Origin of the sequence: Streptomyces sp. NPDC007264 (assembly GCF_042869095.1) — a bacterium.
Taxonomy (GTDB): Bacteria; Actinomycetota; Actinomycetes; order Streptomycetales; family Streptomycetaceae; genus Streptomyces.
The window spans coordinates 1-57,671 of the sequence record NZ_JBIAFD010000023.1; the positions used below are offsets into that span (position 1 = coordinate 1).

The 57,671-nt window shown below is 71.6% G+C and carries 43 protein-coding genes, 1 tRNA gene and 1 pseudogene (1 of these 45 running past the window's edge); 23 read left to right on the top strand and 22 right to left on the bottom strand.

What is annotated here, in order from left to right; translation table 11 throughout:
• From ACFYMU_RS29620 to ACFYMU_RS29630, 3 genes and pseudogenes are all read left to right on the top strand, one after another.
• Nucleotides 1–1,599, top strand: a pseudogene (locus ACFYMU_RS29620) (hypothetical protein); the annotation flags it as partial.
• A gap of 9 nt (nucleotides 1,600–1,608) precedes the next feature.
• A complete protein-coding gene (locus ACFYMU_RS29625; RefSeq protein ID WP_388379611.1) occupies nucleotides 1,609–2,250 on the top strand; it encodes a hypothetical protein in 642 nt (213 codons plus the stop codon).
• A gap of 105 nt (nucleotides 2,251–2,355) precedes the next feature.
• Nucleotides 2,356–3,168 (top strand): hypothetical protein, encoded by an 813-nt coding sequence (locus ACFYMU_RS29630; RefSeq protein WP_388379614.1) that lies wholly within the window; start codon nucleotides 2,356–2,358, stop codon nucleotides 3,166–3,168.
• 381 nt (nucleotides 3,169–3,549) lie between these two features.
• On the opposite strand, the gene ACFYMU_RS29635 is transcribed toward ACFYMU_RS29630, so the two are convergent.
• A complete protein-coding gene (locus ACFYMU_RS29635) occupies nucleotides 3,550–7,158 on the bottom strand; it encodes an NACHT domain-containing protein (RefSeq protein WP_388379617.1) in 3,609 nt (1,202 codons plus the stop codon).
• Between the two features lie 124 nt (nucleotides 7,159–7,282).
• Between ACFYMU_RS29635 and ACFYMU_RS29640 the strand changes: the two genes are divergently transcribed.
• The 3 genes from ACFYMU_RS29640 to ACFYMU_RS29650 all read left to right on the top strand — a co-directional run bounded on the left by ACFYMU_RS29640 (nucleotide 7,283) and on the right by ACFYMU_RS29650 (nucleotide 11,565).
• Nucleotides 7,283–7,555 carry a hypothetical protein gene (locus ACFYMU_RS29640; RefSeq protein WP_388379619.1) on the top strand — a complete coding sequence of 91 codons (273 nt, stop codon included), beginning with the start codon at nucleotides 7,283–7,285 and terminating at the stop codon, nucleotides 7,553–7,555.
• A 198-nt stretch (nucleotides 7,556–7,753) separates the two neighbouring features.
• On the top strand, nucleotides 7,754–10,030 hold the full coding sequence (locus ACFYMU_RS29645) for an ATP-dependent RecD-like DNA helicase (RefSeq protein ID WP_388379621.1): 2,277 nt from the start codon (nucleotides 7,754–7,756) through the stop codon (nucleotides 10,028–10,030).
• A 245-nt stretch (nucleotides 10,031–10,275) separates the two neighbouring features.
• The gene (locus ACFYMU_RS29650) at nucleotides 10,276–11,565 is read left to right on the top strand and encodes a citrate synthase (protein WP_388379623.1); all 1,290 of its coding nucleotides are present in this window, start codon (nucleotides 10,276–10,278) and stop codon (nucleotides 11,563–11,565) included.
• 510 nt (nucleotides 11,566–12,075) lie between these two features.
• On the opposite strand, the gene ACFYMU_RS29655 is transcribed toward ACFYMU_RS29650, so the two are convergent.
• From ACFYMU_RS29655 to ACFYMU_RS29665, 3 genes are all read right to left on the bottom strand, one after another.
• The gene (locus tag ACFYMU_RS29655) at nucleotides 12,076–14,355 is read right to left on the bottom strand and encodes a heavy metal translocating P-type ATPase (protein ID WP_388379626.1); all 2,280 of its coding nucleotides are present in this window, start codon (nucleotides 14,353–14,355) and stop codon (nucleotides 12,076–12,078) included.
• Nucleotides 14,356–14,443: 88 nt separating this feature from the next.
• A complete protein-coding gene (locus ACFYMU_RS29660; RefSeq protein ID WP_388379628.1) occupies nucleotides 14,444–14,683 on the bottom strand; it encodes a heavy-metal-associated domain-containing protein in 240 nt (79 codons plus the stop codon).
• A 469-nt stretch (nucleotides 14,684–15,152) separates the two neighbouring features.
• Nucleotides 15,153–15,836, bottom strand: coding sequence for a TetR family transcriptional regulator (locus ACFYMU_RS29665; RefSeq protein WP_388379631.1), 684 nt, complete (start codon nucleotides 15,834–15,836; stop codon nucleotides 15,153–15,155).
• 237 nt (nucleotides 15,837–16,073) lie between these two features.
• Between ACFYMU_RS29665 and ACFYMU_RS29670 the strand changes: the two genes are divergently transcribed.
• A complete protein-coding gene (locus tag ACFYMU_RS29670; RefSeq protein WP_388379634.1) occupies nucleotides 16,074–18,317 on the top strand; it encodes an MMPL family transporter in 2,244 nt (747 codons plus the stop codon).
• A gap of 68 nt (nucleotides 18,318–18,385) precedes the next feature.
• The gene (locus tag ACFYMU_RS29675; protein WP_388379637.1) at nucleotides 18,386–19,429 is read left to right on the top strand and encodes a zinc-dependent alcohol dehydrogenase family protein; all 1,044 of its coding nucleotides are present in this window, start codon (nucleotides 18,386–18,388) and stop codon (nucleotides 19,427–19,429) included.
• A gap of 111 nt (nucleotides 19,430–19,540) precedes the next feature.
• On the opposite strand, the gene ACFYMU_RS29680 is transcribed toward ACFYMU_RS29675, so the two are convergent.
• The 4 genes from ACFYMU_RS29680 to ACFYMU_RS29695 form a co-directional block, all read right to left on the bottom strand.
• On the bottom strand, nucleotides 19,541–19,747 hold the full coding sequence (locus tag ACFYMU_RS29680) for a helix-turn-helix transcriptional regulator (RefSeq protein ID WP_388379640.1): 207 nt from the start codon (nucleotides 19,745–19,747) through the stop codon (nucleotides 19,541–19,543).
• A 356-nt stretch (nucleotides 19,748–20,103) separates the two neighbouring features.
• Nucleotides 20,104–20,721, bottom strand: coding sequence for a chaplin family protein (locus ACFYMU_RS29685; RefSeq protein WP_388379643.1), 618 nt, complete (start codon nucleotides 20,719–20,721; stop codon nucleotides 20,104–20,106).
• 129 nt (nucleotides 20,722–20,850) lie between these two features.
• Nucleotides 20,851–21,042, bottom strand: a complete 192-nt coding sequence (locus ACFYMU_RS29690; RefSeq protein ID WP_388379844.1) for a chaplin — start codon at nucleotides 21,040–21,042, stop codon at nucleotides 20,851–20,853.
• Nucleotides 21,043–21,402: 360 nt separating this feature from the next.
• Nucleotides 21,403–21,813 (bottom strand): rodlin, encoded by a 411-nt coding sequence (locus tag ACFYMU_RS29695; RefSeq protein ID WP_388379646.1) that lies wholly within the window; start codon nucleotides 21,811–21,813, stop codon nucleotides 21,403–21,405.
• A gap of 257 nt (nucleotides 21,814–22,070) precedes the next feature.
• Between ACFYMU_RS29695 and ACFYMU_RS29700 the strand changes: the two genes are divergently transcribed.
• A complete protein-coding gene (locus ACFYMU_RS29700) occupies nucleotides 22,071–22,478 on the top strand; it encodes a rodlin (RefSeq protein ID WP_388379846.1) in 408 nt (135 codons plus the stop codon).
• Between the two features lie 57 nt (nucleotides 22,479–22,535).
• Here the strand turns inward: ACFYMU_RS29700 and ACFYMU_RS29705 are convergent, their stop codons facing one another.
• The 7 genes from ACFYMU_RS29705 to iolB form a co-directional block, all read right to left on the bottom strand.
• Nucleotides 22,536–24,455, bottom strand: coding sequence for an AMP-dependent synthetase/ligase (locus ACFYMU_RS29705; RefSeq protein WP_388379649.1), 1,920 nt, complete (start codon nucleotides 24,453–24,455; stop codon nucleotides 22,536–22,538).
• Nucleotides 24,456–24,594: 139 nt separating this feature from the next.
• Complete coding sequence (locus tag ACFYMU_RS29710; RefSeq protein ID WP_388379652.1) at nucleotides 24,595–25,458, bottom strand: ABC transporter permease; 864 nt, start codon at nucleotides 25,456–25,458, stop codon at nucleotides 24,595–24,597.
• Nucleotides 25,455–28,304, bottom strand: coding sequence for an alpha/beta fold hydrolase (locus ACFYMU_RS29715; RefSeq protein WP_388379655.1), 2,850 nt, complete (start codon nucleotides 28,302–28,304; stop codon nucleotides 25,455–25,457). The genes ACFYMU_RS29710 and ACFYMU_RS29715 overlap by 4 nt, the downstream gene beginning before the upstream one ends.
• A 151-nt stretch (nucleotides 28,305–28,455) precedes the next feature.
• Nucleotides 28,456–29,853, bottom strand: a complete 1,398-nt coding sequence (locus tag ACFYMU_RS29720) for an APC family permease (protein WP_388379657.1) — start codon at nucleotides 29,851–29,853, stop codon at nucleotides 28,456–28,458.
• Between the two features lie 451 nt (nucleotides 29,854–30,304).
• A complete protein-coding gene (gene mmsA, locus ACFYMU_RS29725) occupies nucleotides 30,305–31,807 on the bottom strand; it encodes a CoA-acylating methylmalonate-semialdehyde dehydrogenase (protein WP_388379660.1) in 1,503 nt (500 codons plus the stop codon).
• 14 nt (nucleotides 31,808–31,821) lie between these two features.
• Nucleotides 31,822–33,705 carry a 3D-(3,5/4)-trihydroxycyclohexane-1,2-dione acylhydrolase (decyclizing) gene (gene iolD, locus ACFYMU_RS29730; protein ID WP_388379663.1) on the bottom strand — a complete coding sequence of 628 codons (1,884 nt, stop codon included), beginning with the start codon at nucleotides 33,703–33,705 and terminating at the stop codon, nucleotides 31,822–31,824.
• Nucleotides 33,702–34,514: a 5-deoxy-glucuronate isomerase gene (gene iolB / locus ACFYMU_RS29735; protein WP_388379666.1), complete on the bottom strand. Its 813-nt coding sequence runs from the start codon at nucleotides 34,512–34,514 to the stop codon at nucleotides 33,702–33,704. The genes iolD and iolB overlap by 4 nt, the downstream gene beginning before the upstream one ends.
• Nucleotides 34,515–34,821: 307 nt before the next feature.
• On the opposite strand from iolB, the gene ACFYMU_RS29740 reads away from it, so the two are divergent.
• The 4 genes from ACFYMU_RS29740 to ACFYMU_RS29755 all read left to right on the top strand — a co-directional run bounded on the left by ACFYMU_RS29740 (nucleotide 34,822) and on the right by ACFYMU_RS29755 (nucleotide 38,135).
• Complete coding sequence (locus tag ACFYMU_RS29740) at nucleotides 34,822–35,061, top strand: chaplin (RefSeq protein WP_388379669.1); 240 nt, start codon at nucleotides 34,822–34,824, stop codon at nucleotides 35,059–35,061.
• A 170-nt stretch (nucleotides 35,062–35,231) separates the two neighbouring features.
• Nucleotides 35,232–35,528 (top strand): hypothetical protein, encoded by a 297-nt coding sequence (locus ACFYMU_RS29745; protein WP_388379672.1) that lies wholly within the window; start codon nucleotides 35,232–35,234, stop codon nucleotides 35,526–35,528.
• A 115-nt stretch (nucleotides 35,529–35,643) separates the two neighbouring features.
• The gene (locus ACFYMU_RS29750) at nucleotides 35,644–36,141 is read left to right on the top strand and encodes a DUF5949 family protein (RefSeq protein ID WP_388379675.1); all 498 of its coding nucleotides are present in this window, start codon (nucleotides 35,644–35,646) and stop codon (nucleotides 36,139–36,141) included.
• Nucleotides 36,142–36,227: 86 nt separating this feature from the next.
• Entirely contained in the window at nucleotides 36,228–38,135 is a 1,908-nt protein-coding gene (locus ACFYMU_RS29755) for an ABC transporter ATP-binding protein (RefSeq protein WP_388379849.1), read from the top strand.
• Between the two features lie 162 nt (nucleotides 38,136–38,297).
• Here the strand turns inward: ACFYMU_RS29755 and ACFYMU_RS29760 are convergent, their stop codons facing one another.
• A complete protein-coding gene (locus tag ACFYMU_RS29760) occupies nucleotides 38,298–39,518 on the bottom strand; it encodes an LUD domain-containing protein (RefSeq protein WP_388379678.1) in 1,221 nt (406 codons plus the stop codon).
• A gap of 156 nt (nucleotides 39,519–39,674) precedes the next feature.
• Between ACFYMU_RS29760 and sigJ the strand changes: the two genes are divergently transcribed.
• Nucleotides 39,675–40,625: an RNA polymerase sigma factor SigJ gene (gene sigJ / locus ACFYMU_RS29765; protein ID WP_388379681.1), complete on the top strand. Its 951-nt coding sequence runs from the start codon at nucleotides 39,675–39,677 to the stop codon at nucleotides 40,623–40,625.
• Between the two features lie 148 nt (nucleotides 40,626–40,773).
• On the opposite strand, the gene ACFYMU_RS29770 is transcribed toward sigJ, so the two are convergent.
• From ACFYMU_RS29770 to ACFYMU_RS29785, 4 genes are all read right to left on the bottom strand, one after another.
• Entirely contained in the window at nucleotides 40,774–41,202 is a 429-nt protein-coding gene (locus ACFYMU_RS29770; protein WP_388379684.1) for a VOC family protein, read from the bottom strand.
• 451 nt (nucleotides 41,203–41,653) lie between these two features.
• On the bottom strand, nucleotides 41,654–42,487 hold the full coding sequence (locus ACFYMU_RS29775) for a PIG-L family deacetylase (RefSeq protein ID WP_388379686.1): 834 nt from the start codon (nucleotides 42,485–42,487) through the stop codon (nucleotides 41,654–41,656).
• Nucleotides 42,488–43,143: 656 nt separating this feature from the next.
• Nucleotides 43,144–45,054 carry a TerD family protein gene (locus ACFYMU_RS29780; protein WP_388379689.1) on the bottom strand — a complete coding sequence of 637 codons (1,911 nt, stop codon included), beginning with the start codon at nucleotides 45,052–45,054 and terminating at the stop codon, nucleotides 43,144–43,146.
• A gap of 303 nt (nucleotides 45,055–45,357) precedes the next feature.
• Nucleotides 45,358–45,430 (bottom strand) — tRNA-Arg (locus ACFYMU_RS29785).
• Between the two features lie 306 nt (nucleotides 45,431–45,736).
• Between ACFYMU_RS29785 and ACFYMU_RS29790 the strand changes: the two genes are divergently transcribed.
• From ACFYMU_RS29790 to ACFYMU_RS29815, 6 genes are all read left to right on the top strand, one after another.
• Nucleotides 45,737–47,344, top strand: a complete 1,608-nt coding sequence (locus ACFYMU_RS29790) for a dynamin family protein (protein WP_388379692.1) — start codon at nucleotides 45,737–45,739, stop codon at nucleotides 47,342–47,344.
• Between the two features lie 104 nt (nucleotides 47,345–47,448).
• Nucleotides 47,449–49,677: a GTPase gene (locus ACFYMU_RS29795; RefSeq protein ID WP_388379695.1), complete on the top strand. Its 2,229-nt coding sequence runs from the start codon at nucleotides 47,449–47,451 to the stop codon at nucleotides 49,675–49,677.
• A 237-nt stretch (nucleotides 49,678–49,914) separates the two neighbouring features.
• Entirely contained in the window at nucleotides 49,915–50,511 is a 597-nt protein-coding gene (locus tag ACFYMU_RS29800) for a single-stranded DNA-binding protein (RefSeq protein ID WP_388379698.1), read from the top strand.
• A gap of 285 nt (nucleotides 50,512–50,796) precedes the next feature.
• On the top strand, nucleotides 50,797–52,206 hold the full coding sequence (locus ACFYMU_RS29805; RefSeq protein ID WP_388379701.1) for a Cys-Gln thioester bond-forming surface protein: 1,410 nt from the start codon (nucleotides 50,797–50,799) through the stop codon (nucleotides 52,204–52,206).
• A 97-nt stretch (nucleotides 52,207–52,303) separates the two neighbouring features.
• Complete coding sequence (locus tag ACFYMU_RS29810; RefSeq protein ID WP_388379703.1) at nucleotides 52,304–53,047, top strand: aminoglycoside 3'-phosphotransferase; 744 nt, start codon at nucleotides 52,304–52,306, stop codon at nucleotides 53,045–53,047.
• Between the two features lie 223 nt (nucleotides 53,048–53,270).
• Complete coding sequence (locus ACFYMU_RS29815; RefSeq protein ID WP_388379705.1) at nucleotides 53,271–53,798, top strand: DUF1062 domain-containing protein; 528 nt, start codon at nucleotides 53,271–53,273, stop codon at nucleotides 53,796–53,798.
• A 92-nt stretch (nucleotides 53,799–53,890) separates the two neighbouring features.
• Here the strand turns inward: ACFYMU_RS29815 and ACFYMU_RS29820 are convergent, their stop codons facing one another.
• Nucleotides 53,891–54,325, bottom strand: coding sequence for a VOC family protein (locus tag ACFYMU_RS29820; protein WP_388379707.1), 435 nt, complete (start codon nucleotides 54,323–54,325; stop codon nucleotides 53,891–53,893).
• Nucleotides 54,326–54,520: 195 nt separating this feature from the next.
• Between ACFYMU_RS29820 and ettA the strand changes: the two genes are divergently transcribed.
• The 3 genes from ettA to ACFYMU_RS29835 are packed head-to-tail and all read left to right on the top strand — an operon-like array spanning nucleotide 54,521 to nucleotide 57,290.
• Nucleotides 54,521–56,185: an energy-dependent translational throttle protein EttA gene (gene ettA / locus ACFYMU_RS29825; RefSeq protein WP_388379710.1), complete on the top strand. Its 1,665-nt coding sequence runs from the start codon at nucleotides 54,521–54,523 to the stop codon at nucleotides 56,183–56,185.
• A gap of 2 nt (nucleotides 56,186–56,187) precedes the next feature.
• The gene (locus tag ACFYMU_RS29830; protein ID WP_388379713.1) at nucleotides 56,188–56,604 is read left to right on the top strand and encodes an acyl-CoA thioesterase; all 417 of its coding nucleotides are present in this window, start codon (nucleotides 56,188–56,190) and stop codon (nucleotides 56,602–56,604) included.
• Complete coding sequence (locus ACFYMU_RS29835) at nucleotides 56,601–57,290, top strand: hypothetical protein (protein WP_388379716.1); 690 nt, start codon at nucleotides 56,601–56,603, stop codon at nucleotides 57,288–57,290. The genes ACFYMU_RS29830 and ACFYMU_RS29835 overlap by 4 nt, the downstream gene beginning before the upstream one ends.
• Nucleotides 57,291–57,355: 65 nt before the next feature.
• Here the strand turns inward: ACFYMU_RS29835 and ACFYMU_RS29840 are convergent, their stop codons facing one another.
• Nucleotides 57,356–57,671, bottom strand: partial view of a globin gene (locus tag ACFYMU_RS29840; protein WP_388379719.1) — the 3' portion only. The gene runs 98 nt beyond the window's last position; the window shows 316 of its 414 coding nt (coding positions 99–414); its start codon lies beyond the right edge, outside the window; it ends in the stop codon at nucleotides 57,356–57,358.

The following is a 57,671-nucleotide window of genomic DNA, read 5'->3' on the forward strand; positions in this document are numbered from 1 at the left end:
GGTCGGGTCATCGACCCGATGACGTATGTCGGCAAGGCCGCCGGCGCGGGCCTGTCCAAGATCGGCGATGTCACCAAGGCCCTCAAGGGCATCGGCAACGTCGAGATCCCCAAGCTGCCGGAGAACGCCATCACCCTGCCCGAGGGCGCGCTGAAGCTGCCGGACGGCACCGTGCACCTGCCCGAAGGCTCCGTCATCCCCGACGGCGCGGTCAAACTGCCCGACGGCAACTTCCAGCTGCCGCACGACGCGACGGTGCTGCCGCAGGGCACGACCAAGCTCCCGACAGCCGAGGGTGCCCCGGCGCAGTACCTGGACCCGCACGGCAACATCCTCGACGACAAGGGCAACGTCGTGCAGCACGCCGGCGACGCCCCGAAGGAACCGGGCGGTACCGACCTCGCCCCGCCCTCGGGCTCGGACGTGCCGCACACACCCTCCCCGGTCAGGGAACCGGCCCTGGTGGGCGCGGGCGCCCACACCGCCGAACAGGCGGGTCAGCACATCCGCCTCGGCGACAGCCTGGGCAACGACCTCGGCGACGTGGGCCGCACCGGCGACGACGCGGCGGTGCACGCGGGCGGCGAGAACGTCCCGACGGTCCACGCGGGCGGGGACGCCCCCACCGTGCACGCCGGGGGCGACGGCCTGCCGGGCGGCCACACGGGCGACGACCTCCCCGGCGGCCACGCGGGCGACGACCTGCCGGGCGGAAGTGCGGACCACCTCCCCGGCGGCGGCGCCCACGAGCACGGGGCGGGCCCGTCGGCGAGCCATGAACCGCCGAACGGCCACACGGGCGGCCATACGGACGGTCCTGGTGGGACTGGCCACCACGACGCTGGAAGTACTGGCGGCCACGACGGCCCGGCCGACGGCGACCATGGTGACACCGGTAACGCGGGCGGCTCGGGAGACGGCCCGGGCGGGGGAGGAGAGCAGCCCTTCAACGACCCGGACCGGTTCAGTGAGGGCGAGCACGTGTCGAGCCCTCCCACCGGCCCCATGACCCATGAGCAAGAAGCCGGGGTGCAGGCCGCGCTCGACCGGGTCAAGATGTCGGCGCAGGATCAGCAGCGCCTGCTCACCCAGCTACGCAAGGGTGACTACGGCGCCGGAGTGGCCGAGCACGTCGCTCGCGGAGACTTCGAGGGAATGCCCGGCTACCGGGACCTTCTCTTCCAGACGAAGCAGAAGGGCATGCTCCCCGCGGTTCACCAAGCGATGGAGTACGCCGCCGAGCTCAAGTCGCGCGGAGTGGAGGACCTGGCCTTCGAGTACAAGAACCCGCAGCGCGGCCTGGACCTCGACGTCCTTGTCAAGTCCGGTGACGAGATCAAATACGGGTGCCAGCTCAAGGACGTGCAGCACGAGGGCGGCGTCGCATCCGCCGCTCGTAAGATCGCGGAGAAGCAGTTGGTCGGCGAGATCGACGGCCCCAAGGTGGCCCTGTTGGACGTACACGACACACGGGCCGCCCTCACCGAGCGAACCGTCAAGGACCTGGAGTACTACGCCAGGAGGACGGGCGCCACCTACCAGCTTCGCTTCCGGGACGGCTCGGTCACCATCCCGGCCAACGGCCAGATCTATCCGTAAGGAACCTGCATGTCCGTGTTGATGCGCGCACCTCAGGAGTGTGCTTCGTGGGAATGGGACTTGGACGGCCTCGCGCCGCCCGGCCTCGATGCGGCGTTGATGGCCGCTGCACGCATGTCGGCCGTACTGCGGGAACACGGGCTGCTGGAGCCGGCCAGACTGGAATGGAAATGGCTTGTCATCGGGCGTGGCAGCATCGGCGTGACGACGAGTCTCACCCTGCGCGGCACGCTTGATGAGGCCGTCCTGTCCCAGCGGGTCCGGGAATGCCGTCCTGCGGCATACCCGGAGGCCGAGGTGGGCGCGCTCACGGTCTCCGGACCCGGAACGTGGCTCGACGCCGAGGGCAAGGAGCACCAGGAGCCGGATCTCGTGGCGCTGACCGTCTACCCGGACGAGCGTCACCTCGGTGCGGAGGTCGCCCTGTTCCACGACATCTGGGGCTATTGTGACTTCAGAGGAATTCCTCACCCGGACGTCCAGCGGCGTAACGCCCCTCGCCTGGCCGCGGCCCTGCGGGAACTCGAATCGCTGCTGGGCAGGAGCGCCCAGCCCGGCGATCCGACGTACTTCGGGCACGCCGAAGATCACGGCCTTGAGATGCCGGACCTGATCGACGGCCGGGGACCCGATCTCACCGACATGTTGTGAGGTGACCTGTGTCCGCGCAGCGGCTGCAGATGATGCCGGGCGACGAGACGGTGGGTCCGTGCGGGCGGGGCGCGGACGCGTGACGGAACCGCGCGAGGCGCTGTGGTGAAGGCTGCTGCGTGTGCCTTCCCTGCCGGTGCCGAACCGCCCCGCGCGGTCCTGGAGCGCCTGCGTGCTGTCGACTGGTACGGCGACTGGGACGTGGCCACCGCCCACACCCGTTCGCGCGCGCTGCTCATGAGGGAGTACCTGCGGCGCGCCGCCGTCTGGGCGCAGGCGTACGGCGCGGAGGAGGAATGGCCCTTCTTCGACGTCACGGAGTTCGTCGGCTCCGGCTTCCGGCTGGACCCGGAGCTGGAAACCGAGCTGGAGGAGTTCCTGGCACACAAGGTCCCGACGCCCTCCACGGCGAGGACGTGCCGGGGTGCCGTGCGCTGGGCGGCGCTCAAGGCCGAGAGCAAGGACGTGCTCCCGGACCTCCCCGACCCGTACGATCCTTTGCTGCGCATGTACGAGCGGGGTGGGGGCTACTCGATCGAGGAGTTCATCGACCTGTACGGCGTGACGATCCCGCACGGAAGTTTCCAGTCCAACCTCGATGCCGAGCCGTTCCTGTGGCTGGCGCCGGGCACGCTCGACGCGCTCGACGAGGCGGCTGAGGGCCGGATCACGTACTACGCGAAGATCAGCGAGGGGTGTCCCCGCAGCAACCCACGCGGGATCGTGCGGCGGCGTCTTGTCGGCAGGGAGGGGGAGACGCACGACGAGGCGTTCACCAGGAACCTGCACCGGGAGCCGACCGAGTACCTGCGTCTTTACGAACTGGGCCACAACGACGTCGATCATGTGGAGATCTCCGAACGGGAGGCGGCCGCGTTCATCGAGTCGGCGACGAAGAGGCTCGCGGGCGCACACTGAGCCGCGCGGGCGCACACTGAGCCGCGCGGTGCCGTCGCGGTCCGCCGGTCGGCCACCGCGTCCATGACGGTCCGGCCCCCGCCGGTCCTCCACCCCCGAGGGAGGCCCGAGCCCGGCTCGGGAGAACAGCGCTTGCCGGTACTGAGAGGTGCAGGACGCGGCGAATCGGCACCGCCGGCCCCGACGTGGGCATGGACCTCGGCCGACGACTGCTCCACCGCGGCGAGTCGTTCGCCGGTGAGGTGGAGGAGCGGCTCGCGTCCGGAGCCGCTGCCCGGGCCGGACGCGCGGCGGCACGCATGCAGGCGCCCGGAACCGGTGGAGGAGCTGACCGGGGCGAGCCGGGCGGGGCAGGCGGGTGCCACGGACCTTGACGTGCTGTCAGGGACTTGTGGCCGAGGCTGCGTCGGCGACGGATTCGGCCGGGTCCCGCGTGGATCGGGGCTCCGCCGCGGTCAGCCAGGCGAGTATCTGGCGGAGCCTGAGGCGGCGCGGGGGGTAAGTGCCCGGGTCGGCGATCAGCTCGCGGATCCAGCCCGTGGCCTCTTCGGTGGCCTCGGCCGCCTCGATGTCCATCAGCAGCCGGAGTTCCACGTGCTGGGGTGGGTAGGGACGGCTCACCATGTGCCGCCACACCTCCAGGGCCGCGGCACGTTCCCCGAGCGCGGCCAGCCCTTTGGCGATGTCGCATCTGTGCGCCCAGCTGAGCCGGGGGTGCGTCGTCGCGGTCTCGACGATGTACGGGACCGCATCCCGGCTCTCGACCTCACTGAGGTTGTCCAGGGCAAGGATCACGTCCGCGCTGTTCGCGGTGCCGAGCCCGATGAGTTCGCGGGCGAAGCGGCCGACCGCGACGCTCATCAGCGGCGCCTCGACCTCTTGCTCGGAGTAGGCGTCGAGGACGCCGTGCAACCAGGCGCCGCTGATGTCCAGGCCGGAGCCTTCCGCCCAGATGCCCTGCAGCCGGTCGGCCGCGTCGTCGCTGTGGACCTTGAACAGCACGTCGGCCGACTGCTTGTAGCGGCCTCGGGAGAGGTTGGGAGTGCGCAGCGCGCACTCGGCGAGTTCTCCGGCCTCCGGCCGTGCCCCCGCCTCGAGCATGGCCTCCGCGCTCTCGGCCCTCGCGTACCCCTCAAGCAGGTGGCCCCGACCGATCCTCTCCATGACGGCCTCGGCCGCGGCCGCGCCCTCGGCCGCCAGCCAGGCGGACACCACCTTGCCGCCGAAGAGCGCGCCCCAACGGTGTTCGCCGAGCACGTCCTGGGCCCAGTCGGCGATCTCCGTTCCCTCCGAGAAGACGGCCACGGACGACAGGAGAGCTGCCGGAGTGTCCACGTCATGGCCCAGGTCGGCGCTGCTGCCGGCAAACGCCGCCATGACCTCGGCGCGGCCCTCGGCGCCCCGCACCTTGGCCCAGGTGCGGGCCGCCGATGTCAGTGCCGTGGCGTCGGACGTGCCCGAGCCGAGTACCTCGCCCGCGATGCGGGCCGCCGCCTCCGGCTCCCCGAGTTCTTCCAGCACCTTGGCGACGGCTGCCCTGCCCCGTTGATCCGCCGCCGGACGTTCGAGGGCCAGGTGCGCGACGGCTGCCGCGTCGGAGGGAAGCGCCTTGAGCCATGCCTCCGCGGCCCGCTCCAGGTCGGCCGTCTGGGCCTGCGGATCCTCCAGCACCTTGCGAGCCGTCTCCGCCGCTTCCTGCGGTGGCCCAAGACGCTCGAGAGCCGTGGCGACAAAGGCCAGCAGGAAGACGTTCGCCTCCGGCCCCTCCACGAGGGCCCAGGCCCGCCGGCGCACCGCGTCGCGCGCGCCCTCGCCGATGGAGCAGGCCACCTGGGCGGCCCGGGGGATCCCGCCGTAGATCCAGCCGAGCACCGGGCCGAGCAGGCGCTCGGCCACGTCCGCGTCACCGGCCTGGCTGTACGCCTCGACGGCGTACAGCCGCAGCATGGGGTCCAGCATCTGAGACCTGGCTATGCGTTCCAGCCGCTGGAGAACGCCCGACTGCCCGCCGAGGGCCCCGAGCACCTCGAACGCCTTTTCGAGGTCCTCGTCCTCGGCGTTGCGCGCTATGGCCTCGAGGCGGTCGAGGATCAGCGCCCGGTTCGCCTCTCCTATCGGCACTCCCTCGGCCAGCAGCAGTCCCGCCAGCAGAGACCGCTCGTGGCCTCCCCGTGTGCCGAGCATCAGCTGGTCCGCGATGCGGTCCGCTCCGCACCCCGCGCGCTCGGACCACATGCAGAAGACGAACATCGCGAGGGTGCGCTCGTCGCCCTTGAAGGCCCGTCGAATCCAGTCCTCCGCCTCCGGAAAGTCCGGCGGGATCTCCAGCGCGTACGCCTGGGCGGCCATGAACTCCGCGAAGGAGTGGTGGAGAAACCTGTAGTCCTTCTCTTCGGGCACCAGCAGTCCCGTGCCCTGGAGGAACTCTCGGACCTCCGCGTGCCAGCCGGCCGGCAGCCGCCGTTCCTCGGCGGTGTGCTCCCGTACCCATGTCAGGGCGGCTTCCGACAGGGACCCCTCACCCTCGATGCGGCACCTGCCCAGCGCGCCCAGCACCTCGCGCTTGTGCTGGTCCAGCCACAGGTGGAACGCGCGCCGCTCCGGATCGTCGCGGTAGCGGCGATTCAGCTCCGTGCGGACCGTCGAGGCGCTCGCCCCGCGCGTGAACAAGTGCTCGCAGAAACGCTGGTAAAGGCTCAGACGGCTGGTGGGCAGGGGACGGGACCGGTCGACGGTGGCGCTCACGGCGGCGATCGTCGCGAGCAGGGGATTGCGGACGAGATCGTGCAGGCGGCCGTCCTCGGTCTCGTTCAGGAACCGGTCGGCGGCGGCACGGGCCCGTTCCTTGTCGTCCTCGTACTGCGCCGCGAACCACTTGCCCGCGAAGTCCCGCAACTCGGACGCGCCGAAGGGCTCCATGCCGTACGCGCCGATGAGGGAGCCGCGCAGCGGAGCGAGTTCGGACTCGGGCAGCGGTCGGCTCGTCACCAGGAACCGGTAGTCGCTGCCGGCGCGGGCGTGTTGTGCGATCGTGCGGATGACGCCCGTGCGCGCGTCGCGGTCGGCGATCTCGTCCAGCCCGTCCACCATGACCAGCCATCTCGCTCCTTGGACCCGCCCCGCGAACAGGGCCGGGTCGGGGTCCGCGACGAGGCTGCGGCCGAGGCTGCGCCGCGCTGCCTGGCACAGCACTGCGCTCCATGAACCGCTCTGGTCGACGAGGGTGCGTGCCGCGACCCGGATCGGGATGACGGGCTCGGAGACCGGCGCGTCGAGGCTGCTGTCCTGGCGCAGCCAGATCCTGGAGAGGGTCCACGCCACGTGGCTGGAGAGCGTCGACTTCCCCGCGCCCGGCTCTGCGGTGATCAGCAGGTGTTCGTGCCGGGCCAGCGCGTCCGGCACCGGCAGCAGGGACTCGAGGACCTGTGCGTTGTCGCCGCGGCCGGGTTCGGCCATCCGCTGCGCGCCCTCCCCGTTCGACCCGGTGTCGCCTCGCACGGCGCCGTCCCCGTTGCGCGCCGAGGCGCGGATCCGCTGCCGTATGTACACCGCGGACAGCGGCGGCTCCTCCACGCCGAGTTTGTCGTAGGGCAGCCGTTCCACGGCCCTGCTCTGCGCCTCCATCAGGTTGCGCAGGGCAAGTTCCGGCAGTGGCGTCTGGGCCCAGGAGGTGAGATGGGGCATCTCGGCGGCATGTCGGGCGGCGGCGGCGCGGTCCACGGCTTCCTTGGCCTTGATCCACAGCGGTTCGACCTCGGCAGGGTCGCGCCGCAGCCCGACGGCCAGTGCCCGGACGACGTCCAGTTTGAGGAACCGGGACGCTCCGTGGATGCCGTACACGACGTTCTTGTGGGCGATCTCGGCGCGGACGACCGCGTTCGGGTTCTCGTACCCCGCGTCGGCCATCGCCTGCCGGAACCAGGCGGCCAGCTCCTCCAGTTCCGGGTAGCGCTTGGGTCCGCCGTCCTTCGGCGGACGTCCTCCGGCCATGGATCCCCCCACTGCCTCAGCCATCCGGTTTCCCGGAGTTTCCCCAGCCTAGAGGGAAAACCACGCCTGCTTTGAGAGTTGGGGCAACGCCAACCGGCCACCGCCTTGCACTCGGGAGATCGTCATGGGACCGCTGGAAGCGCCGCACCCCGCTCTGTACGCCGCGCTCGCCGCGCTGACCGCCATCGCCTCACTGGCACGGGCCTGGATCCGTCACCGCACCACCGTACGGGTGGAGGAGGAGCACACCCGGCGCGTGCGGATCGCCGTGGAGGGCTCGGCGGGGGGACAGCGCCCGGACGTGGTGTCTGCGTGCGCGGAGCTGGAGGCCGCTTCGCGGACCGGGCGGTCGGTGCCCCGGAGGCGGTCGCGGGCACGTACGGTCCGAAGTCCCTGATCCACCGCCGACGGCGACGGCATCCCGGCCCCGGCCCCGGCCCCGGGGCCGGGGTCAGGGCCTGGGCCCTGACCCGGGAACGAGGCGAGACCGACCGGCCTTCCGGGGCTCCGGCGGGGTCGGCCGGGCAAGGCCGGGAGCGAGCCGTACCACCCCCTGCGCTCCCGCGCTGTCACACCCCGGCGGTAGCGTCGGGTCATGAACAAGGAGGCGAGCGGGGCGGGGCAGACCGGTGCCGGGGAGCGGCGCACGGCCGTGCTGGAGGGTGTGCTCGAGCGGATCACCTACGCCAACGAGGAGAACGGATACACGGTCGCCCGGGTCGACACCGGCCGCGGCGCCGGTGACCTGCTCACCGTCGTGGGCGCGCTTCTCGGCGCGCAGGTGGGGGAGTCGCTCAGGATGGAGGGCCGCTGGGGCTCCCATCCCCAGTACGGCAAGCAGTTCACCGTGGAGAACTACACCACCGTCCTGCCGGCCACCGTCCAGGGCATCCGCCGCTATCTCGGCTCCGGTCTCGTCAAGGGCATCGGCCCCGTCTTCGCCGACCGCATCACCCGGCACTTCGGCCTCGACACGCTGAAGATCATCGAGGAGGAGCCCGAGCGGCTCGTCGAGGTCCCCGGGCTCGGGCCCAAGCGCACCAGGAGGATCGCCGACGCCTGGGAGGAGCAGAAGGCGATCAAGGAGGTCATGCTCTTCCTGCAGACCGTCCAGGTGTCCACCTCCATCGCCGTGCGCATCTACAAGAAGTACGGCGACGCCTCCATCTCCGTCGTCAAGAACCAGCCCTACCGCCTCGCGGCCGACGTCTGGGGCATCGGCTTCCTCACCGCCGACAAGATCGCCCAGTCCGTCGGCATCCCCCACGACAGCCCGGAACGGGTGAAGGCAGGGCTCCAGTACGCGCTGTCCCAGTCCGCCGACCAGGGCCACTGCTACCTCCCCCAGGAGCGGCTCATCGCAGACGCGGTCAAGCTCCTGCAGGTCGACACCGGCCTGGTCATCGAGTGCCTGGCCGAGCTGGCGGCGCCGCCGGAGGACGACTCGGACCCCGGGGTGGTACGGGAGACGGTGCCCGGACCCGACGGCGGAGAGCCGGTCGCCGCCGTCTACCTCGTGCCCTTCCACCGCGCCGAACTCTCCCTGTCCGCCCAGTTGTTGCGTCTCCTGCGCACCGAGGAGGACCGGATGCCAGGCTTCCGGGACGTGGCCTGGGACAAGGCGCTGGCCTGGCTCGGGGACCGCACGGGGGCCGAGCTGGCGCCCGAGCAGGAGGAGGCGGTCCGGCTGGCACTGACCCGCAAGGTCGCCGTGCTCACCGGAGGACCCGGCTGCGGCAAGTCCTTCACCGTGCGGTCCATCGTGGAACTCGCCCGCGCCAAGGGGGCCAAGGTGGTGCTCGCCGCGCCCACCGGGCGGGCCGCCAAGCGCCTGTCCGAACTGACCGGTGCCGAGGCGTCCACCGTCCACCGGCTGCTGGAGCTGAAGCCGGGCGGCGACGCGGCCTACGACAAGGACCGCCCGCTCGATGCCGACCTGGTCGTCGTCGACGAGGCGTCCATGCTGGACCTGCTGCTCGCCAACAAGCTGGTGAAGGCCGTGCCGGCGGGCGCCCACCTCCTCCTCGTCGGCGACGTCGACCAGCTGCCCAGCGTCGGCGCGGGGGAGGTGCTCAGGGACCTGCTCGCCGACGGGAGCCCCGTGCCCGCCGTGCGCCTCACCCGTGTCTTCCGTCAGGCCCAGCAGTCCGGCGTCGTCACGAACGCGCACCGCATCAACTCCGGGCAGCATCCGCTCACCGACGGCATGAAGGACTTCTTCCTCTTCGTCGAGGACGACACGGAGGCGGCCGGCCGACTGACGGTGGACGTGGCGGCACGGAGGATCCCGGCCCGCTTCGGCCTCGACCCGCGCCGGGACGTGCAGGTGCTCGCGCCCATGCACCGCGGCCCGGCCGGAGCGGGCACCCTCAACGGCCTGCTCCAGCAGGCGATCACCCCCGCCCGCCCCGACGTGCCGGAGAAGCGGTTCGGCGGCCGCGTCTTCCGTGTCGGCGACAAAGTGACGCAGATCAGGAACAATTACGAGAAGGGGAACAACGGTGTCTTCAACGGCACCGTGGGCGTGGTCACCTCGCTCGACCCGGTCGACCAGCGCCTCACGGTGCTGACGGACGAGGACGAGGAGGTTCCGTACGAATTCGACGAGCTGGACGAGCTGGCGCACGCGTACGCGGTGACCATCCACCGCTCGCAGGGCAGTGAGTATCCGGCGGTGGTCGTGCCGGTGACCACCGGGGCGTGGATGATGCTCCAGCGGAACCTGCTCTACACGGCGGTCACCCGCGCCAAGAAGCTGGTCGTCCTCGTCGGTTCACGCAAGGCGATCGGGCAGGCGGTGCGTACGGTGTCGGCGGGCCGGCGCTGCACCGCCCTGGACTTCAGGCTGTCCCCCCGACCCCTCCGGGGCTGAGCCGGCGCCCCCTTTGGGACGCTCTGGGCCGACCCCCGAAAAAAATGATCGATCAAACGAGTCGCAAAGGTCACACACCACTTCCGCATCCCGGGCGAGACGGGCAGGATGAGCCAGTTGACGGCACTCAGTGCCGCCGATGAGCCCAATGGTCGACCCCGAGTGCACTTTCATGCGCCAAATGGGGGATCGTAGAGACAGTCAGGGCACCTCGAAGATGAGGCACTACGTCGGTGAGGGAAGACGTGAGCGACAACTCTGTAGTACTGCGGTACGACGGCAACGAGTACACCTACCCGGTGGTCGACAGCACCGTCGGTGACAAGGGCTTCGACATCGGGAAGCTCCGTGCCCAGACCGGTCTGGTCACCCTGGACAGCGGCTACGGGAACACCGCGGCCTACAAATCCGCCATCACCTACCTCGACGGCGAGCAGGGCATCCTCCGGTACCGCGGCTACCCGATCGAGCAGCTGGCCGAGCGCTCCACCTTCCTGGAGGTCGCCTACCTGCTGATCAACGGCGAGCTGCCGACCGTCGACGAGCTCTCCACCTTCAAGAACGAGATCACCCAGCACACCCTGCTGCACGAGGACGTCAAGAACTTCTACCGGGGCTTCCCGCGCGACGCGCACCCGATGGCGATGCTGTCCTCGGTGGTCTCCGCGCTGTCCACCTTCTACCAGGACAGCCACAACCCCTTCGACGAGAAGCAGCGCGACCTTTCGACGATCCGCCTGCTCGCCAAGCTTCCGACGATCGCCGCGTACGCCTACAAGAAGTCGATCGGCCACCCCTTCGTGTACCCGAGCAACGAGCTGGGGTACGTGCAGAACTTCCTGCGCATGACCTTCTCGGTCCCCGCGCAGGAGTTCGACCTGGACCCGGTCGTCGTCTCCGCGCTCGACAAGCTGCTGATCCTGCACGCGGACCACGAGCAGAACTGTTCGACCTCCACGGTCCGCCTGGTGGGCTCGTCGCAGGCCAACATGTTCGCCTCGATCTCGGCCGGCATCAACGCGCTGTGGGGCCCGCTGCACGGCGGTGCCAACCAGTCCGTCCTGGAGATGCTCGAGGGCATCCGCGACGCCGGCGGCGACGTCGACTCCTTCATCCGCAAGGTGAAGAACAAGGAGGACGGCGTCCGTCTGATGGGCTTCGGCCACCGGGTCTACAAGAACTTCGACCCGCGCGCCAAGATCATCAAGGCTGCCGCGCACGATGTGCTCTCCGCCCTCGGCAAGAACGACGAGCTGCTCGACATCGCTCTCAAGCTGGAGGAGCACGCGCTGTCCGACAGCTACTTCGTCGAGCGCAGCCTCTACCCGAACGTGGACTTCTACACCGGCCTGATCTACCGCGCGATGGGCTTCCCGACCGAGATGTTCACGGTCCTGTTCGCGCTCGGCCGGCTGCCGGGCTGGATCGCCCAGTGGCACGAGATGATCAAGGAGCCGGGTTCCCGCATCGGCCGCCCGCGCCAGATCTACACGGGCGTGGTGGAGCGCGACTTCATCCCGGTCGAGGAGCGCTGAGCACCGTACGGAAGAAAAACGGAAGGCGCCCTGCTGTCGGTCCCCCCACGGGCCGACCTGCAGGGCGCCTTCCCATGTCCCGGTGCGGATTCCCCCCACGGGATCCGGCCGGGCGTCTGCGGGACAGCGCCTGAATCGCTGCGAGCAAAACGAGCAGAAATCGGCAGACCGCTGCGGTGCGGTCTGCCGGGACGCGTACCGACGGGAGGGCCGCTCAAAGCTCCCCGGTGTACGTGCCCCGGCAACGCCGTTTCCCGGGAACGTCCCCCAAGACATTCCCAGATGTCAGTCACGCCCCCCAAGACGCTTCTGACATCGCCAACTTAGACCCACGAACCCTTCCGTTGGTTACCTTCACGCCACTGTGATCTGCGTCTCCTGCGTATGTCCTGAACGTACGCAAGAGGCCCGATACGGCGATCGAGGATCCAGCGTAAGGATGATGCGCGAGCCTTGTGAAGAGCTTATGTGAGGCTCGCGTTGGACTCTAGAGGGACTCTCGCACCCGCGTCATGAGAATGCCCTCAACCGCAGGCTGTTCGTCACGACGAACACCGACGAGAAGGCCATCGCCGCGCCCGCGATCATCGGGTTGAGGAGTCCTGCGGCGGCCAGCGGCAGCGCGGCCACGTTGTAGCCGAAGGCCCACACCAGATTCCCCTTGATCGTGGCGAGGGTGCGCCGCGACAGCCGGATGGCGTCCGCCGCCACCCGCAGGTCCCCGCGCACCAGCGTCAGGTCGCTCGCCTCGATCGCCGCGTCCGTGCCGGTGCCCATGGCCAGGCCCAGATCGGCGGTGGCGAGCGCGGCCGCGTCGTTGACGCCGTCCCCGACCATGGCGACGGTCCGTCCCTCTGCCCGAAGCCGCCTGACGACGTCGACCTTCTGCTCGGGCAGCACCTCGGCGATCACCTCGCCGGCGCCGATGCCGACGGCCCGCGCCACCGCCTCGGCCACCGTCCGGTTGTCCCCCGTCAGCAGGAACGGCGTCAGCCCCAGCGCGCGCAGCTCCCGTACGGCCTCCGCGCTCGTCTCCTTGATCGCGTCGGCGACGGTCAGGACACCGAGTGCCACACCGTCCCGGGCGACCACGACGGCCGTCCGTCCTCCCGTCTCGGCATCGGCCTTCGCCCGGGCCAGTTCCTCCGGCAACGCGCCCGGGAACCGGCCCACCGTGACCTCGTGCCCCTCCACGCGCCCGCGCACGCCGAGCCCGGGTGCGTTCTCGAAGTGCTCCGGCACGGGAAGGTCACCGGCGCGCTCCTGCGCGCCTGCCGCGACGGCCTGGGCGATCGGGTGCTCGGAGGCGTGTTCCAGGGCGCCGGCGAGCCGCAGAACCTCCTTCTCGTCGGCGTCCTCGGCGACGTACACCTCCTGGAGGGTCATCCGGCCGGTGGTGACCGTCCCGGTCTTGTCCAGGACGACGGTGTCGACGCGCCGGGTGGACTCCAGGACCTCCGGTCCCTTGATGAGGATGCCGAGCTGGGCGCCGCGTCCCGTGCCGACCATCAGCGCGGTCGGAGTGGCCAGGCCCAGCGCGCACGGGCAGGCGATGATCAGCACCGCGACGGCCGCGGTGAAGGCGGCGACCGTGTCACCGGTGCCGTCCAGCCACACGCCGAACGTGCCGAGCGCGATCAGCAGCACCACGGGCACGAAGATCCCGGAGACGCGGTCGGCGAGGCGCTGCACCGCCGCCTTGCCGTTCTGCGCGTCCTCCACGAGCCGCGCCATGCGCGCGAGCTGGGTGTCCGCGCCGACCCGCGTCGCCTCCACCACCAGGCGGCCCCCGGCGTTCACGGTCGCGCCGGTCACGGTGTCGCCCACGCTCACATCGAGCGGCACCGATTCGCCGGTCAGCATGGAGGCGTCGACCGCCGAGGCACCCTCGACGACGGTGCCGTCGGTGGCGATCTTCTCGCCGGGCCGTACGACGAACCGGTCGCCCACGGCCAGCTGCGCCACCGGCACGCGCTCCTCCCGGCCCTGACGCAGGACCACGACGTCCTTGGCGCCCAGATGGAGCAGCGCCTTCAGGGCCGCGCCCGCGCGCCGCTTGGAGCGGGCCTCCAGATAGCGGCCGAGCAGGATGAACGCGACGACGCCTGCGGCCACCTCGAGATAGATCGCCGACGACCCGTCCGTGCGGGAGACGGTGATGTCGAAGCCGTGGCGCATGCCGGGCATCCCGGCCTGCCCGAAGAACAGCGCCCACAGGGACCAGCCGAAGGCGGCCAGCGTCCCGACCGAGACGAGCGTGTCCATGGTGGCCGCACCGTGCCGGGCGTTCGTGAGCGCGGCCTGGTGGAAGGGCAGCCCGCCCCAGACGGCCACGGGCGCCGCGAGCGTGAGCGACAGCCACTGCCAGTTGTCGAACTGCCAGGCCGGGATCATCGCGAGCAGGACGACGGGCAGGGCGAGCAGCGCGGAGACCGTCAGCCTGCGGCGGAGGGCGTCCGCCTCCGGGTCACGTCCGGACGCCGCCGCCGCCTCGTCGGCCGGTGCGGGTTCCGGTCGCGGCGGTGGGGGCTCCTCGGCCGTGTAGCCGGTCTTCTCCACCGTGGCGATCAGGTCGGTGACCGCGATCCCGTCGGCGTACGAGATCTTCGCCCGCTCCGTCGCGAAGTTCACCGTGGCGGTGACCCCGTCCATGCGGTTGAGCTTCTTCTCGACCCGGGCCGCACAGGAGGCGCAGGTCATGCCGCCGATGGTGAGTTCGACCTCGGAGTGCACGACCTCCTGTGCCGGTGGCGGCGCGGGGGCTGGTACTGGTGCTGCGGTGCTGGTCATGTCCGGACTCCAGACAGTGGACCGGACCGTACGGAGCCAGTATCAGCTGGTCGGCACGGCCCGGTGCGGAGAGCAGATGCTGGGCGGTTCAGGCGGTGCCGACGAGCTCGAAGCCCGCCTCGTCGACCGCGGCGCGCACGGCCTCCTCGGCGAGCGGCGCGGTGGAGACCACCGTCACCTCGCCGGTGGAGGCGACAGCCGTGACGGAGGTGACGCCGGCGATCGCGGAGATCTCGCCGGAGACCGAGCCTTCGCAGTGTCCGCAGCTCATCCCGCTCACCTTGTAGACGGTCGTCACGGAACCCGGGGTGTCGGTCTGCGCGGTCATGTTCTTACTCCTCAGGGAGGCGTGTGGGGCTTACGTGAACCACACTATACCCCTAGGGGGTATGAGTGGGGGTGTGGGTCGAGGGAATCGCGCCGGGGCGGGAGCCGCTTCGGGGTCGCCTCGGCCTGATTTGGGGTCGTTTCCGGGTGGTTCGGTCCGGTTTACTTCGATTCGGCCCGGAGTGGATCAGGGTGAGTCGGGTGGACCGGGTGGGCCGGGTAGGCCGGGCGGACCGGGTGGATCGGGTGGACCGGGGCGGATCGGGGTGAACCGCTCGATCCGGTTCGGTCCAGTCTGACCGATTCCGTCGGAAGCGGTGCGAGGCGGTCCGCTCCGGTCGACGCGACGGGGCCCGGACGGACCGTGGGCGGCCGGGTCGGTCCGGGGCGGTCCGGGGCGGTCCGGGGCGGTCCAGTGTGGTCAGGGCGGACCGGGGCGGACCGGGGCGGCGTGATCCGCGGGGCCGGGGTCAGTCGGCGGAGGTGTTCCCGTCCAGGAGCGGCTTGAGGTAGCGGAACATCGCCGTCTTCAGCTCGGCGATGTACGCCTGCCGCTCCGCGCCCTCGTGGGACATGATCAGGTCGAGACCGGCCTTGAAGAGGGCGAGCAGCATGTTCGCCGTGCGCGTCCGCTCGTCCGGCAGGCCGTCCGGCAGATAGCCGGCGATCATCTCCTCGATGCGGGTGAGGGATGCGTCGTGCACGGCGCTGCACTCCTGGGCGATCGGTCCGGGGGTGTCCGGGCCGTGCAGCAGGACGCCGAAGGCGGGGTTCTCCAGGTTGAACGCGATCAGCGGGTCGAGCGCCGCGTCCAGCATCTCCGCGAGCGGCAGGCCGATGTTCTCGCCCGCCAGCGCCCGGCCCTGCGACTCCTGCCACTGCCGCAGCAAATGGTCGCCGAGCCCGATCGCGATCGCTTCCTTGTTGGGAAAGAACTGGTAGAGCGTGCCGGGGGAGACGCCGGCCTCGCGGGCGATCGCGTTGGTGCTCGCGGCGGTGTAGCCGGTACGGCAGAAGACCGCGGCCGCGGCGTCCAGGAGTTGGGCGATGCGGCGCTCGCCGCGGGCCTGGCGGCGGCGCTGCCTGCCCTCCTGGTGCTGTCGGCCGGCCGCCTCCGTGACTGCCCCTGTGGCCGTCTCCGTGGCTGTCTCCATGGCCGTCTCCGTGGTCGCCCCCGCGGCCGGCCCGGTCGCCGGCTCCTCGGCTCGCTGACTCTTCGGCACGCGTTGTCCCCAGTTCCTCGGAACGCAATTGACAAACACGAGCGACCGCTCGCATTCTTGTGAAACGCGAGCAATGACTCGTGTTTGCCAGTCTATTGGCAACGGACGACCCATGCTGCCTGCACGGATGTACGGGATGCCGGGTCATCGTGAAGGGGACACCGCATCATGTCCGAAGTCAACAGCGGGGATGGCCGGGAAGGCGCCGACGGAGGCGGAGGACCGGCACCGGGCCGCTGGACCCGATGGGTGACCGCGCGGCCCCGGCTGTCGCTGTTCGTGGCACTGCTGCTCACCGCGCTCGCGGTGGTCGCCGGCAGCGGTGTCGCCGACCGACTGGGCAGCGGCGGCTGGCAGGACCCGGCCGCCCAGTCCACGTATGCGACCGAGGCGCTGGAGCGGGAGTTCCCCGCCTCCCAGCCGAACCTGCTGCTTCTCGTCGACTCGGGGCGCAGGGGAGTGGACGATCCGGCGGTCGCCGCGGAGGCGGAGCACCTGGCCGAGCGGCTCGCGTCCGAGCCGGGCGTCACGGGGGTCGGCTCCTACTGGCGGTCGGGCGCGCCCGCGCTGCGCGCCGAGGACGGCCACGAGGCGCTGATCGCGGCACGCATCACGGGCGAGGAGAAGACCGCGAGCGACACCCTGGACCGCATCGCGCCCCACTACCGGGGCGCGCACGGCCCGGTGCGGGTCGCGGTCGGCGGTCCCGTCGCCGTGCGCTCCGAGATGCAGCAGACCATCCGCGAGGACCTGACCCGGGCCGAACTGATCGCTCTGCCGGTCACCCTGGTGCTGCTGGTGATGGTCTTCGGCAGCGCGGTGGCGGCGCTGCTGCCGCTCGGCATCGGCATCGTCGCCATCCTGGGCACCAACGCCGTGCTGCGCGGTCTCACGGAGCTGACCGATGTCTCCGTCTTCGCACTGAACCTCACCACGGCCCTGGGCCTCGGCCTCGCCATCGACTACGCGCTGTTCATCGTGCGCAGGTTCCGCGAGGAGCTGGCCACGGCCGCCGACCCGCTGAGGGCGGTCGCGGTCACCCTGCGCACGGCGGGGCGCACGGTCCTCTTCTCCGCCCTGACGGTCGCCGTCTCCCTGGCCGCGATGCTGGTCTTCCCGCAGTACTTCCTGCGCTCGTTCGCCTATGCGGGCATCGCGGTGGTGCTGCTGGCCGCCGCAGCGGCGCTGGTCCTGCTCCCGGCGGCCCTGGTGCTGCTGGGCCACCGGGTGAACGCGCTCGACCTCCGGCGGCTGCTGCGGCGCGGGAGGAGCCGGGAGTCCGGCGGGGGAGCCGGCTGGGGACGGACGGCGGCCCTGGTCATGCGGCGGGCGCCGGTCTTCGCCGTCGCCACCACCGTCGGTCTGGTGCTTCTCGGACTGCCTTTCCTCGGCGTGAAGTTCGGCACGGCGGACGACCGTCAGCTGCCCTCGGGCGCCGAGTCGCACGTGGTGCAGCAGCACATAAGGGACGGGTTCCCGGGCAGCCCCGGTGGCGGCCTGGAGGTGCTCGCCGAGGGGCGCGCCACCCGGGAGCAGTACGCCGCCTACCGGGACCGGATCGCCGCGCTGCCGGAGGTGCGGCGGGTGGACGGGCCGCTGGTGGAGGGCACGAAGGCGTACTTCACGGTGCAGCCCGCGGGCGAGGCCGTGGACGCCGGCGCCCAGCGGCTGGTCGGTGAACTGCGCGCCGCGTCCGCCCCCTTCGACACCTCGGTGACGGGAACGGCGGCGGTGCTGGTCGACTCCAAGCACGCGATAGCCGTCCGGCTGCCCTGGGCGGCGCTCTTCATCGCCGTGGTCACCCTGCTCCTGGTCTTCCTGCTGACCGGCAGTGTGCTGATACCCGTCCAGGCGGTGCTGCTCAACGCGCTCAGCCTGACGGCCATGTTCGGCGCGGTGGTCTGGGTCTTCCAGGACGGTCACCTGTCGGGCCTGCTCGGCTTCACCAGCCCGGGCTCCATCGAGACGACCCTGCCGGTCCTGATGTTCTGCGTGGCCTTCGGCCTCTCCATGGACTACGGCGTGTTCCTGCTCTCCCGCATCAAGGAGGAGTACGACCGCACGGGGGACCATCGCGCGTCGGTGCGCTTCGGATTGCAGCGCACCGGAGGGCTGATCACCGCGGCGGCCGTCATCCTCGCGGTGGTGATGGTCGCGATCGGCACCTCCAGGGTCACCAACACCAAGATGCTCGGCCTGGGCATCGCGCTGGCGGTCCTGATGGACGCGATGGTCGTGCGCAGTCTGCTGGTCCCGGCGGTGATGCGGTTGACCGGCCGCGCCACCTGGTGGGCACCGGCGCCGCTGCGTGCCTTCCACCGGCGGTTCGGACTGCGGGAGGAGGAGCCGGTGGCCGCCGTCGAGGTGAGGGAGCCGGACCGGGACCGGGACAAGGCCGGGGCGCGCGGATAGCGTTCCGCCGGAGAGATGATCTCCGGCGGTGCCGGGGGTCGTGGGCCCGGGCGAAGGGTTGCGGTCGTATGCGTGCGGTGGTGTTCGAGCGGTTCGGCGAGTGGGCCGACGTCCGTGAGGTGGCGGACCCCCGGCCTGCGGAGCACGGGGTCGTGGTGCGCGTCGAGGCGACGGGGCTGTGCCGCAGCGACTGGCACGGCTGGATGGGGCACGACCCGGACGTCGCGCTCCCCCATGTGCCCGGGCACGAACTGGCCGGGGTCGTCGAGGAGGTGGGCGCCCTGGTGACCGGCTGGCGGCCCGGTGACCGGGTCACGGTTCCCTTCGTCTGCGCCTGCGGCACCTGCCCTTCGTGCGCGGCCGGGGACCAGCAGGTGTGCGAGCGGCAGACCCAGCCGGGGTTCACGCACTGGGGATCCTTCGCCCAGTACGTGGCGTTGGAGCGGGCGGACATCAATCTGGTGGCGGTGCCGCAGGAGATGTCGTTCCGGACGGCCGCGTCCCTGGGGTGCCGGTTCGCCACGGCGTTCCGCGCGGTCGTCCAGCAGGGTCGGGTGGCGGCGGGGGAGTGGGTCGCCGTGCACGGGTGCGGGGGCGTCGGTCTGTCGGCGGTGATGATCGCGGCGGCCTCCGGGGCGAGGGTCGTGGCCGTCGACGTCTCGCCCCGAGCCCTCGACATGGCACGGAAGTTCGGGGCGACGGAGTGCGTGGACGCCAGGCGCACCGAGGACACGGCGGCCGCGGTCCGCGCCCTGACGAACGGTGGCGCCCATGTCTCCCTCGACGCGCTCGGTTCCCCCGAGACCTGCGCGGCCTCGGTCGACGGCCTGCGCCGCCGCGGCCGCCACATCCAGGTCGGCCTGCTGCCGTCGCCGTCCGGCACGACCCCGGTCCCGATGGCCCGGGTGATCGCCCTGGAACTGGAGATCCTCGGCAGTCACGGCATGGCGGCCCACAGCTATCCACCCCTGCTGGACATGGTCCGCTCGGGCGCCCTGCGCCCCGAACTCCTGGTCACGTCGACGATCCCGCTGGCCGGGGCCCCGGAGGCACTCGCGGCGATGGGGAAGGCGCCGGGCGCGGGTGTGACGGTCGTCGAACCGTGGCGCTGATCCCGGCCACCGGGGGACGACCCGTTTGTCGGCCCCTGCGCTCCCGGGCAACGCGACAATGCCGAGCGGCCCGCCCGGCAGGGCGGGCCGCTCGGCGGTCAGGGGGCCCGGTCACGTCCCTTCACGGCCGCGGCCGCGGTTGCCCGGGCGGGAGGCGACCCAGCGGCGGACCGTGTCGGCGTACCAGTAGGGTCTGCCGCCCTCCACATGGTCCGGCGGAGGCAGGAGCCCGTGCTTGCGATACGACCTCACGGTGTCCGGCTGCACCCGGATGTGCGCGGCGATCTCCTTGTAGGACCAGAGACGACGGTCGGTCATCGGTAGCACCTCCCCGCGCGCGCCGCGGTGGCGGCCGGGGGAGGCCGTCGTGGGGACCGGGCGCTGCGCTGGCGATCACAAAGCCTGTGCTCGATCAACGACGGTGAGTGCGCGGCGGGCAGGGCCTGTGAACCGGGTGTGACAGAAGACCCGTGGCCGCGGGACATCTGTGACAGAGCCCGGTTCTTTGTGACACGGGTGTCGCATGTCCGGTGCGGCGGCGCACGCGGCCCGGTCACGGACAGGGACGGCCCAGGGGCGGCGCCCACGCCGTGGGCGCCGCCCCTGGGCCGTCGACCGGGGAGACGTGTGGGACGGTGCGGGTGCCGGACGCGGCGCGCCCGGCACCCGTCGCACTACCGGCGGGCCGTGGCCCGGCTCCGCCGGTACAGGATGAGCCCGCCGGCCAGCATCGCGACGCTGACCGCCGAGGCCGCGATCAGGCCCTCACTGCCGGTCTCGGCCAGTGTGGGTGCCATGCGCGAGGGAGTGGTGCCCACGGTGCGCGGAGGCGTGGCGGCCTGCGGTGCGTCCGGCCGACGGCCCGGCGCGGTGCGCGGCGGGGTGCTGCTGTTGCCCGAGGGACGGCTCTGCTGCCCGCCCTCGGGCCTGCCGGGCCGCGACACGCCGTTTCCGTGGTCGTTGCCGTTGCCGTTGCCGGGCCGGTCGTGGTCGTCACCGGGACCGGTGGCGCGGGGCGTCTGGGCCGGAACGGTCGAGGATCCCGCGCCGGAGCCGTTGGCACAGGCGTTGCCGAAGGCCGGGTTCAGCACGGCCACCACGTCGACGGTGTTGCCGCAGAGGTTGACCGGCGCGTCCACCGGCACCTGGACGGTGTTGCCGGACGCGACGCCGGGCGATCCGCTCGCGGCGCTGCCTGCGCCGGAGTCCGCGTACACCGGGTTGCCGCACAGGGACAGAATGCCTGTCGCGGCGGCAGCCGCGACCATTCCCCTGCTCAGGGTCTGTCGCAATCTCGTTGTCTTCCTAGAAGTGGGATGAGCCGGAAGAGCCGGCCCTGGAACCTGAAGAGAGCAGTCCAAGGCCGGCCGTGACACAGCCGGCGGCTGGTGCGACGGCATCAGCCTCTGACGGCTATGTCGTCAGTAGTTCGCGCACCCGTTGCCGTACGCCGGGTTCAGCAGCCCGACGAGGCTGGCGGTGTTGCCGCACGCGTTGACGGGGATGGCCAGGGGAACCTGGATGATGTTGCCGGAAAGGACGCCCGGCGAGCCGGTCGCGGCGGCGTCGGCACCGGCGTCGGCCATGGCCGGGGTGGCCATTCCGAGGGCCATGATGGCACCGGCGACGATGGCAGCGCTCTTCTTGTGCTTCACGTAGTTTCCCTTCGTTGCGGTCGTGCCCCTGTGACGGCCGAAACCGAGCGAGCACAGCTTGAACGCTCGCCGCACGACCTGCAGTCTGTGAAACGAGGAATAGACGGCCGAAGCAACTCCCGTGCGTGAGGCGCCGCGCAATTCACTCGAACGCCACGATTGAATTCAGGCGGATGCTGCACGGGTTCCGACGCCGGCCCGTATCCGCGTGCAGCGCGCGCCGGAGCACGGGACGGTGAATTCCCCGCCGGTACGGCCGTCGTTCCACCGCGCGTCGCACATCGTCGCCGGACGGTGCGCGGGGGCGGCGGAGGGGCCTCAGCCGTTGGCGGTGCCGTTGGCGGACAGCACCGGGATGTCGTTCGCGATGTTCGACAGCGGCTCGTCGCCCTTGGCCTGGGTGGAGTTCTCGGCGCACTGGGCGTTCTGCGCGGCCGACAAAACCGGGACGTCTTCGGCCGAGACCGGCACGACGCCGACGAGCGAACCCGCGTTGGCCTTCGCCGGGAGGCCGACACAGAGCTTGTTCAGGGAACCCTGGGCGAGGGACGCCTGCGGGCTCATGTCGCCGGAGGTGGCCGAGTTCCCGTAGGTCTGCGCGGCGTCGTTGGCGCTGGTCGACGTCGTCGTGTCGTCGTCTCCGAGGGCAAGCGCCTGGGGGGCGGCAGCCGCTGATACACCGACGAGGGACGTCGCGACCGCCGCCATGGCCATTGCCTTCTTGAACATTTCGGGTTCCTTTCCTCTGCAGAGGCACGTGTTCCTGCTCTGGCGCTCAACCCGTTCTTTTGGGATTGGTTTCGAGGATTCACTCGTCCGGGGCGTTCGGCGGAGCGTGATTGCGGATACCGCAGCGGGAGCAGAAGGGCAATCCCGCTCTTCCTCGGTGTGGGCCATCGGAGTGAATGAGAGCAACCAAGCCTGCGTGCGGCAGTTGTCCAGAGCGCTCCGGTGGACGGGGTTTCTCCAGAAGGGACTAGCAAGTGATGAAGAAGGTTATGGCTGCCGCGGTTGTCGCCGCTTCCGTTCTCGGCGCCTCCGCCGTCGCGGCAGCGCCGGCCCTGGCGCTCGGCGACGACGGTGACGCGACGTCCACCAGCGGCAACAGCGCGACGCAGCAGTACGGCAATTCCAGCACCTCCGGTGACATGAGCCCGCAGATGGCGCTCGTCCAGGGCTCGCTGAACAAGCCCTGTCTCGGTCTGCCCGCGAAGGTCAACGCCGGTTCGCTCGTCGGCGTCGTGCCGGTCGGTGTCCAGGACATCCCGGTCCTGTCGGCCCCGCAGAACCAGCAGTGCAGCGAGAACTCCACCCAGGCCAAGGGCGACGAGCCGCTCTCGCACCTCCTGGAGGACATCCCGGTGCTGTCGGCCAACGGCACCGGCAACGGCTGAGTCCGGCGCTCGCAAGCGGCCCGCCGACCTGCTCGGCGGGCCGCTCTGCGTGTGCGCTCAGTCCTCGTACAGCGCCTCGATCTCCCGCGCGTACGCCTCCGTCACCGCATGGCGCTTGATCTTCAGGGACGGGGTGAGCAGGCCGTTCTCCTCGGTGAACTCGCCCTCGACCAGCGCGAACCTCCGGATGGACTCGGCCCGGGAGACCGCCTGGTTCGCGTAGTCGACGGCCTTCTGCACGTCCGCGCGCATCCGCGGGTCGCGGACCAGGTCGGACATCGGGGTGTCCGGGGGCAGCCTGCGCACGGCGAGCCAGTGCGCGACCGCCTCGGGGTCGAGGGTGATCAGGGCGGCGACATAGGTGCGGTTGTCGCCGACGACGATGCACTGGCCGACGGGCGGGCGGCTGCGCAGCCGGTCCTCCAGAACGGCGGGTGAGACGTTCTTGCCGCCCTTGGTGATGAGGATGTCCTTCTTGCGGCCGGTGATGGTGAGGTAGCCGTCCTGGTCGAGGGAGCCGAGATCGCCCGTGGCGAACCAGTCGCCGCTGAGTACGGCGTCCGTGGCGGCGGGGTTGTTCCAGTAGGCGCCGAAGACCACACCTCCCTTGACGAGGACCTCGCCGTCGTCGGCGATGCGGACGGCCGTGCCCGGGACCGGGAGGCCGACCGTGCCGGGGCGGGGGCGCAGGGGCGGGACGATGGCGGCGGCGGCGGTCGTCTCGGTGAGGCCGTAGCCCTCGTAGACGACGATTCCGGCCGCGAAGAAGAACAGGTTGAGGTTGCGGTCGAGCGGGGAGCCGCCACTGATGGCGTAGCGCATGCGGCCGCCCAGTTCCTTGCGGAGGCGGCGGTAGACCAGCAGGTCGTACAGGGCCCACGCCGCGGTGAGGCCGGGCCCGGGGCCCTTGCCGCCGCCCAGGAAACCGTTCAGGGACGCCTCGCCGAAGCGGACCCCGACGCGGTCGGCGCGGTCGAAGGAGGCGCCGCGCCCGATCTTCTCGGCGGTGGCGCGCCCCGTGTCGTGGATCTTCTCGAAGAGGTAGGGCACGCCGACCAGGAAGGTGGGGCGGAACTGCCGCAGCGCGGGCCGGAGTTCGTCGGGCTTGATGCTCGGGAAGTGGCCCAGCTCGATGCGGGCCGTCAGGCAGGCGATCTGCAGGGTGCGGCCCAGGATATGGGCGAGCGGGAGGAACAGCAGGGTCGAGGCGACCTGGCCGGTGACCTCCTTGAAGACCGGGTGGAGCAGTTCGACGGTGTTGGCGGCCTCCGCGTGCAGGTTGGCGTGGGTGAGGACGCAGCCCTTGGGGCGCCCGGTGGTGCCGGAGGTGTAGCAGATCGTCGCGACCGTGTCGGGGGTGAGCGCCGTGCGGCGCTTGGTGACCTCCTCGTCGGGAAGGCCCCGGCCGAGGCCGGCGAGGAGGCCGAGGGCGTCCTGGTCCAGACGCCAGACCGTCGCGGGCTCGGGGTGGGCGGACGTCGCCGTCGCCACCGTGCGCGCGTTCTCGGCGGTCTCGACGACGACGAAGCGGGCGCCCGAGTCCCGGACGATCCACTCGACCTGCTGGGCGGAGGAGGTGGCGTAGACGGGGACCGTCTGGCCGCCGGCCGCCCAGATCGCGAAGTCCAGGACGGTCCACTCGTAGCGGGTGCGGGACATGACCGCGACCCGGCCGCCCGGTGCCAGGCCCGCCGCGATCAGCCCCTTGGCCGTGGCGGTGACGTCGGCGGCGAAGGCGGCCGCGGTCACCGGCCGCCAGCCGGTGCCCTCCTGACGGCGCAGCACCACGGCATCGGGTGCCTCGGCGGCGTTGGTGAAGGGCAGGTCGGCGGTGCTGCCCGTGGTGGGACGCGGCGCGATCGGGGCGGTGCGGACCTCGCGGACCGTGCCGTTCTCGTCCCTGATCAGCTCCACCTCGGTGCGGGCGGCCAGATCGCCGCGTCGTTGCGCCCGTTTCAGGTCCCTGCGTACGCCCATGACGGCTCCGGTCGCGGCTCGGGTGCGGACATGCGTACTTACTCGGAGGTCAACTTACTCGCGAGTTAATGAAATTCAATGGCGCGGACAGAGGTTTTGGGGAGCCGGGCGGCCTGCGGGACCGGTGGGTGTCCCCCGCCTAGGAGACCACGTCCTTGCGCGCGAAACCGCGGAAGGCCAGGGCGAAGAGCACGAGCGCGTAGGTGACGGAGACCACCGTGCCCTGGATCATGCCGGACCACTCGGGGCGGGGCTGGACCGCGTCGGCCCAGGCGAACTGCCAGTGCGCGGGCAGGACGTCGCGCCAGTGGCCGAGGGCGGTGACCGCGTCCAGCACGTTCCCCACGATCGTGAGGCCGACCGCACCGCCCACCGCGCCCAGGGGCGCGTCCGTCCGCGTGGACAGCCAGAACGCGAGGCCGGCGGTGACCAGCTGGGACACGAAGATGTACGCCACCACCACGACGAGCCGCTGGGCGGCCGTGCCCGGCGCGAGGGCGCCGCCGGTGGGGATCTCCAGCGGTCCCCAGCCGTAGGCCGCCGTGCCCACCGCGAGCGCGACGACGGGCAGCAGCACCATGGCCGCGAGACTGAGGCCGAGCCCGATCACGAGCTTCGACCACAGCAGGCGGGCGCGCGGGACGGGCGCCGCGAGCAGATACCGCAGCGAGGACCAGCTCGCCTCCGACGCGACGGTGTCCCCGCAGAACAGGGCGACCGGGATGACCAGCAGAAAGCCGGCGGAGACGAACAGGTTGACCGCGGCGAAGTTGGCGCCCGACGCGGTGGCCGTGTCCATCAGCGTGACCTGGCCGTTGCGGGCGCCGGGGTCGCCGCCGATCGCGAAGGCCACGGCCAGCACGAACGGCAGCGCCACCAGGACCGCGCCCATCACGAAGGTGCGGCGCCGCTTCAGCTGCCGGACGAGTTCGACGCGCAGCGGCAGTGTCCGCCGCGCCCGGTAGCCGTCGGCCGTCTCGGCCCGGGGGGCGAGGGTGCTCATGCGGAGCCTCCGATCAGGGTGAGGAAGGCGTCTTCGAGACGGCGGTGGGGGCCGAGAGAGGACACCGGGACGTCCAGCCGCACGAGTTCCGCCAGGAGCCGCGCGGCGGCGGCGGAGCCGGAACCGGTCGGCCCGGGCTCCGCCACCGCGGCGCGCCCGGCGTCCGTGCCCTCGCCGACGTCCCCGGCCCCGGCCGCCCCGCCGGTGTCCCCGGCCCTGGGCGCCCCGCCGGTGTCCCCGGCCCTGGCGGCTTCGCCGGTGTCCCCGGCCCCGGCCGCCCCGCCGGTTCCCCCGGTTCCGTCGGCCCCGGTCGTTCCGCCCGGCGCGAGGCGCACCAGCAGCCCGCCGTCCGTGCGTACCGCCGACGACACGCCGGGCAGCGCGGCCACCTTCTCCACCAGCGGATCGGCGATGCCGGCCGCCAGGCCGACGAGCAGTGTGTCGCCGGAGCCGACGATCTCGTGCACCGGACCCGCCTGGATCAGCCGGCCGCGGTCCATGACCACCAGATGGGTGCAGGACTGCTCCACCTCCGCCAGCAGATGGCTGGAGACGATGACCGTCCGTCCGGCCGCCGCGTACCGGATCATGACCTCGCGCATCTCGCGGATCTGCGGCGGGTCCAGGCCGTTGGTCGGTTCGTCGAGGATCAGCAGGTCCGGCAGGCCGAGCATCGCCTGGGCGATGGCCAGGCGCTGGCGCATCCCCTGGGAGTACGTGCGCACCGCGCGGGCCAGCGCGCCGCCCAGCCCCGCGATCTCCAGTGCCTCGTCCAGATGCGCGTCCCCGGGCGGGCGGCCCGTCGCCCGCCAGTACAGCTCCAGGTTCTCCCGGCCCGACAGGTGGGGCAGGAAGCCCGCACCCTCCACGAAGGCGCCGACCCGCGACAGCACCGGGGCGCCCGGCCGGATCGCGTGCCCGAAGACCCGGATCTCCCCGCCGTCCGGCCGGATGAGGCCCATCAGCATCCGCAGGGTGGTCGTCTTGCCCGCGCCGTTCGGCCCCAGCAGGCCGAGCACCTGGCCCTTCTCCACACGGAAGGACACGTCCCGCACCGCGTACCCGGCCGCCGACTTCGCGTACCGCTTGCTCAGCTCCGTGATCTGCAGCGGCACCTCGGCCAGCGCCGGGTCGGGGGCCGGTGCCACGGTGCGGCGGCGGCCGGTCAGCAGCAGCGCCAGCGCCACCACCGCTCCGGCCGCCGGCAGCCACCAGACCCAGGAGGGGAGCGGGGCCGCCGCGGTCGTCACGCCCGGTGCCGTGGGTACCGCCAGGCCGCCCTTCAGGGCGACCCGGTAGGTGGCCGGCGCCGCCGGGGACGCGTAGCCGAGGTCGGTCGAGGCGAGGACCAGCCGCAGCCGGTGGCCCTTCTGCACCTCGTGGTCCACCGCGGGCAGCGTGAGCGTGACGTCCCTGCCCTGCCGGGCTCCCGACACCCGCACGGGGGCGACCAGTTGGGCGGGCAGCACCTGCTGGGTGCCGCCGGGGCCGACGTCGTACACCTTGCCGAAGAGCACCGCGTCGTCACTCGTCGACGTCACACGGACGGTGACCGTCGGCGAGCCGGTGATCCGCAGGTTGTCGCGCACGGGACGGGAGTCGAAGTGCGCGTACTGTCCGGGGAAGTCGAGGGAGACCCCGATGCCCAGGGACGACAGCTGCGACAGGCCGCCCGCGCCGCCGAGGCCGGGCAGCGCGGAGACCGCCGGCGGGCTCGCGCCCGCAGGGTTCACGAAGCTCTGCTCGCGGCCGTCGAGGGCGACCGTCCGCCGTCCGCCCTCCAGACCGGGGTACCGGTTCGCGCTCGCGCCCCGCAGGAGCGCCGCGCCGTCCGTGGAGTCGATGCCTCCGGTTCGGGTGATCCGGAAGGCGGGCCCGGTGTCGACCCCCTTGTCGCCCTTCAGATAGCGGTCGAACCACGCCCGTACACGCGCCTGGACACGGCTGGTCTCCATGTCACCGCCGTCGTGCCCGCCCGCGATCCAGTCGACGTCGACCGGCGCTCCGGCGGCCCGGATCGTCCGGGCCGCCGCGTCGGCCTGGCCGAGCGGGAACAGCGAGTCGGACTGGCCCTGCACCAGCAGCGTGGGCACCGTGATGTCCTTGCCGACGGCGGAGGGCGAACGCGCCCCGAGCAGTGCCCGTGCCCGTGCGTCGGGCTTCCCGGACTCCGCGACCCGGTTGTACATCCCGCACAGCTCGGCGGTGAAGCGGGCGCAACCGCCCCCCGAGTTCATGAAGACGCCGGCCCACAGCTTCTTGAACACGCCGTTCGGGAACAGGGCGTCGGCCAGGTTCCAGTAGGTGATCGCCGGGGCGATCGCGTCCACCCGGTGGTCGTGTCCCGCGGCCAGCAGCGAGACGGCTCCGCCGTACGAGGCGCCGGTGATGCCCACGCGGGGGTCGCCCGGCTCGTCCAGCAGGACCTCCGGCCGCCGGGCCAGCCAGTCGACGAGCCGTGAGACGTCGGCGACCTCGCCCCGCGGGTCGTTCAGCCCGATCTTCCCCGTCGACCGTCCGAAGCCGCGCGCCGACCACGTCAGCACCGCGTATCCGTCGCGCGCGAGCTGCCGGGCCTGGTCGCGGACGTCGTCCTTGCTGCCGCCGAAGCCGTGCGCGAGCAGGACGGCAGGACGGCGGCCGGCGGCGGCGGAGGTGAAGTACGAGGTGTCGATCCGGACCCCGCCGCCCATCTCCATGACGCGGTCGGTGCGGTGCACGGCGGGCGGCTCGTCCGAGGCGACGGCCGTCCAGGTGCCGACACCGGCCGCCGCGAGGACGGCCGCGGCCACGGCGGCCACGGTGCCGCGGCGCAGCCCTCGGAGGGCGGGCAGTCGAAGATCCATGCGTCAACGGTACGGGCCGCCACCGACGGCCGAAGCAGCCGCCGGGCTGAACCGCGCCACCTCCCAGAGAGGTACGGGCCTGCTCCCGCATACCGCGGACGCGGTACGAAGACCCATGGTTCGCCCGGCCCGGCCGGGAACGCGGCCGGGCTCAGCCGTGCGCGTCCTCCGGGACCGACACCAGCCAGCGGGTGTCGCGGCGCGGGCGGAGGTACAGGACCCAGTAGAGGGTGGCGACCGCCGTGATGCCGCCGGTCCACAGCAGGTAGCCCGTCTCCTGCCGGCTGAGCACGTAGGCCAGGACCGCGATCAGCACGACCGGCGTCGCGGGCCACAGCGGCATCCGCCACGCGGGGGTGTGGCGGTGCGCGCCGCGCCGGGCGAGCAGGGCGGCGACCGCGACCAACAGGTACATGGCGGTCACCGAGACGCCTGTGACGCCGTAGAGGGTGTCCAGGTCGACGAAGCACAGGAGCGCGCCCGGAACGCCGACGAGGAGGGTGGCGACCCACGGTGAGCCGAACCGGCCGAGTTTGGCGAGGCCCTTGTTGACCGGCTCGGGCCATGCCTTGTCGCGGGCGGAGGCGAACAGCACGCGGGAGTTCTGGATCACCATGACGATGCCCGCGTTGATGATCGCGAGGGCCACGCAGAGGCTGACGAAGGTGCCGACGGCCGAGCCGGACCAGGCGGTGACCATGGTGCTGATGTCCCCGTCGGTCAGCGCCTTCAGATCGGGGGCGCCCATGGTGATCGCCACGACGGGGACCAGGATCACGACCGAGGAGATGGCGAGGGCGGCGAGGACCGTGCGGGCGACGTTGCGGCGCGGGTGCTCCAGTTCCTCGGAGAGGTAGACCGCGGTCGAGAAGCCCTGGGTGACGAAGAGGGCGATCGCGAGCCCGGAGACGATCAGCATGGCCGTGACGGTGTCGGGGCGGCCGCCGGGGCCGGCCACCTGCAGGGAGACGAGGCTGTCGGCGCCGCGCTCGCCGTGTGCGAAGCCGAGGACCGCGACGACGCCGGCGGCGATGACCTCGAGGACCAGGAAGACGCCGGTGATCCAGGCGTTGGCGCGCAGGTCGAGCAGGCCGGCGAGGGTGGCGAGCAGCATGACTCCGGCACCCGTCATCGCCGGGTCGAGGTGCACGACCGGCGCCAGGTAGTCCGCCGTGCCCATCGCGATCACCGGCGGGACGATCATCACGACGAGCAGGGACAGCACGAAGACCAGCCAGCCGGCGAGCCGTCCGGCCAGCGTCGAGACCATGGCGTACTCGCCGCCCGCGCTGGGGACGAGGGTGCCCAGCTCCGAGTAGCAGAACGCCACGGCGACGCAGAGGAGCGAGCCGATGGCGATGGTGAGGGCGGTGGCGGTGCCCAGCGAGCCGAACAGGTCGGGGACGACCACGAAGAGCGTGGAGGCGGGCGTCACGCACGACAGCGTGAGCAGGGTGCCGCCGACGACGCCGATGGAACGCTTGAGCTTCTGAGGGCTGTCCGGCGCCGCGACGGCGGCGTCGTCGACAGGGCGGAGCGTGTCGGTCATGCAGCGGTTCCGATCGAGTCGTGGGGAAGGTGGTGCAAACGGTCGGGAGCGCTATCGCCTCCGGCGGCTGTGGTCGTACGTCACGTCGTCCGCTCCCGGCGCAGAATGGAACCCCGACGAAAACCAGCGCGTCAATGGGTGTTTGCCTACGGATTTCGTTGCGGAAAGCTGATTCACCGCGCGTTTGCGTGGTGTCAAGGCCGTGCGCTGGGCGTCTTTCGGCCGTACGGGAACCGTACCTTCCGCGCCGAAATTCGCCGAGTTTCGTCCGGAGTCCGGACACCGCCGACACCCGCCAGGCGACTCGCCCGGCCGGGCCCGCCCGCCGCGCAGACCGGTGACGTCACTGAGGGGTTCGAGAAGGCCGTCGCGCAGCGGGGCTGAACCGGGCCTGCACGGCGGTGCCCCGCCCCCCGTGCGCGGGGAGCGGGGCACCGGTGGTCGTGGGGTCTCAGTGGTTGCGGGGGAACCCGAGGTCCACGCCCGTCGGGGCGTCGGCCGGGTCGGGCCAGCGGGTGGTGACGACCTTGCCGCGGGTGTAGAAGTGCGTGCCGTCGTTGCCGTAGATGTGGTGGTCGCCGAAGAGCGAGTCCTTCCAGCCGCCGAACGAGTGGTAGCCCACGGGGACCGGGATCGGCACGTTCACGCCCACCATGCCCGCCTCGATCTCCAGCTGGAAGCGGCGGGCCGCGCCGCCGTCGCGGGTGAAGATCGCGGTGCCGTTGCCGAACGGGGAGGCGTTGATGAGCGCGACGCCCTCGTCGTAGGTCTCCACGCGCAGCACGCACAGCACGGGGCCGAAGATCTCGTCCTGGTACGCCTTGGCCGTGGTCGGCACCCTGTCCAGGAGCGAGATGCCGATCCAGTGGCCGTCCTCGTGCCCCTCGACCGTGTAGCCGGTGCCGTCCAGGACGACCTCGGCGCCCTCCGCCGCCGCGCCCGTCACGTACGACGCCACCTTGTCGCGGTGCGCCCTCGTGATCAGGGGGCCCATCTCGGACGCCGGGTCGCTGCCCGGGCCGATCTTGATCTTCTCGGCGCGCTCGCGGATCTTCTCCACCAGCGCGTCGCCGACGGAGCCGACGGCCACGACGGCGGAGATGGCCATGCAGCGCTCGCCCGCCGAGCCGTACGCGGCCGACACCGCGGCGTCCGCCGCCGCGTCCAGGTCGGCGTCCGGCAGGACCAGCATGTGGTTCTTCGCGCCGCCCAGGGCCTGGACGCGCTTGCCGTTCGCGGAGGCCGTGGTGTGGATGTAGCGGGCGATCGGGGTCGAGCCGACGAAGGAGACGGCCTTGACGTCGGGGTGCTCCAGGAGCCGGTCGACGGCCACCTTGTCGCCGTGGACGACGTTGAAGACGCCGTCGGGCAGGCCCGCCTCGGCGAGCAGCTCGGCGAGGCGGACCGACGCCGACGGGTCCTTCTCGGACGGCTTCAGCACGAACGTGTTGCCGCACGCGATGGCGATCGGGAACATCCACATCGGCACCATGGCCGGGAAGTTGAAGGGCGTGATGCCCGCGACCACACCCAGCGGCTGCCGGATGGCGGCCACGTCCACGCGGCTGGCCACCTGCGTGGACAGCTCGCCCTTCAGCTGGACGGTGATGCCGCACGCCAGGTCGACGATCTCCAGGCCGCGCGCCACCTCACCGAGCGCGTCGCTGTGCACCTTGCCGTGCTCGGCGGTGATCAGCGCGGCGATCTCGTCGCGGTGCTCGTCGAGCAGCGCCCGGAACCGGAACATCACGGCCGTGCGCCGGGCGAGGGAGGACTGGCCCCAGGTGCGGTACGCGTCCTTGGCCGCCGCGACGGCCGCGTCCACCTCCTCCACGGTCGCGAAGGCGACCTTCGTGGTGACCTCGCCGGTCGCCGGGTCCGTCACCGGCCCGTACGTGCCCGACGCGCCCTCGGCGGTCTTGCCGCCGATCCAGTGGTTGACGATCTTCGTCATGCCCAAGTACTCCTTCACAGATGGCGGCGTCGGGTCGAGACGTGCCGTTCGTACAGCTCGCGGGCCTTCACCGCCGACGGTCGGGTCGCGGTCTCGGCCACGGGAACATCCCACCAGGCCTGCGCGGGAGGCGCGCCCGACACAGTGTCTGCGGTTTCGGTCTCCACGTAGACACATGTGGGAGTGTCCGCGTCGCGCGCCTGAGCGAGCGCGGCGCGCAGGGCGCGCACGGACTTCGCGCGCAGCACCCGCATGCCCAGGCTGGCCGCGTTGGCGGCGAGGTCGACGGGCAGCGGCGGGCCCGTGTACGTGCCGTCCTCGGACCGGAACCGGTAGGCGGTGCCGAACCGCTCGCCGCCCACGGACTCCGACAGGCCGCCGATGGACGCGTAGCCGTGGTTCTGCACCAGCACGATCTTGATCGCGATGCCCTCCTGCACGGCGGTGACGATCTCCGTCGGCATCATCAGATAGGTGCCGTCGCCGACCAGCGCCCACACCGGGCGGTCGGGAGCGGCCATCCGCACCCCGATCGCGGCCGGGATCTCGTAGCCCATGCACGAGTAGCCGTATTCGAGGTGGTACTGGTCGCGGGAGCGGGTCCGCCACAGCCTGTGCAGGTCGCCGGGGAGCGACCCGGCCGCGTTGACGATGATGTCGGACTCGTCCACCAGGGCGTCCAGGATGCCGATGACCTGGGGCTGCGTCGGCCGTATGTCCGGCTCGTCGGCCTCGAAGCAGGCGTCGATCCGCTGCTCCCAGCGCTCCTTGTCCTCGGTGTACTCGCTGACGTACCCGGGACCGGCGCGGTACCCGTGCGGCTTCAGCGCCCGGGTCAGCCGCTCCAGCCCGCTGCGCGCGTCGGCGACCAGCGGGAGCCCGGCGAGCTTGTGGCTGTCGAAGGGGGCGATGTTGAGGTTGAGGAAGCGGACGCCCTCGCCGGTGAACAGGGTGCCTGAGGCGGTGGTGAAGTCGGTGTACCGGGTGCCCACGCCGATCACCAGGTCGGCGGTGCGGGCGAGTTCGTCGGCGGCTGCCGTGCCGGTGTGGCCGATGCCGCCGACGTCCTGCGGGTGGTCCCAGCGCAGCGAGCCCTTGCCGGCCTGCGTGGAGGTCACGGGTATGCCGGTGGACTCGGCGAACGCGGCGAGGGCGTCCTCGGCGCGGCTGTGGTGGACGCCTCCGCCGGCCACCAGGAGGGGGCGCCGTGCGGCGCGGATGGCCCGGACCGCCGCGGCGAGCTCCACCGGGTCGGGGCCCGGGCGGCGCACCGTCCAGGTCCGCTCGGCGAAGAACTCGTCCGGCCAGTCGTACGCCTCGGCCTGCACGTCCTGCGGCAGCGCGAGCGTGACCGCGCCCGTGTCCACCGGGTCGCTCAGCACGCGCATCGCCTGGAGCGCGGCCGGGATCAGCGCCTCGGGGCGGGTGATCCGGTCGAAGTACTTCGACACCGGGCGCAGACAGTCGTTGACGGACACGTCGCCGGCGTGCGGCACCTCGAGCTGCTGGAGCACCGGGTCCGCCGGGCGGGAGGCGAAGACGTCCCCGGGCAGCAGCAGGACCGGCAGATGGTTGACCGTGGCGAGGGCGGCACCGGTGACCAGATTGGTCGCCCCTGGGCCGATGGACGTCGTGACGGCGTGCGCGGACAGCCGGTTCGACTGCCGGGCGTAGCCCACCGCCGCGTGCACCATCGACTGCTCGTTGCGGCCCTGGTGATAGGGCATGAGGCCGGCGTACTGCACCAGTGCCTGCCCGAGGCCCGCGACGTTGCCGTGGCCGAAGATGCCCCAGGTGGCACCGATCAGGCGCCGGCGCACCCCGTCGCGCTCGGTGTGCTGGGCGGCCAGGAAGCGTACGAGTGCCTGAGCGACCGTGAGCCTCGTCGTCGGGGTCATCGGTATCCCTCCGTGTGATCCGGGTGGAAGCAGATCCGCCACTGGCGCTCCTCGCCCGGCCCGGCCATGACGTTCAGGTAGTACATGGTGTGTCCGGGCTGGGCGACGGAGGGGCCGTGCCAGCCGTCGGGGACGAGGACGGCATCGCCGGTGCGGACCTCGGCGAGGACGTCGGATCCGCCCTCACGCGAGGGGAATACGCGCTGGTATCCGAAACCGTTCGGGCCCTCGATCTCGAAGTAGTAGATCTCCTCGAGCTCCGTCTCCTCGCCCGGCCGCGTCTCGTCGTGCTTGTGGGGCGGGTACGAGGACCAGTGGCCCCCGGGGGTGATGACCTCGACGGCGATGAGCCGGTCGCACTCGAAGGCGTCGGCGGAGGCGAAGTTGCGCACCCGGCGGGCGCAGGTGCCGCTGCCGCGGTCTTCGACGGGGACCTCCGGCGCGGGGCCGTAGCGGGCGGGGAGTCGGCGCTCGCACTTCGCTCCTGCCAGGGCGAAGCGGCCTCCCGCACCGGAGGCGATCTGTGCCCGGGCGTCGCGGGGTACGTACGCGAAGTCGGAGACCCCCGCGAACACGCTTTCCCTGCCCAGGAGTTGGAACATCTGATCCGCTGTGTGCACGGTAGCGGCGCCTTCGAGGGGAAGCACGATCCACTCGCTGCCGCCGGTGGCGAACGCGTGTGTGCCGCCCGGCCCGAGCTCCACGATCCGCAGACTGCTGTGGGTCCAGCCGGCCCGCTCGGGGGTGATGTCGAGGGTGTACCGCGCGTTCGCGGTGGTGCCCCCGGGGACGTACAGATCCGTGCTCATGCGGACTCCTCGAACTCCTCCATCGAGTTGCCTTCACGTCGGCTGACCCCAGGTCTAGTCGTGCCGGGGGAGCCCTGTCAACATTTTGTCCGGACATATGGACGAGACCTGTCCGTGGACCTCCGGACGGCAGCCGCCCGGCTCCCGGACCCTCCGCGCGGGCGCGTTTCCGCGCCGAGGCCGACGGCTCGGCCGATTGAGGTACATCACTCCATCGGAGGCGCAACCCGGTCACATGCTGCGCAGTTGACTCAACATCGGGCATTCCGCCCGGTTGTTGTGAACGATCCCCAAGGAGTACCTCTCCATGTCGCGTATCGCGAAGGGCCTGGCCCTTACCTCCGTTGCCGTCGCGGCCGTGGCGGGCGCCGCCGGCGTCGCCGCTGCCGACAGCGGCGCAAGCGCCACCGCCGACGGCTCCCCGGGCATCCTGTCGGGCAGTTCCCTGCAGGCCCCGGCCCATGTCCCGGTCGGCGTGTGCGGGGACACGGTCGATGTCGTCGGCCTGCTGAACCCGGCGTTCGGCAACGGCTGCGCCAACAACTGACGTCCGAGCGGACTTCTGCCGGCCGTTCTCCCGCAGGAGGACGGCCGGTCGGCGTAGCAGGGGCGGCGCTCGCCGCGGCGTTCACGCATCCCCTGCATCCCTTGCATCCCTTGCATCCCTTGCCCCGGTGACACCGGTCGCCGACGAGCCGAAGAGAGGAAAGGAACACGATGAAGCCCTTCAAGGCGGCCGCCGTCGTGGCCGGATCCCTGGCGCTGGCGGGCGTCGCCGCTCCCGCCGTCGCGCAGGACGCCTCCGACCTCACGCCCTCCAGCCTCAACGGCGCCCTGGACACGCTGACCCACCAGCAGACGCTCGACGTCAGCCCGGTCCGGCACCAGTCCGACGCCCTCGACACCGAGAACGAGAACTCCGTGCTCCACAGCGTCAAGGGCGCGGCGGCCACCCTCAACCGCGGCGGCGGGCCCGCCCGACTGCTGGGCGGCCTTCCCCTCCAGCAGGGGTGAACGGCCGCACCGGCCGTCGCCCTCGGTCCCTCTTTCGTGTGGTCGCCGCCGGTCGTGTCCCCCGGTCGGGGGAAACCCGCCCGGCGGCGGTCCGAGCCGTCGATACGGTTCCGCGATGACCACACCTCGCAGCGCCACGCGCTCCTTCCGCGCCGAGGACCTCGGCACGCTCGCCGTCGTCGCCTGGAGCGGCGAAGCCCCCGGCGGGGACATGCCCTACCTGCTCGCCTACGCCCTCGGCGACGGCGCGAGCGGCCCCACGGGATGCACGGCCGCCATCGGGGCCCTGCTGCGCGCCAACGGCCTGAACGCGGGCGAGGAGCTCATCGACGGCTCCCAGCGCCCCAGCCTGCCCGTGACGCTGCTGGCCGAGGCGGGCCAGGCCGTGCTGACCATGCCGTACGTGAACGCGCAGTGCGGTGTGCCCCCGGAGTGGTCGGCCGCGGTCCGCGCACGCGGCTACGCCTACTTCCTGTTCGCCATCCGCCCCTGGCCCGAGGGCGTGCCCGGCAGGCCCGTCCCGCCCGAGCGGCTGGCCGCGTTCGTGGGCGCCGAGGACACCCTGACCACCGCGGCGCACGTGCTCCTGCCGCTCCGGAGCCTGCGCGGCTGACCGCCGGGGCGGGCCCGCTCGCGTCCCCGGCGAGGGTCTCCCTTGACCTCGAGAGAGCTTGAGGTCATACCGTCTCCCTCATGAGCATGGAGAGCACAGCCTGGATGCAGCTGCACAGCGTCATGAACGCGCAGCAGGAGCGCCGCCCCCTCGCCCGCGCGACGCTGCGGCGCATCGGCGCCTTCGCCCGACCGCACCGCCGCCGTATCGGACAGTTCGTGGTGCTCAGCGTGGCGACCGCGCTGCTCGCCGTCGCCACGCCGGTGCTCGCGGGGCGCGTCGTCGACGCCATCGTGTCCCGCGGCGACCAGAGCACCGTCGTACGCCTTGCCGTGCTCATCGCTCTCATCGCGCTTGCCGAGGCTGCCTTCGGGATCCTCGGCCGCTGGTTGTCGTCGACGCTCGGCGAGGGACTCATCCTCGATCTGCGGACCGCTGTGTTCGATCATGTGCAGCGCATGCCGGTCGCGTTCTTCACACGTACGCGTACGGGTGCGCTCGTCAGCCGCCTGAACAACGACGTGATCGGAGCGCAGCGCGCCTTCAGCAACACCCTCTCCGGAGTCGTCAGCAACCTGGTGACCCTGCTGCTCACCCTCGCCGTGATGCTCACCCTGTCCTGGCAGATCACACTGCTCGCGCTGGCGCTGTTGCCGGTGTTCGTGATCCCCGCGCGGCGGATGGGCAGCCGGATGGCGAAGCTCCAGCGTGAGGCCGCCGACCTCAACGCGGCGATGGGGACCCGGATGACCGAGCGGTTCTCGGCGCCGGGCGCCACCCTGGTCAAGCTCTTCGGGCGGCCCGAGGACGAGTCCGTCGAGTTCGCGGCACGGGCCCGGCGGGTGCGGGACATCGGGGTGCGTACGGCGATGGCGCAGTCGGCGTTCATCACCGCCCTGACGCTGGTCTCCGCCCTGGCGCTCGCGCTCGTCTACGGGCTCGGCGGCTGGTTCGCGCTGCGCGGCACCCTGCAGCCGGGCGCCGTCGTGTCCCTTGCGCTGCTGCTGACCCGCCTCTACGCGCCGCTCACATCACTTGCGGGGGCGCGCGTCGAGGTCATGAGCGCCCTCGTCAGCTTCGAGCGTGTCTTCGAGGTGCTCGACCTCAAGCCGCTGATCGAGGAGAAGCCGGACGCCCGCGCCGTGCCGGAGGGACCGGTCGCCGTGGAGTTCGAGGACGTCCGCTTCGGCTACCCGTCCGCCGACAAGGTCTCCCTGGCCTCGCTGGAGGAGGTCGCCGCCCTGGACACCCGCGGTGGCGCCGAGGTCCTCCACGGCATCAGCTTCCGCGCCGAACCCGGCCAGACCGTCGCCCTGGTCGGCTCGTCCGGCGCCGGAAAGTCGACCATCGCGCAGCTGCTGCCGCGGCTGTACGACGCCGACGACGGGGCCGTCCGCATCGGCGGCGTCGACGTACGCGAACTCAGTGCCGAGTCGATGCGGGCCACCCTCGGCATGGTCACGCAGGACGGGCACCTCTTCCACGACTCCGTACGCGAGAACCTGCTGCTCGCCCGGCCCGGGGCCACCGAGGACGAACTGTGGGACGTGCTGCGCCGCGCCCGCCTCGAAGACCTCGTACGCTCCCTGCCCGACAGCCTCGACACGGTGGTCGGCGAGCGCGGCTACCGGCTCTCCGGCGGCGAACGCCAGCGCATGACCATCGCCCGACTGCTGCTGGCCCGCCAGCGCGTCGTCATACTCGACGAGGCCACGGCCCACCTGGACAACACCTCGGAAGCGGCCGTCCAGGAGGCACTCGCGGAGGCCCTGGAGGGGCGGACCGCCGTCGTCATCGCCCACCGGCTGTCGACGGTCCGGGCAGCCGACGTGATCCTCGTCGTCGAAGCCGGGCGGATCGTGGAGCGCGGCACGCACGAGGAACTGCTCGCGGCGGACGGGCGGTACGCCGAGCTGCACCGGACGCAGTTCGAGAAGCACGCGCCCGGGACGAGCGCGACGGAGATCGCGGGCGCGGGACAGGCGGTGGCGTAGCAGGACCGGGCGCCGCGGCACCCGGTCGTCGTCACGCATGATGGGCCGGACGCGCTCCAGGCGGGCGCCGCGGTACCCGCACGAGGCGGTCGGCCGGATGCCGAGCCCCGGTACGGTTCGCCGTCCGCCCCGTGGCGTCCGTCCTCACCGCCGCGCGGGATGTCAGAATCCGATGGCCTCGCGCAGCAGCAGGACGGTGCCGCGCCCGGGCTGCGGCTCGGCGTTGAGGACGAGCAGACGGTTGACCGCGCTCGGCCGCCCGTAGACCGCCTGGGCGCGCGCGGTCTCCAGCGGAAGGGCATGCTCCTCGACCCGGCGCAGCGCGGTGCTCAGGTCGGGTACCACCTTCTGCGCCCCGACGACCCAGATCGCCCGTGCGGCGCCGCCGGCGGAGGCGGGCAGCTGGCTGCCGCTGCCCGAGGCGACGACGAGCGAGCCGGTCTCGGTCACGGCCGTGACGCTGGCGACCAGGACGTCCGGGGTGGCCGTCAGCCGACGGATCCGGTCGAACTCGGTGGCGCGGTCCATCGTCAGCACGCGTGGCCGGATGGCCTGGTAGCGGTCGCCGGTCTCGATGTCCTGTGCGATGCCGGAGAGCCGAAGCGTCTCGCTGGCTCCGGTGAACACGCCCGCGCCCTCCGGTATCAGTTCCCTGACGCGGGCGCGGGCCGCCGCGGCGTCCTCGAGCAGTTCGGCGGTGAAGCCGTTCGCCCGCAGCGCCGCGACGGTCCGGTTCAGCCGCTCGACGGACGCCGGTGCGCCGAAGTCGTCGGCCGCACCCGTGGCCGACGCGTCCGCCGTGCCGGCCTCCGAGGCCGGGCCGGCGTCCCGTGCCTCACCGGGGCCGTGGGCCTGAGCGTCGGGGCCGTGGGCCTGAGCGTCAGGGCCGTGGGCCTGAACGTCGGGGTCGGGCGCCTGAGCGTCAGGGTCGGGTGCCTGAGCGTCGGGGCCGGGCGCCGAACCTCGCAGCGGGGTCGTGTCGACGTACCTGACCTCGTAGACCCGCTCGGCGAACTTCCAGCCCTCCGGCGTCCGCTGGTAACTGTCGTGGTAGACGGCGAAGTTCAGGCCCGAGCGGCCGTCGAGCAGCCGCGCGATCTCCTGCATGTAGGTGCGGCCCGTGGCCGTGTCGCCGTCGAGACGGATCGTGCCCGGGTGACTGTTCTGCACGAAGAAGTCCCACCGGGCCTGCAGGCGTTCGCCTCCGGTCCGGATCTCCTCGCGGCCGACGAACTCGACCGGGACGTCGGGCATGCGCAGCACGCCGCCGGGGGTGAACAGCGCGGCGAGGCGGGCGCGGTCGCGCATCATCGCCGCGTCGGTGAACTCGCCGCGCAGCGCCTCGATCTCGACGCGGTCGGCGATCTCCTGGAAGTCGTTCATGTTCGGCGTCCTGTCCTGTGGCCGGTGTGTTCCCCTTCATCCGGTCCGACAACGCAGGTCCGCCGAATGTGAGGCGAGCCGCCGACCTCACATTCCGCCGCTCTGATGTGTCGTAGTCGTAGGAGAGGGACCGCGGACGAGGGAGCCGGAGAGCGTATGACCACCCCGTGGGAACAGTCGCAGCGGCAGGCGGACGAGCAACACGACCCGGGCCTGGGCACGATCATGAGCGAGCGGCGACAGCTGCTCAATCTCGCCTACCGGCTGCTCGGGTCCCTGGCCGACGCGGAGGACGTCGTCCAGGAGACCTACACGCGTTGGTACGCGATGTCCCGGGCGCAGCAGGAGGCCGTCGAGTCCCTGGGGGCCTGGCTGACGACGGTGGCCAGCCGTATCTGTCTGAACCTGCTCGGCTCGGCGCGCAGCCGGCGGGAGACCTACGTCGGGGAGTGGATCCCGGAGCCGCTGCCCGACCCGGCCGAGTGGATCGCCGGGGCGGCGGGCGGCGACGGCGGGGATCCGGCCGACCGGATCACCCTCGACGAGTCGGTGACCATGGCCTTCCTGGTCGTGTTCGAGTCGTTGACCCCGGCCGAGCGTGTCGCGTTCGTGCTGCACGACATCTTCCGCTACCCGTTCGCCGAGGTGGCCGAGATCCTCGGCCGCAGCCCGGCGGCGTGCCGTCAGCTGGCGTCCTCGGCCCGCCGCCGCATCGCCGCGCGGGCGGAGGCGAGCCCGGACGCGGCCCGGCAGGCGAGCGTCGTCCGGCGGTTCAAGGCGGCCTGGGAGGCACAGGACATCGAGGCCCTGCTCGGCCTGCTCGACCCGGGGGCCACCGCGATCTCCGACGGTGGTGGCCGCGCCGTCGCCCACCTGCTGCCGATCGAGGGCGCGGAGCAGATCGCCCACCTCTATCTCACGATCGCCCGGTTCGCGCCGGCCCGGACGATCCTCGAGCGCACCGTGAACGGACTGCCGGGCCTGGTGATCGAGTCGGAGGGCCGGATCGAGACGGTGTTCGCGTTCGAGGTCGCTGCGGACGACCGGATCACGCACATCTGGGCGGTGCGCAACCCGGACAAGCTCCAACCGTGGCAGCCGTCCTGACCGTTCCCCGCCGCGGGTCCCGTCCCCGACCGCCTCGGCGATCTCCCGCCCTCGCCGAAGGACGTAGCCCCACACGGTCGAGAGGCGACCTACGCCCCAGCGCGCGCCGAAGCCTGGTCGGGATGCGCGAGGACACGTCCGCGGCCCCTCAGTCGATGCAGAACTCGTTGCCCTCGATGTCCAGCATCGGGATGCACGAATCATTGCCGTCGTACAGCGTGCGCACGTGCACCGCGCCGAGCGGGACCAGCCGTGCGCACTCGGCCTGGAGCGCGGCGAGCCGCTCTTCCCCCACGAGTCCGGTGCCGACCCGCACGTCGAGATGCACCCGGTTCTTGACGACCTTGCCCTCGGGGACGCGCTGGAAGTACAGCCGCGGGCCCACCCCTGAGGGATCGACGCAGGCGAACCAGGAATCCCGCTGCTCCGGTGGCTGCGAGCGCTTGAAATCGTCCCACGTGGCGAACCCTGCCGGTGGCGGCGGTATGACGTACCCCAGCACCTCGCACCAGAAACGAGCGAGCCGCTCAGGTTCTGCGCAGTCGAAGGTGACTTGGAACTTCTTGATCGGCGCCATCGGGACACTGTAGGGCGCGTGCCGGCACCGAGGCTCCGGGCGCCGTCTCCGCGCGGACTACTACCGGTCGTGCATGATCTCGGGCCGCGTCACGGGCACGAAGTGTGCCACCGGTGCTCCATCGTGATTCCGGTGCGGACTGCTGACGAGAGCAAGAGCCCCTCACGCGTTTCCGCAGGTGAGGGGCTGTGGGCTGTCTGCGCCCCCATGCTCATCTTGTCGCATCCGTAAGGGATGGACGGGGCGTTTTGGGTACCGGGCAGTTCCATAGAGCAGTCGAGGATGGCTGCAAGACACCATCGCTCGACCGAAAAATACTGTCCGACATGTCGCCTCGGCGCGCCCTCGCCTGCAGCAAGCCGACGTCTGGGTCTTGGAGGGCGAAGGCAGGGCGGCGGTTGCACGCCTGGCGTACCCTCCTGACTCTGGGGCTCCGCCCCGGATGAGTGGATCAGCGCAGTCCGGCGAAGAGATCGTTCTCGGGTACGGCCGCGCCGGTGGCGTCCTGGACACGTACGAAGGTCTCCATGCCCATCAACTCGCCGAACCTCTCCTTGCCCATCCTGAGGAAGAAGATGTTCTCGCCCTGACTGGCGTGCGCGGCCAGCGCGTCGAACTTCTGGCCGCTGAACGCGGTGGTGTCCACCCACGTGGTGATCTCATCGTCGGGGAGGCCGATCTCGGCCATCGCGGCGGCCTCGGCAGGACCCGGCTCCGGCATGTCCGGATGAAGCTCGCGCATGATCTCGCCGAACCGCTGCATCCTCGAGCGGGGCATCGTGGTCCAGTACACCTTCGGTGCCGGCGCGGTCATCTCCAGCGCCGCCATCGTGATGCGGTGGGCCTGGATGTGGTCGGGGTGGCCGTAGAAGCCGTTCTCGTCGTAGGTGACGACCACATCAGGTCGGTAGTGCCGCATGAGTTCCGCGAGTCGGGCCGCGCCTTCCTCCACGGGGGTCTGCCAGAAGGATCCGGGGGCGTCGTTGCTCGGCCAGCCCGTCATCCCGGAGTCGGCATAGTCCAGCGTCTCCAGATGGCTGACCTGCAGGACGTCACAGCTCGCCTTGAGTTCTTGACGGCGCATCAATGCGACGGCCGCCGGATCGTGCCCGGGATCGCCCGGCTTGACACCTCCGGGTCCGTCACCGCAACCGCCGTCGGTGCACGTCACGAGAACCGTGCGGATGCCTTCCGCCGCGTACCGCGCGAGGACCCCTCCGGTTCCGGTGGCCTCGTCGTCGGGGTGGGCGTGCACCGCCATGAGCGTCAAGGGCCGGTCAGTCATCAAGCAGTCCTCCTGCAGAAATACGTCTTGGTCCGACTGTGCGGCGGGCGTACCGCGATCCCGGGGCCCGGATCCTGTCGGGGCAGACGACCTTGTGGTCTCCGAGTTCCCCGCCCGTGCAGCGCCGATCCCTCGGTCGATGCAACAGCGCCGGCCGGGCCCGCTGTTCCCGGCGCGGCTGCACGTCTCAGCGCCAGGTCGGATCCGCGACCTGATCAAGAGGGACGGCCTCCAGCCGGGCGACGTCTTCTTCCCCGGCGAGAAGGGCGGCTGTTGGCCGGATCGGTCTTCCGCCGCGCCTGGGACAAGGCCCGCAAGGCCGTCCTGCCGGAGCACGAATACGAGTCACCTGTGGGCAAGCGCGTCTACGACCTGCGCCGCACCTGCCTGACCACCTGGCTCAACAACGGCATCCCACCCGCCCAGGTCGCCGAGTGGGCTGGCCACGGCGTCCCTGTCCTGCTCGCCACCTACGCCCGCTGCATTTCACGGGCCAGCTCGCCGGGCTTCAGCAGCGCATCGAAGGCCCACAGCGACTGCCCGCCGGGCCGGCTCCGAGCACGCCGGTACCCAAGCCTGGGTCCATCCCCGCACCGCGTCGCCGGGTCTGACCCAGATCCAGGGGATGCACGGACCTTCGTCTCCGGCACCGTCGTTCAGTCGGCGATGTCGACGCCGTATCCGCGAGCGAGGGCGTCGAGGCCGTGGCCGTAGCCCTGGCCGACGGCTCGTAGGCGCCAGACCGGGCCTCTACGGTAGATCTCCGCGAGCAGCATGGTGCGTTCGGTGGTGGCGGCGTCCAGGGTGGCCCGGGCGAGCGGTGCCCCGCTACTACCGGGGGCGGCACCGATCTGGATCGCACCGACCGTCCCGAAGGTGGCGGTGCCGTCGATGGCGGCGGCGACGACGACCTTGCGCGTCGCGGGTGGCAGGGAGGCCAGGTTGAGGGCGATGGACTGTTCGGCCGGGCCGCCGGTCAGCAGTCGCACGGTTCCCGCGGGGTGCTCGGGAGCGCCGTAGAAGATGAAGTCCTCGTCGAAGGTGACCTGCTCGTCCTCGTCGAGGAGGAAGGCGACGACGTCGATCTCGTAGTCGGACTGCGGGGCCCAGCCGGCGGTGACATACCACTCCGGCGCGGGCCTGCCGTGCGGCATGGGCAGGTCGATGACGCCCCCTCTCGGCATTACGTGCGGCTCCTGAGTCCGGAGTGTCGCCGTGGCCGGGGCGGTGGCGGTCGGAGCGGTGAGCCAGTGGAGGTCGTGCACGGGGAGTTCGAGGGCGGTGATGCGGCTCATGCGCCGGTCGCCCTGCCCTCCCTCCAGGAGTACGACGTCGGTGACACTGGCGGACAGGTTGATCGCCGCGGACCCGCCGAGCCCGACGATGCGTGTTCGGGCCGCCACGGCATCGGCATGGACACCACCGAGCACCAGCACGCGACGCCCGGCCAAAGGCTTGTCCAACGTGCCGACGGAGGGCACCGGTCGACGCGGAGCGGGTACCCCCGCCCCGGGTGCGGCCGTGGGGAGGGCCGCGGCTTCCGAGACGGGTGAGGCAGAGGTCGTGGTGGGCGCCGACTCCACGGGTCCGACGACTGGTTCTGGTTCCGGCTCGGCCACCCGTGCGACAGCGACGGCCGTTGCCTCATGGGCTGTCCCTGGCTGTACGTCGGCCAGCAGTCGCAGGAAGGTGTGCTCGTCGACGACCGGCACGCCTTCGGCGAGTGCCCTTCGGGCCTTTGCCGAACCGGACGCCGGTTCATTGGTGACCAGCACGCTGGTGTGCCGGCTGACGGAGGTCATCATGTTCAACCCGGCGGCAACCGCCCGCCCCACCAGCTCCGCCCGGGCATGGGCGGTCTCACCGGTGATCGCGACCTTCATCCCCTGCCGGAGCGGCCCGCCAGGAGTCAGCCGTCCCGGATTGCGGTAGGCGCAGGGAGTCTTCGGCGGCTTCGGCGTGAACTGCGATTCCGCCCGGGGCGGGCAGGTCACCAGCGGCAGGGGCAGATCGAGCCGCGCCGCCTCGCGCAGCGACGCCCGCAGAATCCCGGCCAGCACACGAGTGTCGTCCAGCGCATCGTGCGCCCGCTGCTGGGGGACGCCGTAATGGGCGGCGAGGGTGCCGAGCTTCATGTCGTCCGTCGGCGGATCCACCTGGCGATTCAGCGCCAGAGTGCACAGCCGCTGCGACACCGGCAGCCACATCCGCGCACGGGCGAACTCGTAGGCCAGGAAGTCGTAGTCGAACTGGGCGTTGTGGGCGACCAGGACCCGGTCCTGAAACATCGCTCCGATCCGCCCGGCGACCTGGTCGAAGCTGGGCGCACCCTGTAACCGCTCGGCGGTCAGCCCGTGCACCTCCACCGGTCCCGGATCGCAGCCCGGATTGAGCAGGGTCGAGAACTCCCCGGTCTGCTCCCCGTCCGGACCGATCGTGATCACCGCGACGGACAGCACGCGGTCTCGCCGGGCAACCAGGCCTGACGTCTCCACATCAACCAAGGCCCAGTCGAAGGCGTAGTCGCCCACCGCGGGCACATCGAAGGACGTGGAGACGAGACTCATGGCGGCAAGGATGATCTGATATCCAGCGCTCCTTCAACCTGTATGGCGATTTGCCCTCATCTGAGGGGCGTGGCCGGGTGGTCGTCGCACGTCGACCGCAGAGGGATTGCAGAGAGACCGCACCGAAACTTCGGGAAGTTTCCGGGAAGAACACCCGCCGAGGGCCGGACGAAATCGTCCCCAGCCGGACGCCCGCCGACTCTGCCCGAGAGCCCACCCGCACCCGCGAAGCTGCTCCGCCGAGCCCGATAAACGGCCTCTTACCAGCAAAAACGCCCTCCCGATGGGAGGGCGGAGACTGGGCGCCCCCGGCAGGACTCGAACCTGCGGCCAAGCGCTTAGAAGGCGCCTGCTCTATCCACTGAGCTACGGGGGCTGGTGCGGCGGCCTGTCTGGTGCCCGGGTGCGGGCCTGTCCGTGACCTTGCCGGGGACAAGGATAGGACGCCAGGACCCTTGCCCTTGATGCTTCCCCTCCGTGGCTCGATGTGGAGGTTCGGTGAAGCGGTCCTGATAATCGCAGGCAGGTGCGAATCGTGCATCGCTTTTCGCGTCCGGCGCCCCGGGTGTTGTGGACTCGTTATGCCTGCGCCCCGGTCGCCCCTCCCGGCCCGCATGCCCGCTCGGCGCGCAGACATGTCCATATGCTTCAGAAATCATCCAAAATTGGGCATTCTTCGCATGTGGTGACCTTGGATGTACGGCCTCAGCTGCTCGACGCACTCTCCGACCTCCGCGACCGTGTCGCCGCCGCACGCTTCCCGCTGCCCCTGGCGGGGGCCGCACGCGCGCGTGCCGGCCGCGACGAGCTCCTCGCGCAGCTCGACGACTACCTGGTGCCCCGGCTGAAGGAGCCCGAAGCACCCTTGCTGGCCGTTGTGGGCGGATCCACCGGGGCCGGCAAGTCGACCCTCGTCAACTCCCTTGTGGGCCGCAAAGTCAGCGAGGCCGGCGTGCTGCGCCCCACCACCCGCACTCCCGTGCTCGTCTGCCATCCCGAGGACCACCACTGGTTCAGCGGCATGCGCGTCCTGCCCGGGCTCACCCGCGTGTGGGTGCCCCGCCAGGACACCGGCGAGGATCCGCCCGCCCTGGCGGGACGGGACGAGCGGGTACTGCGCATCGAGACCGCCGACACGCTCCCGCGCGGACTCGCCCTCCTCGACGCGCCCGACATCGACTCCCTGGTCGCCGACAACCGGATCCTCGCCGCCGAGCTGATCTGCGCCGCCGACATCTGGGTCCTGGTCACCACCGCCGCCCGGTACGCCGACGCCGTGCCGTGGCACCTGCTGCGGACGGCGAAGGAACACCGGGCGACCTTGATCACGGTGCTCGACCGCGTACCCCACCAGGTCGTCTCCGAGGTGTCGCGGCAGTACGGCGCCCTGCTCGCCAAGGCCGGCCTCGGCGACGTGCCCCACTTCACCGTGCCCGAGTTGCCCGAGTCGGCCTGGGGAGGAGGACTGCTGCCCGCCACCGCCGTCGCCCCTCTGCGCGCCTGGCTGACCTACCAGGCGCAGGACCCCTCCGTCCGGGAGGCCGCGACGGCCCGCACGGCCTACGGCGCCCTGGACTCCCTGACGTCCCGCGTGACCGAGCTGGCCGGCGCCGCCGCCGCCCAGTACGCCGCCGCCCTGCGGCTCACCGCCGCCGTCGACACGGCGTACGACCGTGAGGACGCGCGCGTGCACACGCGTCTGCAAGCCGGTGCCGTGCTTGCCGGCGACGCCCTGAGGAGGTGGTGCGGCTATCCCCTCGACTGCGGTGACGGTGAACTGCTGGACGCCCTCGTCGAGAACCTGGGCGTCCTGCTGCTGTGCGCCGTCACGGCCGCCGACGAGCGTGTCGACGAGGCATGGCGCCGCGAGCCGGCGGCGGCCGCCCCGGCGTTGACGGACCACGGCCCGGCCCCGGAGAGCGCGGAGCACCGCATCGGGCTGGCGGTACGACGCTGGCGGCGCGTCCTGGAGGAGTACGCCGAGGAAGCGGTGCGCGACCTCGACAGGAGCGTGGCCCCGGACGCCGAGACGGTGGCCGCCCTCTCCGCTGCGGCCCTCCTCGGCGGAGACCGGGCGCAAGGGGCCGCCGACCTGCTCGCCGACCGCATCGGCGCGCAGGAGGCACAGCGACTGCGTGAGCGCGGCGCGCAGTTGCTCTCCGAATACGTCGACCGGGTGCTGCGCACCGAACGCGAGCGCCGTCTCGCCCCCCTCGACGCCTTCGACGTCCACGCCGACCCCCAGGCCGAACTCATCGCCGCGCTGTCCGTACTGCAGAAGGAGAGGTGACCGCGGTGGACGTCATCACCGGCCACACGGATCACGACGAGGCCGGGCACCCGCACCCGAGTGGGCACCCGTACCGCGGGGTTTCCGCCGGAGGTGAAACCGGCGTGGACGACGAGCTTCCTGAGCACCGCGGGGCCTGTGCGAACCAGGGGGAGCCGCCGGTGGACGACCGGGTGCGCGCCCACGGTGACACGGAAGCGCACCATGCCCCGGCGTCGGACGCCTCCGAAGCGGCACGGCACGGCGAGGGCACCGCAGACGCGGGCGGGCAGGACATGGGGGGCGTGGCGAACGCCGCGAACGGCGACATCGCGGCGACTGCGGCGAGCGGGAAGACGACGGAGGTCGGCGAGATCGAGGAGAGCGGGCAGGGCGGGCAGAGCGGGGAGAACGGCGAGAGCGGGGGGAGGGGGAAGACCTGGGGGGTCAGAGGCGGCAGCGAGACGAGAGAGACCGCAGAGACCGGCAAAACCAGTGAGGCCAGTGAGGCCACTGAGGCCACTGAGGCCGCTGAGGCCGCTGAGGCCAGGGAGAGCAGGGAGAGCAGGGAGACCGAGGACACCTGGCCGCTCGAGGCTTCGCACGCGCGCGTGCAGCGCGACGAACCGGCGGGGCGCGCCGAGGCGCCAGGGGTGGCCTGGGACGACGGGCTGATCGCCAGGCGGGCGTCCGAGGCAGGGCTCGCACACGCGGCCGGACCCCTCGACCCCCACGGCGCGGTCGTACCGCAGCCCATGCCCCTCGCCTACGACGGAGCCCTCAGGTCGCGGCTGGACGCGCTGCGCGAGCTGGTGGGCCTGTCGCGGACGCGGCTGGACAGCCGTACGCTCGCCGAGGCGGGCCGGGTCCTGGACGAGGCGGCCGCGCGGCGCAGGCTCTCCGGAGAGCACACCGTGGTCGCCATCGCGGGCGCCACCGGCAGCGGCAAGTCGACCCTCTTCAATGCGCTCGCCGGAGTGGCCATTTCGGAGACCGGTGTGCGCCGGCCGACCACCGCCGCACCCATCGTGTGCAGTTGGAGCGACGGAACGGCCACGCTCATCGACCGGCTCGGGATCCCCGGGCGGCTGCGCCGGCGCCCCGTGCAGAGCCCGGACGGCGACCCGCAGCTGCGCGGGCTCGTCCTGGTCGACCTGCCTGACCACGACTCCGCGGCCGTGCAGCACCGGGAGCAGGTCGAGCGCGTCCTGGCCCTCGTCGACGCGGTGATCTGGGTCGTGGATCCGGAGAAGTACGCCGACGCCGTGCTCCACGAGAGGTACCTGCGGCCCCTGGCCGGACATGCCGAGGTCATGTTCGTCGTGCTGAATCAGGTGGACCGGCTGCCCGTGGAGGCGGCGGACCTGGTGCTCGACGACCTGCGGCGGCTGCTCGACGGGGACGGCATCCCGCTGGGCGAGTTCGGCGAACCCGGTGCAACCGTGCTCGCCCTGTCCGCGCTCACCGGGGACGGCGTGGGCGAACTGCGTGAGGTGCTCGGGCAGTTCGTGGCCGAACGTGGGGCGGCGGCGCGCCGCATCGCCGCCGACGTGGACGCCGCCGCCGCCCGGCTGCGGCCCGTCTACCTCACCGGGCCGTACACCGGGCTGAGCGAGGAGGCGCGCGAGGAGTTCGCGGAGCGGCTCGCGGACGCGGTGGGTGCGACCGCCGTCGGCGAGGCCGCCGAACGCGCGTGGCTGCGCAACGCCGACCGTGTGTGCGGTACGCCCTGGCTGAGGCTGTGGCGGTGGTTCCGGGAGCGGCGGGAGCCGTCCGCGGGACGGCCGCCGGAGCGCGCCCGGGCGGACGAGGAGGCAACCGCGCGGCAGCGTGTCGAGCAGGCCGTGCGGACGGTGGCGGACCGGGCCGCGGCCGGACTGCCGGCAGCCTGGGCCCAGGCGGTGCGCGAGGCGGCGGCGCGCGGTGCGCAGGGGCTGCCGGAGGCGTTGGACGGGCTGTCGGTGCGCACCGCCATGCCGTCGGGGCGGCCGCCCCGGCCGGGCTGGTGGCCCTTCGCCGTGCTCGCCCAGACGCTGATGGCGCTGCTTCAAGTCCTGGGCGGGTTGTGGCTGCTGGGGCGGGTCGGCGGGTTCACCCCGGCCCACCTCGGCGTGGCGGCGTTGCTGACGGCGGTCGGCGTGGTCGGGGGACCGGCGGTCCAGTGGGGCTGCCGGATCGCCGCACGCGGACCGGCACGCCGGTACGGGCTCGAAGCGGAACGCCGGCTGCGAGAGGCGGCCGCCGGGTGCGGACGGGCCCGAGTGCTGGATCCGGTGGCGGCGGAGCTGTTGCGGTACCGGGAGGTGCGGGAGCAGTACGCGAAGGTCACGGGGACGGGTACGCGGGTGGGGTGAGGTGGAGCGACTCGTTCGGGTGGCGGAGTTGTCCACAACCCGGCGGTAGCCCACAGCGCTCAGCGGGCTCGGCCCGGCGGAGGCAGTCTGATCCCACGGCGATCGCGGCGAACGCGGTCGTCGCAGGAGGCGGCAGCACGCGGTACGGCGTGCCCGCCACGGCAGACGCAGCCGTACGGGACGGGCCCGTACGCGTTCCGTCCCGGCGCGGAAGCCGGGGCGAGGGAGGGGTTTTCTGTGAACGAGACGATGGTGTGCGTGGTCGGCAACGTGGCCACGCAGCCGGTGTACCGGGACGCGCCGACGGGTCCCACGGCACGCTTCCGGCTGGCGGTGACGGCGCGGTACCTGGACCGCGAGAAGAACGAGTGGACCGACGGGCACACGAACTTCTTCACGGTGTGGGCCCGGCGCTCGCTGGCCACGAACGTCGCGGCCTCCGTGGCCGTGGGCGATCCGCTCGTCGTCCAAGGGCGGTTGAAGGTGCGGACCGAGCAACGGGACGGGCAGGGCTGGCTGTCCGCCGACCTCGACGCGGCGGCGATCGGCCACGATCTGTCGCGCGGCACGTCGGCCTTCCGCCGCTCCGCGAGGCCCGAGGCGCAGCCTGGCGCGTCACCGCAGCCCGAGCCGAACTGGGAGACGGAGCCGCCGGGCCGGCCTCGGACGACGGACGAGCCCGGCGCCGGGGCGAGGACCGGAGCCGAAACCCCTTCCGAACCGCAACCGCAACCGCAACCACAACCTCAACGCCGGCGCCAACACCAACGTCAGCCCCAACCTCAGCCCCAGCCTCAGCCCCAACCGACACTGGAAGCCGCTGGTATGACGTGACATCAGCCTGACTGCCTCCCAGACCGACCCCCTCCGGCCGGAACTGTCGTCAATCGGGGAGTCTGTCAGGCACTGCCCGAACGATCCCGGTGAATTTGTCGACAAGTGCGGCTCGCGAACTGTGTGAGCGATAACGATTCCGAGTCGGATCGGTTATCGGGCCAGATGACTGGGGAGAGGGGTGCGCCACGTCCCTAGGATGCCGGGCATGGCTCTCGGGGCTCCTGATTCCGCTGGTGGGACCGCACTTCCCCCGGCAACGGGCCCTGCTCGAAGGGGAATTCTGTGTTTGCTTCGTTCTCTGTGTCGTCCGCGCGCGGGCGAGGGGCCGCCGGCCTCGCCGCCGCGACGCTGGTGTCCGGACTCGTCGCGGCGGGCCTGCTGGCCGCCGCGGGCACGGCGGTCGCCGAGGACACACCGCAGAGCGAGGGCGGAGCGACCGCGACGATAGGCGACCTCAAGACGTACGGGGCTGCCGTCGTCCACGACGGCGGCACGGACGAGGAGGTGCCGGCGGGGCTGTTCGAGATGTCCGTGGACTACGGCGGCACCCTGCAGACCTACTGCATCGACCTCCACAACCCGACCCAGAAGGACGCCAAGTACCAGGAGACGACGTGGAGCGGCACGTCTCTCGACGGCAACAAGAACGCGGGCAGGATCCGCTGGATCCTGCAGAACTCCTACCCCCAGGTCAACGACCTGGCGGCGCTGGCGGCGAAGGCGGGCGCCGCGGGACTCACCGAGCAGGACGCGGCGGCCGGCACCCAGGTGGCGATCTGGCGCTACTCGGACGGCGCGGACGTGGACGCGGTCGATCCCCAGGCGGAGAAGCTCGCGGACTACCTCGAGAAGAGCGCGCGGAACCTCCCGGAGCCCGCCGCGTCGCTCACCCTCGACCCGCCCGCCGTCTCGGGGCACCCCGGCGAGCGGCTCGGCCCGGTCACCGTGCACACGAACGCGGACAGCGTGACGGTGACGGCGCCGACGGACGCCATGGACAGCGGCGTGAAGATCGTCGACACGGCCGGCAAGGAGGTCACGTCCGCGGTCGACGGCAGCAGGATCTACTTCCAGGTGCCGCGGAAGGCGCAGGACGGCTCCGCCGAGCTGACCGTGCAGGCGTCGACCACCGTGCCGGTGGGCCGGGCCTTCGTCTCGGAGAGCCGCAGCCAGACGCAGATCCTCGCCGGCTCCAGCGAGTCGACCGTCTCGGCGGCGGCCACGGCGAACTGGGCGGCGACAGGCGCGATACCCGCTCTGTCGGCCGAGAAGAACTGCGCCGAGGGCGGCGTGGACATCACCGCGGTGAACAAGGGCGACGAGGCGTTCACGTTCGCGCTCATGGGGACCGAGCACACCATCCCCGCCGGGAAGTCGCAGACGGTGACGATCCCGTTGCAGGAGGACCAGGCGTACGACTTCACCATCAAGGTGCCCGGCGGCTACGAGAAGCGGTTCAAGGGCGTCTTCGACTGCAAGACGGCATCCAGCGCCGGCGGACTGAAGACACAGACGCTCAGCGAACCCTCCCCGGCACTGGCGGGTGGCCCGACGGCCGCCGACACCGACCTCGCCGAGACGGGCGGCTCCAGCGCGACCCCGATCATCGCGGGCACGGCCATCGGACTGGTCGTGATCGGCGGCGCGGCCCTCCTGCTGATCGGCCGGAAGCAGACCCCGACGCGCGACTGACCGCCCGAACCCCGGCCGCCCGACGGCGGGTCGAGCCCTCCCGGCGCGTGGAGAAAACCGTTGGCCCGCCGCCGGACGCGGGGGAGACCATGAGCGCATGGCCTTGCCCGGACCGCCGCCTCCCACCGTGCAGGTACCCGCGCGTATCGCCGCCCTGGCCGATGGCCGGCCGCTGCTGCCCGTGTGGCAGAACGAGCTGGGCGGCCTGACCTTCCGGATCGACGACGGTGACGGCCGGCTGTTCGCCAAGTGGGCTCCGGCAGCCTCCCGGCTGGACCTGCCCGGCGAGGCCGAACGCCTGCGGTGGGCCGGCCGCTTCACGCCCGTACCCCGCGTGCGGGACCAGGGAGCGGACCGGGAGGGAGCCTGGCTCCTCACCCATGAGCTGCCCGGCGAGAGCGCCGTCGCTCCTCGGTGGACGGCGGACCCCGCGACGGCCGCGCGTGCGCTCGGTGCGGGACTGCGCGCCCTGCACGAGCGGCTTCCCGCGGCCGAGTGCCCCTTCAGCTGGTCCGTCGAGTCCCGCCTGGAACGGGCACGGAGCGCGGGGCTCTCCCCGCCGACGGACCTGGGCACGCCCCCACCGATCGACCGCCTCGTCGTGTGCCACGGCGACCCCTGCGCGCCGAACACGCTGCTCCGCGAGGACGGCACCTGGTCCGGCCACGTCGACATGGGCGCCCTGGGTGTCGCCGACCGCTGGGCCGACCTGGCCGTCGCCACGTGGAGCACGGAGTGGAACTACGGGCCCGGCTGGGAGGACACCCTCCTCGACGCCTACGGAATCACCCCCGACCCCCGGCGGACCGATTTCTACCGCCGCCTGTGGTCGGCGACCTGAGAAACACCCGCCGGCGCCGCGCTCGAAAACCGGTGGAGCGGTGCCGCCGCGCGCCATTACCGTGCTGCCGACCCACGTTGTCCGATCAAGGACGTGCCGATGTACACCGTGTGAGACCCCCTGGAGCTGATCGGTCGCGCGTCGCGTATCCGCGCCGCGCTTCTTCTTGCTGCGGACTTCTCACTGAAACCGGTGTACTTCTGTGCTCGAAAACTGGGTGGTCATGCCCACCTGCCTGCCGCTGGTTCTCCGCCGTTGCCACACGTGCGCGTCCGGACGCTTCCGGGTAAACGGCAAGTTCCGCGTCAACGCCAACCACAAGCTCATCGACGCCTGGCTCCTCGTGCTCTGCACCGCTTGCGGGGAGACGGCGAAGCTCACGGTCCTGGAGCGGACGAAGGTGCGCTCCGTACGACCTGAGCTGCTGGACCGGCTGCATGCCAACGATCTCGGCCTGGCAGCCGAACTGCTCCAGGATCCGGTGGTGCGGCGCCGTAATCGCATCGCCCTCGACTGGGCGGGCGCCTGGCGCCTGGACACCGGCGGATCGGATCACGTGGGCCGCGAGGTGATCGACGTCTCGGTCCGCTTCGCGGCGCGGATACCTGTCCGGCCGGTGCGTCTGATCGCTGAAGGCTGCCGTCTTTCGCGGGCCGAGACCGACAGGCTGATCACGGACGGGAAGCTCGTCTCGGCGGTCCGGCTGAGCGGCAAGCTCTCCGGCGGCTTCACCTTCACGCTCAAGCGCTGAGCACTCCCGGGGCCAGGGGCCCGTCCGGCGGAATCCCGCCGGCCAGGCCCCTGGCCGACCAGTGCGCCCGTCCCCGTCGTCCCGGAGGATGCTCAGTCGAGACAGAACTCGTTGCCCTCGATGTCCTGCATCACGATGCACGACTCGTTGTCGTCATCGGCCGGCAGCACCCGCACGCGCACCGCGCCGAGCGCGACCAGTCGTGCGCACTCGGCCTGGAGCGCGGCGAGCCGCTCTTCCCCCACGAGTCCGGTGCCGACCCGCACGTCGAGATGCACCCGGTTCTTGACGACCTTGCCCTCGGGGACGCGCTGGAAGTACAGCCGCGGGCCCACACCCGAGGGATCGCCGCAGGCGAACGCCGATCCCTGTCGCTCGGGCGGCAGAGAGCGGTCGAAATCGTCCCAGGTGGCGAACCCCTCCGGCGGCGGCGGTACGACATACCCCAGTACCTCGCACCAGAAGCGGGCGACGCGCTCAGGTTCCGCGCAGTCGAAGGTGACTTGTAACTGCTTGACCGATGGCATCGGCGCACCCTAGCAGGGGGGCGGGGCGCCGAGGGGACCCAACGGCCACCGACAGTGACGGACGAGCCCTGGGTGTCATCGGTGAAACCCAGGTCACGGCCCCCGGACCATACTGGTTTCCGTCCAGGGGCGGCGGTCAGGCAAGATGGGCTGTATCTGCCCACTGCCAGATTTCAAGCTGCCGGACGGTTTCTCTTGGCTGAGTTCATTTACACCATGCGCAAGGCGCGCAAGGCGCACGGCGACAAGGTGATTCTCGACGACGTCACCCTGAGCTTCCTCCCGGGTGCCAAGATCGGCGTCGTCGGTCCGAACGGCGCCGGAAAGTCGACCGTCCTCAAGATCATGGCGGGCCTGGAGCAGCCGTCGAACGGCGACGCGTTCCTCACGCCCGGCTACACCGTGGGCATCCTGCTCCAGGAGCCCCCGCTGAACGAGGAGAAGACCGTCCTGGAGAACGTCCAGGAGGGTGTCGCCGAGATCAAGGGCAAGCTCGACCGGTTCAACGAGATCGCCGAGCAGATGGCGGTCGAGTACACCGACGCGCTCATGGACGAGATGGGCAAGCTCCAGGAGCAGCTCGACCACGCCAACGCGTGGGACCTGGACGCGCAGCTGGAGCAGGCCATGGACGCTCTGGGCTGCCCGCCCGGCGACTGGCCCGTCACCACCCTCTCCGGTGGTGAGCGCCGCCGGGTCGCGCTGTGCAAGCTGCTGCTGGAGCAGCCCGACCTGCTGCTGCTCGACGAGCCCACCAACCACCTCGACGCCGAGTCGGTGAACTGGCTGGAGCAGCACCTCGCCAAGTACGAGGGCACCGTCGTCGCGGTCACCCACGACCGGTACTTCCTGGACAACGTCGCCGGGTGGATCTGCGAGGTCGACCGCGGCCGCCTCCACGGCTACGAGGGCAACTACTCCAAGTACCTCGAGACCAAGGCCGCCCGCCTCAAGGTCGAGGGCCAGAAGGACGCCAAGCGCCAGAAGCGCCTGAAGGAAGAGCTCGAGTGGGTCCGCTCCAACGCCAAGGGGCGGCAGGCCAAGTCCAAGGCGCGTCTGGCCCGCTACGAGGAGATGGCGGCCGAGGCCGAGAAGATGCGGAAGCTGGACTTCGAGGAGATCCAGATCCCGCCGGGGCCGCGCCTGGGCAGCGTCGTGGTCGAGGTCGACAAGATCAGCAAGGCGTTCGGGGACAAGGTCCTCGTCGACGAGCTGTCCTTCACGCTGCCGCGCAACGGCATCGTGGGTGTCATCGGCCCGAACGGCGCGGGCAAGACCACGCTGTTCAAGATGATCCAGGGTCTGGAGCAGCCCGACTCCGGTTCGATCAAGGTCGGCGAGACCGTCAAGATCTCGTACGTCGACCAGGGCCGTGAGAACATCGCCCCGAACAAGACCCTGTGGGAGGTCGTCTCCGACGGGCTCGACTACATCAACGTCGGCCAGGTCGAGATGCCGTCGCGGGCGTACGTCTCCGCGTTCGGCTTCAAGGGCCCCGACCAGCAGAAGCCGGCCGGTATCCTCTCCGGTGGCGAGCGCAACCGCCTCAACCTGGCGCTCACCCTCAAGCAGGGCGGCAACCTGCTGCTCCTCGACGAGCCGACCAACGACCTGGACGTGGAGACGCTGTCCTCGCTCGAGAACGCGCTCCTGGAGTTCCCGGGCTGTGCCGTGGTCATCTCCCACGACCGGTGGTTCCTGGACCGCGTCGCCACCCACATCCTCGCCTACGAGGGCGACTCCAAGTGGTTCTGGTTCGAGGGCAACTTCGAGTCGTACGAGAAGAACAAGATCGAGCGGCTCGGCCCGGACGCGGCCCGTCCGCACCGTGCCACCTACAAGAAGCTGACCCGGGGCTGACCTTGCGGCACATCTACCGCTGCCCGCTGCGCTGGGCGGACATGGACGCGTACGGTCACGTCAACAACGTGGTGTTCCTCCGGTACCTGGAAGAGGCCCGTATCGACTTCCTGTTCCGCCCGGACAAGGAGTTCAAGCAGGGGTCCGTGGTGGCGCGCCACGAGATCGACTACAAGCAGCAGCTGGTCCACCGGCACGCGCCGGTGGACATCGAGCTGTGGGTCACGGAGGTCAAGGCGGCGTCCTTCACCCTCGCCTACGAGGTCAAGGACAAGGACCCGGACCGGGTCTACGTCCGGGCCTCGACGGTGATCGTGCCGTTCGACTTCGAGGCCCAGCGCCCGCGCCGGATCACGTCCGAGGAGCGGGAGTTCCTCATGGAGTACAGGGACGACGAGGAGGAGGCCGTCGCCGCATGACGGTGCTCCACCTGGCCGACGACGGGGAGGCGGCGGACCTGGCCGCCTTCCTGGCCCGGCTGATCCACTACGACCGCGGTGCCGCGGTGCGGCTGCAGACGACCGGGACGGCGCTGGCGGTCTTCGGGCGGCCGCCCTCCTTCGAGGTGCTCGCGGTCCGTGCGGTGCGGCTGGCCAAGCCGTACGAGGACGGGCTGGACGCCCGGCTCGACCGGACCGTGTCGGCCGGTGAGCTCCTGGAGTCCGTCGACGAGCCGGCGGCCACCGCCGGTGTGCCCGCCGTCGTGACCGGACCGCCGTGGACCGGGGTACTGCCGCCGCGCGGCGGCTGGCTTCCGGAGCCGGGGCTGCCGGCACCGGACGCCCTGCGGGCCGCCGTGGCCGCGGCGGTGGCCGAGTTCCGCTCGCGCACGGAGGAACTGGATCCCGAGCGGCGGACACGCACCGCGCTCGACGGGATCGGCAGGGAGATCTGGTCCCGCGCGGTGGGGGCCACGGAGCTGCCGGTGCGGGCCGTGCACGCCGCGCAGTCGCTCGGCTTCCTGCGCCCGGCGCCGCGGGTGTCCGGCGGCGACGCGCCGCCTGGGCTGTTCTCGGCGGGCGCGTGGCTCAGGCTGCGCACCCCGTACGGGTCGGTCGCCCTGCGCCGGGCGGGGCTCGGCACGTTCAGCGTCACCGTGCGCTGAGCGTCACCGCGCCCCGAGCGTCACCGGGGCCAGCGGCCCTCGGGACGCCCCACCCGCTCACCCGCTCACTCGGGCGTGTTCATCATCGACGCGGCGGCGTACGTCAGGTAGTTCCACAGCGTCCGCTCGTGCTCCTCCGACAGGCCGAGCTCGTCGACGGCGGCCCGCATGTGCCGGAGCCAGGCGTCGTGGGCGGCCTGGTTCACGGTGAACGGTGCGTGCCGCATCCGCAGCCGGGGGTGGCCGCGCCGCTCGCTGTAGGTCGTCGGTCCGCCCCAGTACTGGATCAGGAACAGGGTGAGGCGCTCCTCGGCCGGGCCCAGGTCCTCCTCGGGATACATGGCCCGCAGCTCGGGGTCCTCGGCCACCCCCTCGTAGAAA

Coding starts and splice junctions, on each gene's coding strand:
- ACFYMU_RS29715 (WP_388379655.1), bottom strand. CDS start 28,304: ATGGATCTTCGACTGCCCGCCCTCCGAGGGCTGCGCCGCGGCACCGTG.
- ACFYMU_RS29750 (WP_388379675.1), top strand. CDS start 35,644: ATGACCACACCTCGCAGCGCCACGCGCTCCTTCCGCGCCGAGGACCTC.
- ACFYMU_RS29660 (WP_388379628.1), bottom strand. CDS start 14,683: ATGACCGCGCAGACCGACACCCCGGGTTCCGTGACGACCGTCTACAAG.
- ACFYMU_RS29775 (WP_388379686.1), bottom strand. CDS start 42,487: ATGACTGACCGGCCCTTGACGCTCATGGCGGTGCACGCCCACCCCGAC.
- ACFYMU_RS29720 (WP_388379657.1), bottom strand. CDS start 29,853: ATGACCGACACGCTCCGCCCTGTCGACGACGCCGCCGTCGCGGCGCCG.
- ACFYMU_RS29740 (WP_388379669.1), top strand. CDS start 34,822: ATGTCGCGTATCGCGAAGGGCCTGGCCCTTACCTCCGTTGCCGTCGCG.
- ACFYMU_RS29700 (WP_388379846.1), top strand. CDS start 22,071: ATGAAGAAGGTTATGGCTGCCGCGGTTGTCGCCGCTTCCGTTCTCGGC.
- ACFYMU_RS29655 (WP_388379626.1), bottom strand. CDS start 14,355: ATGACCAGCACCGCAGCACCAGTACCAGCCCCCGCGCCGCCACCGGCA.
- ACFYMU_RS29675 (WP_388379637.1), top strand. CDS start 18,386: ATGCGTGCGGTGGTGTTCGAGCGGTTCGGCGAGTGGGCCGACGTCCGT.
- ACFYMU_RS29710 (WP_388379652.1), bottom strand. CDS start 25,458: ATGAGCACCCTCGCCCCCCGGGCCGAGACGGCCGACGGCTACCGGGCG.
- ACFYMU_RS29640 (WP_388379619.1), top strand. CDS start 7,283: ATGGGACCGCTGGAAGCGCCGCACCCCGCTCTGTACGCCGCGCTCGCC.
- ACFYMU_RS29635 (WP_388379617.1), bottom strand. CDS start 7,158: ATGGCCGGAGGACGTCCGCCGAAGGACGGCGGACCCAAGCGCTACCCG.
- ACFYMU_RS29680 (WP_388379640.1), bottom strand. CDS start 19,747: ATGACCGACCGTCGTCTCTGGTCCTACAAGGAGATCGCCGCGCACATC.
- ACFYMU_RS29690 (WP_388379844.1), bottom strand. CDS start 21,042: ATGGCCCTCGGAATGGCCACCCCGGCCATGGCCGACGCCGGTGCCGAC.
- ACFYMU_RS29780 (WP_388379689.1), bottom strand. CDS start 45,054: ATGAGTCTCGTCTCCACGTCCTTCGATGTGCCCGCGGTGGGCGACTAC.
- ACFYMU_RS29665 (WP_388379631.1), bottom strand. CDS start 15,836: ATGGAGACAGCCACGGAGACGGCCACAGGGGCAGTCACGGAGGCGGCC.
- ACFYMU_RS29705 (WP_388379649.1), bottom strand. CDS start 24,455: ATGGGCGTACGCAGGGACCTGAAACGGGCGCAACGACGCGGCGATCTG.
- ACFYMU_RS29820 (WP_388379707.1), bottom strand. CDS start 54,325: ATGCCATCGGTCAAGCAGTTACAAGTCACCTTCGACTGCGCGGAACCT.
- ACFYMU_RS29770 (WP_388379684.1), bottom strand. CDS start 41,202: ATGGCGCCGATCAAGAAGTTCCAAGTCACCTTCGACTGCGCAGAACCT.
- ACFYMU_RS29695 (WP_388379646.1), bottom strand. CDS start 21,813: ATGTTCAAGAAGGCAATGGCCATGGCGGCGGTCGCGACGTCCCTCGTC.
- ACFYMU_RS29625 (WP_388379611.1), top strand. CDS start 1,609: ATGTCCGTGTTGATGCGCGCACCTCAGGAGTGTGCTTCGTGGGAATGG.
- ACFYMU_RS29835 (WP_388379716.1), top strand. CDS start 56,601: ATGACGGTGCTCCACCTGGCCGACGACGGGGAGGCGGCGGACCTGGCC.
- ACFYMU_RS29745 (WP_388379672.1), top strand. CDS start 35,232: ATGAAGCCCTTCAAGGCGGCCGCCGTCGTGGCCGGATCCCTGGCGCTG.
- ACFYMU_RS29670 (WP_388379634.1), top strand. CDS start 16,074: ATGTCCGAAGTCAACAGCGGGGATGGCCGGGAAGGCGCCGACGGAGGC.
- iolB (WP_388379666.1), bottom strand. CDS start 34,514: ATGAGCACGGATCTGTACGTCCCCGGGGGCACCACCGCGAACGCGCGG.
- ACFYMU_RS29755 (WP_388379849.1), top strand. CDS start 36,228: ATGGAGAGCACAGCCTGGATGCAGCTGCACAGCGTCATGAACGCGCAG.
- mmsA (WP_388379660.1), bottom strand. CDS start 31,807: ATGACGAAGATCGTCAACCACTGGATCGGCGGCAAGACCGCCGAGGGC.
- sigJ (WP_388379681.1), top strand. CDS start 39,675: ATGACCACCCCGTGGGAACAGTCGCAGCGGCAGGCGGACGAGCAACAC.
- ACFYMU_RS29760 (WP_388379678.1), bottom strand. CDS start 39,518: ATGAACGACTTCCAGGAGATCGCCGACCGCGTCGAGATCGAGGCGCTG.
- ACFYMU_RS29815 (WP_388379705.1), top strand. CDS start 53,271: ATGCCCACCTGCCTGCCGCTGGTTCTCCGCCGTTGCCACACGTGCGCG.
- iolD (WP_388379663.1), bottom strand. CDS start 33,705: ATGACCCCGACGACGAGGCTCACGGTCGCTCAGGCACTCGTACGCTTC.
- ACFYMU_RS29810 (WP_388379703.1), top strand. CDS start 52,304: ATGGCCTTGCCCGGACCGCCGCCTCCCACCGTGCAGGTACCCGCGCGT.
- ACFYMU_RS29645 (WP_388379621.1), top strand. CDS start 7,754: ATGAACAAGGAGGCGAGCGGGGCGGGGCAGACCGGTGCCGGGGAGCGG.